General features: G+C 50.1%; 61 protein-coding genes (1 of these 61 running past the window's edge). 13 read left to right on the forward strand and 48 right to left on the reverse strand.

What is annotated here, in order from left to right; all coding sequences use genetic code 11:
* Positions 1–139 precede the first annotated feature (139 nt).
* The 12 genes from I8U17_RS03215 to I8U17_RS03270 form a co-directional block, all read right to left on the reverse strand.
* Positions 140–1,099, reverse strand: a complete 960-nt coding sequence (locus I8U17_RS03215; protein ID WP_198059031.1) for a COX15/CtaA family protein — start codon at positions 1,097–1,099, stop codon at positions 140–142.
* 191 nt (positions 1,100–1,290) lie between these two features.
* Entirely contained in the window at positions 1,291–2,640 is a 1,350-nt protein-coding gene (gene lysA, locus I8U17_RS03220; protein ID WP_033101470.1) for a diaminopimelate decarboxylase, read from the reverse strand.
* A 130-nt stretch (positions 2,641–2,770) separates the two neighbouring features.
* Positions 2,771–3,358, reverse strand: coding sequence for a stage V sporulation protein SpoVABEA (gene spoVAEA / locus I8U17_RS03225; RefSeq protein WP_081943913.1), 588 nt, complete (start codon positions 3,356–3,358; stop codon positions 2,771–2,773).
* Positions 3,359–3,362: 4 nt separating this feature from the next.
* Positions 3,363–3,716 carry a stage V sporulation protein AE gene (spoVAE, locus tag I8U17_RS03230; RefSeq protein WP_033101471.1) on the reverse strand — a complete coding sequence of 118 codons (354 nt, stop codon included), beginning with the start codon at positions 3,714–3,716 and terminating at the stop codon, positions 3,363–3,365.
* A gap of 21 nt (positions 3,717–3,737) precedes the next feature.
* On the reverse strand, positions 3,738–4,160 hold the full coding sequence (locus I8U17_RS03235) for a stage V sporulation protein AB (RefSeq protein ID WP_198054954.1): 423 nt from the start codon (positions 4,158–4,160) through the stop codon (positions 3,738–3,740).
* Entirely contained in the window at positions 4,144–4,767 is a 624-nt protein-coding gene (locus I8U17_RS03240; RefSeq protein ID WP_033101473.1) for a stage V sporulation protein AA, read from the reverse strand. Before I8U17_RS03240 ends, I8U17_RS03235 begins: the two co-directional genes overlap by 17 nt.
* A 146-nt stretch (positions 4,768–4,913) precedes the next feature.
* Positions 4,914–5,681, reverse strand: coding sequence for an RNA polymerase sporulation sigma factor SigF (gene sigF, locus I8U17_RS03245; RefSeq protein WP_033101499.1), 768 nt, complete (start codon positions 5,679–5,681; stop codon positions 4,914–4,916).
* A 9-nt stretch (positions 5,682–5,690) separates the two neighbouring features.
* Complete coding sequence (gene spoIIAB / locus I8U17_RS03250; protein WP_033101474.1) at positions 5,691–6,143, reverse strand: anti-sigma F factor; 453 nt, start codon at positions 6,141–6,143, stop codon at positions 5,691–5,693.
* Positions 6,140–6,493 (reverse strand): anti-sigma F factor antagonist, encoded by a 354-nt coding sequence (gene spoIIAA / locus I8U17_RS03255; RefSeq protein ID WP_033101475.1) that lies wholly within the window; start codon positions 6,491–6,493, stop codon positions 6,140–6,142. The genes spoIIAB and spoIIAA overlap by 4 nt, the downstream gene beginning before the upstream one ends.
* 125 nt (positions 6,494–6,618) lie before the next feature.
* Positions 6,619–7,809, reverse strand: coding sequence for a D-alanyl-D-alanine carboxypeptidase family protein (locus tag I8U17_RS03260; RefSeq protein ID WP_033101476.1), 1,191 nt, complete (start codon positions 7,807–7,809; stop codon positions 6,619–6,621).
* A gap of 148 nt (positions 7,810–7,957) precedes the next feature.
* On the reverse strand, positions 7,958–10,246 hold the full coding sequence (locus I8U17_RS03265; RefSeq protein WP_198054956.1) for an immune inhibitor A domain-containing protein: 2,289 nt from the start codon (positions 10,244–10,246) through the stop codon (positions 7,958–7,960).
* Positions 10,247–10,428: 182 nt separating this feature from the next.
* Positions 10,429–10,896: a MarR family winged helix-turn-helix transcriptional regulator gene (locus I8U17_RS03270; protein WP_033101477.1), complete on the reverse strand. Its 468-nt coding sequence runs from the start codon at positions 10,894–10,896 to the stop codon at positions 10,429–10,431.
* Between the two features lie 118 nt (positions 10,897–11,014).
* Between I8U17_RS03270 and I8U17_RS03275 the strand changes: the two genes are divergently transcribed.
* The gene (locus I8U17_RS03275; RefSeq protein ID WP_033101478.1) at positions 11,015–11,566 is read left to right on the forward strand and encodes an NADPH-dependent FMN reductase; all 552 of its coding nucleotides are present in this window, start codon (positions 11,015–11,017) and stop codon (positions 11,564–11,566) included.
* Between the two features lie 203 nt (positions 11,567–11,769).
* On the opposite strand, the gene I8U17_RS03280 is transcribed toward I8U17_RS03275, so the two are convergent.
* The 9 genes from I8U17_RS03280 to I8U17_RS03320 all read right to left on the reverse strand — a co-directional run bounded on the left by I8U17_RS03280 (position 11,770) and on the right by I8U17_RS03320 (position 19,409).
* Complete coding sequence (locus I8U17_RS03280) at positions 11,770–12,105, reverse strand: hypothetical protein (protein WP_033101479.1); 336 nt, start codon at positions 12,103–12,105, stop codon at positions 11,770–11,772.
* A 220-nt stretch (positions 12,106–12,325) separates the two neighbouring features.
* Positions 12,326–13,651, reverse strand: coding sequence for a pyrimidine-nucleoside phosphorylase (locus I8U17_RS03285; protein WP_033101834.1), 1,326 nt, complete (start codon positions 13,649–13,651; stop codon positions 12,326–12,328).
* An 81-nt stretch (positions 13,652–13,732) separates the two neighbouring features.
* Entirely contained in the window at positions 13,733–14,554 is an 822-nt protein-coding gene (locus I8U17_RS03290; RefSeq protein ID WP_033101835.1) for a purine-nucleoside phosphorylase, read from the reverse strand.
* 166 nt (positions 14,555–14,720) lie between these two features.
* Complete coding sequence (gene deoB / locus I8U17_RS03295; RefSeq protein ID WP_198054957.1) at positions 14,721–15,902, reverse strand: phosphopentomutase; 1,182 nt, start codon at positions 15,900–15,902, stop codon at positions 14,721–14,723.
* A gap of 149 nt (positions 15,903–16,051) precedes the next feature.
* Positions 16,052–16,294, reverse strand: coding sequence for a DUF4227 family protein (locus I8U17_RS03300; RefSeq protein WP_033101837.1), 243 nt, complete (start codon positions 16,292–16,294; stop codon positions 16,052–16,054).
* A 74-nt stretch (positions 16,295–16,368) separates the two neighbouring features.
* A complete protein-coding gene (ald, locus tag I8U17_RS03305; RefSeq protein WP_033101838.1) occupies positions 16,369–17,499 on the reverse strand; it encodes an alanine dehydrogenase in 1,131 nt (376 codons plus the stop codon).
* Between the two features lie 96 nt (positions 17,500–17,595).
* The gene (fur, locus tag I8U17_RS03310; protein WP_033101839.1) at positions 17,596–18,075 is read right to left on the reverse strand and encodes a ferric iron uptake transcriptional regulator; all 480 of its coding nucleotides are present in this window, start codon (positions 18,073–18,075) and stop codon (positions 17,596–17,598) included.
* Between the two features lie 125 nt (positions 18,076–18,200).
* Positions 18,201–18,842, reverse strand: a complete 642-nt coding sequence (spoIIM, locus tag I8U17_RS03315; RefSeq protein ID WP_198054958.1) for a stage II sporulation protein M — start codon at positions 18,840–18,842, stop codon at positions 18,201–18,203.
* Positions 18,843–18,917: 75 nt separating this feature from the next.
* Complete coding sequence (locus tag I8U17_RS03320; protein ID WP_033101841.1) at positions 18,918–19,409, reverse strand: hypothetical protein; 492 nt, start codon at positions 19,407–19,409, stop codon at positions 18,918–18,920.
* A 364-nt stretch (positions 19,410–19,773) separates the two neighbouring features.
* Between I8U17_RS03320 and I8U17_RS03325 the strand changes: the two genes are divergently transcribed.
* Together I8U17_RS03325 and I8U17_RS03330 are read left to right on the forward strand one after the other, a co-directional pair.
* Positions 19,774–20,667, forward strand: a complete 894-nt coding sequence (locus I8U17_RS03325; protein ID WP_033101842.1) for a DMT family transporter — start codon at positions 19,774–19,776, stop codon at positions 20,665–20,667.
* A gap of 249 nt (positions 20,668–20,916) precedes the next feature.
* Positions 20,917–21,288, forward strand: a complete 372-nt coding sequence (locus tag I8U17_RS03330; protein WP_052154363.1) for a hypothetical protein — start codon at positions 20,917–20,919, stop codon at positions 21,286–21,288.
* A 43-nt stretch (positions 21,289–21,331) separates the two neighbouring features.
* On the opposite strand, the gene I8U17_RS03335 is transcribed toward I8U17_RS03330, so the two are convergent.
* Together I8U17_RS03335 and I8U17_RS03340 are read right to left on the reverse strand one after the other, a co-directional pair.
* Positions 21,332–22,507: an endonuclease Q family protein gene (locus tag I8U17_RS03335; protein WP_033101843.1), complete on the reverse strand. Its 1,176-nt coding sequence runs from the start codon at positions 22,505–22,507 to the stop codon at positions 21,332–21,334.
* A complete protein-coding gene (locus I8U17_RS03340; RefSeq protein ID WP_198055131.1) occupies positions 22,504–23,055 on the reverse strand; it encodes an NUDIX domain-containing protein in 552 nt (183 codons plus the stop codon). Before I8U17_RS03340 ends, I8U17_RS03335 begins: the two co-directional genes overlap by 4 nt.
* A gap of 95 nt (positions 23,056–23,150) precedes the next feature.
* Here I8U17_RS03340 and mciZ point away from each other — a divergent pair, with 95 nt between their 5' ends.
* The 4 genes from mciZ (at position 23,151) to trhA (ending at position 26,406) form a co-directional block, all read left to right on the forward strand.
* Positions 23,151–23,303 (forward strand): Z-ring formation inhibitor MciZ, encoded by a 153-nt coding sequence (mciZ, locus tag I8U17_RS03345; protein ID WP_081943959.1) that lies wholly within the window; start codon positions 23,151–23,153, stop codon positions 23,301–23,303.
* Positions 23,304–23,375: 72 nt separating this feature from the next.
* The gene (locus I8U17_RS03350; protein WP_198054959.1) at positions 23,376–24,242 is read left to right on the forward strand and encodes a fructosamine kinase family protein; all 867 of its coding nucleotides are present in this window, start codon (positions 23,376–23,378) and stop codon (positions 24,240–24,242) included.
* 172 nt (positions 24,243–24,414) lie between these two features.
* The gene (locus I8U17_RS03355) at positions 24,415–25,257 is read left to right on the forward strand and encodes an EcsC family protein (RefSeq protein WP_232330875.1); all 843 of its coding nucleotides are present in this window, start codon (positions 24,415–24,417) and stop codon (positions 25,255–25,257) included.
* A 483-nt stretch (positions 25,258–25,740) separates the two neighbouring features.
* Positions 25,741–26,406, forward strand: a complete 666-nt coding sequence (trhA, locus tag I8U17_RS03360) for a PAQR family membrane homeostasis protein TrhA (protein ID WP_033101846.1) — start codon at positions 25,741–25,743, stop codon at positions 26,404–26,406.
* A gap of 115 nt (positions 26,407–26,521) precedes the next feature.
* Here the strand turns inward: trhA and I8U17_RS03365 are convergent, their stop codons facing one another.
* The 6 genes from I8U17_RS03365 to I8U17_RS03385 all read right to left on the reverse strand — a co-directional run bounded on the left by I8U17_RS03365 (position 26,522) and on the right by I8U17_RS03385 (position 32,255).
* Positions 26,522–27,667 carry a M20/M25/M40 family metallo-hydrolase gene (locus I8U17_RS03365; protein ID WP_198059033.1) on the reverse strand — a complete coding sequence of 382 codons (1,146 nt, stop codon included), beginning with the start codon at positions 27,665–27,667 and terminating at the stop codon, positions 26,522–26,524.
* Between the two features lie 267 nt (positions 27,668–27,934).
* Positions 27,935–28,069 carry a hypothetical protein gene (locus tag I8U17_RS18550; protein ID WP_255518240.1) on the reverse strand — a complete coding sequence of 45 codons (135 nt, stop codon included), beginning with the start codon at positions 28,067–28,069 and terminating at the stop codon, positions 27,935–27,937.
* 91 nt (positions 28,070–28,160) lie between these two features.
* Positions 28,161–29,702, reverse strand: a complete 1,542-nt coding sequence (locus tag I8U17_RS03370) for an acyl-CoA carboxylase subunit beta (protein ID WP_152568604.1) — start codon at positions 29,700–29,702, stop codon at positions 28,161–28,163.
* Between the two features lie 69 nt (positions 29,703–29,771).
* Positions 29,772–30,188, reverse strand: coding sequence for a methylmalonyl-CoA epimerase (mce, locus tag I8U17_RS18730; protein WP_198054962.1), 417 nt, complete (start codon positions 30,186–30,188; stop codon positions 29,772–29,774).
* Positions 30,181–30,597, reverse strand: a complete 417-nt coding sequence (locus I8U17_RS18735) for a cobalamin B12-binding domain-containing protein (protein WP_052154364.1) — start codon at positions 30,595–30,597, stop codon at positions 30,181–30,183. Before I8U17_RS18735 ends, mce begins: the two co-directional genes overlap by 8 nt.
* A gap of 14 nt (positions 30,598–30,611) precedes the next feature.
* On the reverse strand, positions 30,612–32,255 hold the full coding sequence (locus I8U17_RS03385; protein WP_198059034.1) for an acyl-CoA mutase large subunit family protein: 1,644 nt from the start codon (positions 32,253–32,255) through the stop codon (positions 30,612–30,614).
* Positions 32,256–32,490: 235 nt separating this feature from the next.
* Here I8U17_RS03385 and I8U17_RS03390 point away from each other — a divergent pair, with 235 nt between their 5' ends.
* Positions 32,491–32,667: a hypothetical protein gene (locus tag I8U17_RS03390; protein ID WP_160173891.1), complete on the forward strand. Its 177-nt coding sequence runs from the start codon at positions 32,491–32,493 to the stop codon at positions 32,665–32,667.
* Between the two features lie 98 nt (positions 32,668–32,765).
* Here I8U17_RS03390 and I8U17_RS03395 read toward each other — a convergent pair whose 3' ends face one another.
* Positions 32,766–33,590 carry a phosphoenolpyruvate hydrolase family protein gene (locus I8U17_RS03395; protein WP_033101851.1) on the reverse strand — a complete coding sequence of 275 codons (825 nt, stop codon included), beginning with the start codon at positions 33,588–33,590 and terminating at the stop codon, positions 32,766–32,768.
* Positions 33,591–33,604: 14 nt separating this feature from the next.
* Positions 33,605–34,828, reverse strand: coding sequence for a Tm-1-like ATP-binding domain-containing protein (locus I8U17_RS03400; protein ID WP_370589207.1), 1,224 nt, complete (start codon positions 34,826–34,828; stop codon positions 33,605–33,607).
* Between the two features lie 258 nt (positions 34,829–35,086).
* Between I8U17_RS03400 and I8U17_RS03405 the strand changes: the two genes are divergently transcribed.
* Positions 35,087–36,085: a phosphotransferase gene (locus I8U17_RS03405; protein WP_198059035.1), complete on the forward strand. Its 999-nt coding sequence runs from the start codon at positions 35,087–35,089 to the stop codon at positions 36,083–36,085.
* A gap of 210 nt (positions 36,086–36,295) precedes the next feature.
* Here I8U17_RS03405 and lipB read toward each other — a convergent pair whose 3' ends face one another.
* The 9 genes from lipB to I8U17_RS03450 form a co-directional block, all read right to left on the reverse strand.
* The gene (lipB, locus tag I8U17_RS03410; RefSeq protein ID WP_232330876.1) at positions 36,296–36,961 is read right to left on the reverse strand and encodes a lipoyl(octanoyl) transferase LipB; all 666 of its coding nucleotides are present in this window, start codon (positions 36,959–36,961) and stop codon (positions 36,296–36,298) included.
* A gap of 93 nt (positions 36,962–37,054) precedes the next feature.
* Entirely contained in the window at positions 37,055–38,344 is a 1,290-nt protein-coding gene (locus I8U17_RS03415; RefSeq protein ID WP_033101910.1) for a dihydrolipoamide acetyltransferase family protein, read from the reverse strand.
* Between the two features lie 21 nt (positions 38,345–38,365).
* Entirely contained in the window at positions 38,366–39,349 is a 984-nt protein-coding gene (locus I8U17_RS03420) for an alpha-ketoacid dehydrogenase subunit beta (protein ID WP_198059036.1), read from the reverse strand.
* A gap of 21 nt (positions 39,350–39,370) precedes the next feature.
* Positions 39,371–40,360 carry a thiamine pyrophosphate-dependent dehydrogenase E1 component subunit alpha gene (locus I8U17_RS03425; RefSeq protein ID WP_033101912.1) on the reverse strand — a complete coding sequence of 330 codons (990 nt, stop codon included), beginning with the start codon at positions 40,358–40,360 and terminating at the stop codon, positions 39,371–39,373.
* A gap of 20 nt (positions 40,361–40,380) precedes the next feature.
* A complete protein-coding gene (gene lpdA / locus I8U17_RS03430) occupies positions 40,381–41,805 on the reverse strand; it encodes a dihydrolipoyl dehydrogenase (protein ID WP_198054966.1) in 1,425 nt (474 codons plus the stop codon).
* The gene (gene buk / locus I8U17_RS03435; RefSeq protein ID WP_152568601.1) at positions 41,789–42,904 is read right to left on the reverse strand and encodes a butyrate kinase; all 1,116 of its coding nucleotides are present in this window, start codon (positions 42,902–42,904) and stop codon (positions 41,789–41,791) included. Before buk ends, lpdA begins: the two co-directional genes overlap by 17 nt.
* A gap of 126 nt (positions 42,905–43,030) precedes the next feature.
* Positions 43,031–44,131, reverse strand: a complete 1,101-nt coding sequence (locus I8U17_RS03440; protein ID WP_033101914.1) for a Leu/Phe/Val dehydrogenase — start codon at positions 44,129–44,131, stop codon at positions 43,031–43,033.
* Positions 44,132–44,149: 18 nt separating this feature from the next.
* Positions 44,150–45,058, reverse strand: coding sequence for a phosphate butyryltransferase (gene yqiS, locus I8U17_RS03445; protein WP_033101915.1), 909 nt, complete (start codon positions 45,056–45,058; stop codon positions 44,150–44,152).
* A gap of 218 nt (positions 45,059–45,276) precedes the next feature.
* Positions 45,277–47,334, reverse strand: coding sequence for a sigma-54 interaction domain-containing protein (locus I8U17_RS03450; protein WP_198054967.1), 2,058 nt, complete (start codon positions 47,332–47,334; stop codon positions 45,277–45,279).
* A gap of 91 nt (positions 47,335–47,425) precedes the next feature.
* On the opposite strand from I8U17_RS03450, the gene I8U17_RS03455 reads away from it, so the two are divergent.
* The 3 genes from I8U17_RS03455 to I8U17_RS03465 all read left to right on the forward strand — a co-directional run bounded on the left by I8U17_RS03455 (position 47,426) and on the right by I8U17_RS03465 (position 49,108).
* Positions 47,426–47,737 carry a DUF2627 domain-containing protein gene (locus I8U17_RS03455; RefSeq protein ID WP_232330877.1) on the forward strand — a complete coding sequence of 104 codons (312 nt, stop codon included), beginning with the start codon at positions 47,426–47,428 and terminating at the stop codon, positions 47,735–47,737.
* Positions 47,738–47,879: 142 nt separating this feature from the next.
* A complete protein-coding gene (locus I8U17_RS03460; protein ID WP_232330878.1) occupies positions 47,880–48,854 on the forward strand; it encodes a superoxide dismutase in 975 nt (324 codons plus the stop codon).
* 20 nt (positions 48,855–48,874) lie between these two features.
* Complete coding sequence (locus tag I8U17_RS03465) at positions 48,875–49,108, forward strand: hypothetical protein (protein ID WP_198054969.1); 234 nt, start codon at positions 48,875–48,877, stop codon at positions 49,106–49,108.
* Between the two features lie 76 nt (positions 49,109–49,184).
* Here the strand turns inward: I8U17_RS03465 and spo0A are convergent, their stop codons facing one another.
* The gene (spo0A, locus tag I8U17_RS03470) at positions 49,185–49,976 is read right to left on the reverse strand and encodes a sporulation transcription factor Spo0A (protein ID WP_033101918.1); all 792 of its coding nucleotides are present in this window, start codon (positions 49,974–49,976) and stop codon (positions 49,185–49,187) included.
* A gap of 31 nt (positions 49,977–50,007) precedes the next feature.
* On the reverse strand, positions 50,008–50,424 hold the full coding sequence (locus I8U17_RS03475) for a hypothetical protein (protein WP_160173899.1): 417 nt from the start codon (positions 50,422–50,424) through the stop codon (positions 50,008–50,010).
* A gap of 152 nt (positions 50,425–50,576) precedes the next feature.
* Here I8U17_RS03475 and gltP point away from each other — a divergent pair, with 152 nt between their 5' ends.
* On the forward strand, positions 50,577–51,848 hold the full coding sequence (gene gltP / locus I8U17_RS03480; protein ID WP_033101920.1) for a glutamate/aspartate:proton symporter GltP: 1,272 nt from the start codon (positions 50,577–50,579) through the stop codon (positions 51,846–51,848).
* Between the two features lie 108 nt (positions 51,849–51,956).
* On the opposite strand, the gene spoIVB is transcribed toward gltP, so the two are convergent.
* The 6 genes from spoIVB to I8U17_RS03510 form a co-directional block, all read right to left on the reverse strand.
* On the reverse strand, positions 51,957–53,324 hold the full coding sequence (gene spoIVB / locus I8U17_RS03485; RefSeq protein WP_198054970.1) for a SpoIVB peptidase: 1,368 nt from the start codon (positions 53,322–53,324) through the stop codon (positions 51,957–51,959).
* Positions 53,325–53,560: 236 nt separating this feature from the next.
* Positions 53,561–55,291 carry a DNA repair protein RecN gene (gene recN / locus I8U17_RS03490; RefSeq protein WP_198059037.1) on the reverse strand — a complete coding sequence of 577 codons (1,731 nt, stop codon included), beginning with the start codon at positions 55,289–55,291 and terminating at the stop codon, positions 53,561–53,563.
* Positions 55,292–55,302: 11 nt separating this feature from the next.
* Complete coding sequence (gene ahrC / locus I8U17_RS03495) at positions 55,303–55,755, reverse strand: transcriptional regulator AhrC/ArgR (protein WP_033101922.1); 453 nt, start codon at positions 55,753–55,755, stop codon at positions 55,303–55,305.
* Positions 55,752–56,639: an NAD(+)/NADH kinase gene (locus I8U17_RS03500; RefSeq protein WP_033101923.1), complete on the reverse strand. Its 888-nt coding sequence runs from the start codon at positions 56,637–56,639 to the stop codon at positions 55,752–55,754. Before I8U17_RS03500 ends, ahrC begins: the two co-directional genes overlap by 4 nt.
* A gap of 26 nt (positions 56,640–56,665) precedes the next feature.
* Complete coding sequence (locus I8U17_RS03505; RefSeq protein WP_198059038.1) at positions 56,666–57,190, reverse strand: hypothetical protein; 525 nt, start codon at positions 57,188–57,190, stop codon at positions 56,666–56,668.
* A gap of 87 nt (positions 57,191–57,277) precedes the next feature.
* Positions 57,278–57,671, reverse strand: partial view of a TlyA family RNA methyltransferase gene (locus I8U17_RS03510; RefSeq protein ID WP_198059039.1) — the 3' portion only. Its footprint extends 428 nt past the window's final position; 394 of the gene's 822 nt are visible here — the last part of the coding sequence; its start codon lies off the right edge, out of view; the stop codon is at positions 57,278–57,280.

Consider the following 57,671-nt stretch of genomic DNA (forward strand, 5'->3'; position numbering starts at 1 on the left):
TAGGTCACATCAGGTTTACTTTATCTGTATATATCCTAGAAATATACAAAACCCCATTCCTTTTCCGAAGAAAAGGGGGGGGTTTGTCATCAATCTCCGGGAAGGAATCATCCTTCCCGTCTATTATTCCATTCCATCTTTAATGGGTGATCCCCTCTTCAGGAATCAATACCGGCCGCTTTTTTCCCCAAGGGGTGCCAACTTGCATGCAGAGATAGGAGAGAACGCAGAAAAAGACCGAAATAATCGTGCTGTGAACCATTTCCGGCACCAGCTTCCCTCCTGTCAAAATGATGATGACACCACTCACCGCCTGCAAGGTAATCAAAATCAGCGCCATGATGCTTGCACGCACCAGGTCTGTTCGCGCCCGATAACTCCGCAGGACCAAGATCATGAACAGGAGAACGAGAATCCAGAGGGAAAACGCCCCAAATCGGTGCAACATCTGAATCCCCGCAAGTGAACTGAGATTGGGAAGATAAAGGCCACCGCAAAACGGGAATGAATACCCACAAGCCATGGTCGCATCGGTATGCCGAACCAATGCCCCGGTATAAACAATGACATACGTATAAGCGGAAAGTGCCCAAACGGCCGTTTTCATCCGCTGTGAAACCGGGGAGACTTTCTTCCCGACTGTTCCCTGCCTGTTCTGGAAGAAGTGGACGGTCAACAGAACCACACTGGCAAAAGTAATGAGAGAAAAACCGAAATGGAGCGCCAGCGCGAAGTTTTTGGAAAAGGTTTCCTCAAACACAACTGTCAACGCTCCCAAGGCACCTTGCAAAACGACAAAAAACAGGCTCATCCCGCTTAAGATTTTCGCCCGCTGATCCTTTTTAAACCGGAACCAGATCCACACCGTCAGCAGCAGGATAAAAAACCCATCAATTCCCGAAATAATCCGGTGACTATATTCAATCACAGTATCGACCGGCATCGACTGCGGGATGAGTTGTCCATGGCAAAAAGGCCAGGAACCGCCGCACCCCCGGCCCGATTCAGTCGCGCTCACGATCGCTCCCATCAATACCATCAAATATGCGCCAATTGACGTGAAAACCGCCAAAATGCGCAGCAAACGTTGTTCGTTCAAGATAACTCCCCCCTAATCAAGAGGCGATTCGCCTCTACCATCTTACCACAGTCTGAACCTGGTCGTTTAATTTTCAGGAAACAGGCACAAACTTCTCACAAAAGGGGAGGATGATGCCTCAATGCCCTGGGAGGGATACCACGGAAAAAGCTGCTTCGCGTTCCATTGCCGCAGCATCATCGAACTTCCCTTCAACTCCTGATCATTTCAAGCTCCGCTGCCGGAGCGTTTTTTAAAAGACGCTTCGGAATCACATCATGGGAGATCAGATCTTCATACGTTTCCCTCTTCACAACCAATTCCGCCTGCCCGTTTTGCACAAACACGACAGCCGGCCGTGGGAAACGGTTATAGTTGCTCGACATGGAGTAGTTATAGGCACCCGTACAGGGAACCGCCAGCAAATCGCCTTGTCTCACCGCAGGAAGAGGCAGATCCCAAATCAACATATCTCCGCTTTCACAGCATTTTCCGGCAATCGAGACCACTTCTTCCGCCTCTTCTAGCGCCCGGTTGGCCAAAAACGCCTCATACTTCGCCTGATATAAAGCCGGACGAGGGTTGTCCGTCATCCCCCCGTCGACAGCCACGTATTTGCGCACCCCGGGAACTTCTTTCACCGTGCCCAGCGTATACAGCGTCGTTCCCGCCGTTCCTACAATCGCCCTGCCCGGTTCAATCCAGATCTCCGGCAGGAAGGGGAGACCGGCAAATTGCTTTTTCATCGCGTCCGCAATTATGTTTACATACCGTTCGACCGGTTGGGGATGGTCATTCTCATCATAGCGGATGCCAAACCCGCCGCCCATATTGAGCACTTTCGTTTCAAAGCCAAACTGTCCGTAGCTGTCCTTGCACAACCCGGCCATCTTTTCGGCTGCCAGTTCAAATGCTTCCGTCTCAAAGATTTGTGAACCGATATGGCAATGAAACCCTTCCAGACAGAGATGTCCAGCCTCTTCCGCCATCCGAACACCTTGGAGGGCCTGGCCGCTTTCCAGATCGAATCCGAACTTGGAATCGGCCTGACCCGTTTGGATATACGCATGTGTATGCGCCTCCACTCCCGGGCTCACCCGGAGAATGACGCGGGCCACTTTGCCCTTGTGCGCGGCAATGGCCTCCAGCATCTCCAATTCAGTGAAATTGTCTGCCACAAAGAGTCGAATCCCGGCGTCCAGCGCCAGTTCGATCTCTGCCGGGGATTTATTGTTTCCATGGAAATAGATTCTCTCTGCCGGCATTCCGGCCCGCAGTGCGGTAAACAATTCTCCTCCCGAGACGACGTCGAGCAGCAATCCCTCTTCATCGACCAGCCGGCACATGGCAAGTGTGTTGAAAGCTTTGCTCGCATATGCGACCCGAAAGGGAATCATCGTCTCTTTTGCCGCTTTGACGAAATTACGCATCCGGCTGCGAATCCAGGCCTCGTCCATCACGTAAAGCGGCGTGCCAAACCGTTTGGCCAGTTCCACCGCATCGCAGCCGCCGATTTCCAAATGCCCAGCTTCATTGATTCTGCTTGTTCCGTGCAGGTACATGCTACCGACTCCTTAATTTATGTTTATCCACTACTATACGACAAATTGAAGCAGAAATAAACAGAAACTTTTTGCCGCTTTAATTAATTAAAGAGCCGGTAAGAATGCCGATACAGACCGGTTCCTTCGCTTATGGACGGGACGGGGTCTTCGGAGCGCGCCGATAGTGATCCAGAATCAGTTGCACCGCCTTGGTGGTAACCGGAGCCCCCAGTTCCACGCCGTCCTTGCGTCCCATCTTCCCTATATCCCCGATTCCCACAACAAAGGGAACGGCAACTTCATTCAACACTTCAACCGTATCGCCGAAAATCCTGAGAGGGTGGCGGTATTGGGGCCGGCCGAATTTATCCACGCTGTTCGCTGTGAGTTGTCCCCAGCGGTTCACCGTGACATGGACAGGGGTTCCTTTGCTGTTTTTGCAGTTTGAAGCTACGGCGATCGCCCCCAGCACTTCAATGTCCGGATGTGTCGCCACATATTTCAGCGCCTGTTCGCCCACCCCTTCTCTTGCCAAACCGCAATCATCAAACATGACCAATACAGGATCATTCGCAGCCTGTTTAATCAATTCCACCAGTTCCGGGCCGCTCAAATGGCTCGGATTTCCCGCCGACAATGAAATGCAGCGGCCTCCGACCCGCCGTGCCGCCACCTCCAGGCTTGTCTTGGCTGCCTGATCTCCGTCCGTCACCAGGATTACTTGCCTTCTTTCCATAATATCAACCTTTGGGTTTAAAGATCACAGCCGTTAAAAAACCAAAGATAATCGCTGCGGAGATCCCGGCGCTGGTGATCTCAAAAATGCCTGACAATACCCCGATAAGTCCGTGCTTTTTTGCTTCCATCAATGCCCCGTGCACCAGCGCGTTGCCAAAACTTGTGATCGGGACAGTGGCCCCGGCCCCGGCAAATTGAATCAAAGGCTCATATAAACCCAAGCCATCCAATACCGCTCCTGCCACCACAAGCAAACTCAGAGCATGAGCCGGCGTCATATTTGTTCCGTCAATCAACAGCTGCCCGACGACACAGATCAATCCGCCGACGAGAAAAGCCGCCCAAAATGAACCCATTAGCAATTCACATCCTTTCATTTAAAACTCAAAAAACAGCCATTCAAACAAAGAACCAGCCACTTTCCCCATCGTCATGGCCATAATCAGGTAAACGAGGTGCACCTGCATCTTCAGCCGTTTGGCCATAATGGGAATCACATTGACCACCTCGGTCAAGGCGGCAGCCAGCATACCGATGAAGATCCCCATAAACACCCCCACCACACCTGCAATTACGCGTGGCAAGGAAAAAGAATAGTCGCGAAAATCCACCCAGGTAAAAAAAACGACGCCGAACACAATCGCATACTCGTACAGCATAATCTTACGGAACGTCCGCGTCATTTGAACGAGCCGCGGAACAATATCCAACACGGTGATAAAGGCGACGAAACCTCCGCCGACGGCAATTCCGCCGGACAGGCCAATCACCATCAGAATCAAATCAATCAGGATTTGCATGGGTCGTTCGCCCCATTTTTTGTTTTTCATCATGGATAATGTATTGTTCCATTGCTTCCTGATACAAAAACACTTCCAGTTCCATCGGACTGGGTTCTTCATTGAAACGGCGTTTGAACAAGCGGTTAAAAAACAGAATCATGCCTGCCCCGATGCCGATCGAATAGGGAATTTGCAAAAGCAACGGATGTTTGTCATGAATTCCTGTCAACATATAATAGATCCGGGCGTGCACCTCTTTCATGCTCACATCGGCATGGAAGTTCATGATCGCCAGTCCGGAACCGATAAACAGAATGAGCATCACAATTGCCACCGGCAACCGTTTCGGCATCGGATCCGGGGTTTTGATCTCGATCAGGGTTTGTGTCGGCCCTATGTGCCACACATCCAGCTCCGGTTGCCTCTCTTTGATCAAACGCATGATGTGAACAGCATCAACCAAAGCGTAATTTCCATTCTTCAATGAAGCCGTATGAACAGGCAGGTTTCCCAGATACCGGTATGGTTCATCCGCCACCAATTGACAGATATCCTTTAACCGGATGACTTGCTCCGGATCAACTTCGATCTTTTTCCTCAATCTCACATATACAGTCGGCTTCACGGGAAACCTCCTTTCCACCAAGGATGATCCTTTAATAGTATGCTTCTTTTTGACAAGAATATAAAAAAGCACCGTTCTCGGCGCTTTCATTGACTTCTGTGAAAATATGCGTTTCCCTGACCTTCCCGTGCATTTTCCACACGTTCTCATGTTTCTCTGCTCAGATCAAGTTCTTCCCGCATCCGGGCGATGATCTTCTTCTCCAGACGGGAAACCTGAACCTGGGAGATTCCAAGCCTCTCGGCCACCTCCGATTGGGTTTGGTCCTTGAAAAAGCGCAGGTAGACAATGAGCTGTTCCCTTTCGGACAAACGGTGAATGGCCTCTTTAATGGCCAGCTTGTCAAACCATGACGTAACCGGTTCATCGGCAATCTGATCCATCAGCGTAATCGGGTCGCCGTCATTTTCATAAACCGTTTCATGAATAGAGGCCGGAGCGCGATTCGCTTCCTGCGCGAAGACGATCTCTTCCGGCTCCACCCCGATTTCCGCGGCAATTTCCTGGATGGTCGGAAGCCGGTTCAGCTTCTTGGAAAGCTCATCTTTCGCCTTGCGCACTTTATTGGCCATCTCCTTGAGCGAACGGCTCACTTTCACCATCCCGTCATCGCGTAAAAAACGCTGAATCTCACCGATAATCATTGGGACGGCATACGTGGAAAATTTCACATCATAGCTCAGGTCAAATTTATCGACGGCTTTCAGCAAACCGATACAGCCGATTTGGAAGAGATCCTCGGCCTCGTAGCCGCGATTCAGAAAACGCTGGACAACGGACCACACCAGACGGATGTTGTGGCTGATCAGACGGTTTCTCGACTCCATGTCCCCTTTTTGACTGTCGAGGATCAGTTGTTTCACTTCATCGTCAGAGAGATGGCTCAACTTATGGTTGCGAATGTCTGCTTCCATGGACATCCCTCAATTCGCCAACGACTTTTGCCGGCTTTTCAGATATTTAACCATATGAACCGTCGTGCCGTGTCCCGGCTTGGAATGGATGATCACTTCATCCATAAAATTTTCCATGATGGTGAAACCCATCCCTGACCGCTCCAGCTCAGGCTTGGAAGTATAAAGGGGCTGCCTGGCCAAATTGACATCGGAAATCCCCACACCTTGATCGGAAATGGTAATGCTGACGCGCTCCCCATCGATTTCCGTGCGGATGCAGATGATTCCATCCCGCTCTTCATACCCGTGAATCACGGCATTTGTGACCGCTTCGGATACCACCGTCTTGATATCGGTCAATTCCTCCACCGTCGGGTCCAATTGCGAAACAAAGGATGCCACGGCCACGCGGGCAAATGCTTCATTTTCCGATCGACTGGAAAACTTAAGCTCCATCACGTTTTTTCCCGACTCTTTCATGACGCCACCCCACAAGCGAGAATCGCGCTATGTTCATCTTCGTATGTAGGTACAATCTTGAATAATCCCGACATTTCCATCAGGCGGTGCACGGACGGTTGAATCGAGCAGAGCAACATTTTCCCTCCCAGTTGCGATACTTTTTTATAACGGCCGAGAATCACCCCGAGACCGGAGCTGTCCATAAAATCGAGATCGGCCAAATTGAGCACCAGATGGGAAATCGACTCCTGTGCCAATTCGCGCTCGATGGTATTTCGCACTTTTTCCGCCGAATGATGGTCCAATTCTCCCTGAAGCCGGACAATCAACACACTTTTAAAATGCTTTACTTGAATATTCAGGCTCATAACCGTACTCCTCTCTCTGTTTTAATCCCCTATTTCTACACCCTTCTTTGCTCTTCCTCCCCGGCAGAAAATAACAAAAAAATCGAGGATCTCCGACATCAAACGGAACTCCCCGATCCGCGTTGTTAATCTTGTTCCCTGATATTGCCCGGCAGATAGAATACGTCTTTCAATACTTGTTTCAGCGAGGACCAAAGATTCGCCTTTTGTACATCGACCGCACTGACCAGTTCCAATTCCGCCTCTACCTTCCCGTCCTTGAGAAATTGGACTTTTCCCAGAACGTCTCCTTTGGAAATGGGAGCCTTTAATTTTCTCCATTCCCATTTTTGCTGATAGTCGCTGATCTTTTCTCCCTTTTCCATCAACAGGCTGAACGGCTGGTTGGCGCGGATGCGAACCACTCCCGGGTCTCCTTTTTCGATCGCTTTTTCGGCAATGACAGCTCCTTTTTTATACAACAAGTGACTTGTATAGCGGTTGAAAGCATAGTCCAGCATATCCGAGACTTCCTTGTTGCGCGTTTTTGCATCCGGTTCGCCCATCACTACGGCGATGACGCGAAGATGTTTCCGCTGGGCGGTTGCCGACAGGCAAAATCTCGCCTCGGAGGTAAATCCTGTTTTCAGCCCGTCGAGTCCGGGATAAAAACGAACCAATTTATTGGTGTTTACCAGCCAGAACGGTTTTTTGCTGTTTTGTCTGAGGTAATCCTGATAAACCCCGGTATACTGGGTAATGCGCGGATGTTTCAACAATTCGCGCGAGATGATCGCGATGTCATAAGCGGAGGAATAATGATTGTCTGCCGGCAGGCCGTTCGAGTTTTGAAAATGGGTATTTTTCAACCCCAATTCACTCGCTCTTTTATTCATCATCGCGACAAAATTTTCTTCCGTCCCGCCGATATATTCAGCCAAAGCGACTGAAGCATCATTTGCCGAAGCGATCGCCACTCCTTTTAACAGATCATGCACACTCATCTGTTCGCCCGGTTCCAGGAAGATTTGCGTTCCGCCCATGGAGGCGGCGTATTCGCTCACCCGAACCTGGTCCTTCAGGGATATCTTTCCTTCATCCACCGCTTCCATCACCAACAACATCGTCATCAATTTCGTGATGCTGGCAGGGGGCAACGGTTTGTGGCTATTCTTCTCAAACAGCACCTTACCCGTGGATGCATCGATCAACACCGCAGATAAGCTGTTTGGCGCCAGATCCGTTTCCGCCCCTTCGGCAAAGGCGGTCGTATGCGCAAACATCAATGGCAATGTTACACTGATGGACAAGATGAACCTGCTGAACTTTTTCAGCATTCCACATTCCCTCCTATGCAGCAGTGTTCTTAGTGTGAGCAGGCGTTTGGAAAATTATTCCCAAAAAATATCCCAAGTCTTTTTGGATAACCCGGGGACGGAAAAAAGCCTTCCCCACTCGGCAGGGAAGGCCTTTTTCTGATTGAGATTATTTGACTTTCGACAGTTCGACCCATGCTTCTGAGTCATTTCGGTTTGCCTTTTTCACAACAAGTTTTACTCCGTTGTAAGGCAAAATTTTTCCTCCGTCGGGGTTGTACGGGCTGCTGTAATCATTCCCGTCAAAAAATACGGGCACACCCGGCAGGGAATCGTATTTCATGTATGAATCCGGATACGTAATATCAATTGGCACCGTCGGCTTCCAGCCAAATGCGGCATCCGCCAGCTGGTAGCGAGTCGAGCCGACCGTTCCGTCGTTCCAATAAAATCCGAACTGATGGGCGTCGACAAGTCCGAGGAAGCCTTCGCCCGGATGGAGTCCGGTCATGTTGTCATCTCCCCAACGCCCGTCGTAATACCAGACGAGCATTCCGGGATTATAAACCAGGAAGCTGTTGTTGCGGCGGATATGGGCCAATCCCTGATCCACACCGTTGTGGTTCCGCCATTCCACAAGATAATAGTTCGGGAATGGGATTTTGGAACCGTCAAACACTTTAAACCCGTCCAAGGTAAATTGCGGCGTGCCTTCGGCATCATCGTGGAACAGCGTTTGGCCGTTGTCCGACACGTCGATATTATCCACATAGAATCCTTCTTTGGCCAGACCGATGTCCGTCACATACTCAAACGTCAATTGAATCTTTTTGCCGGCAAAAGGGGTCAGATCAATTTGGTCATTCACCCATTTTCCATCGGTTGAATCGGTGTATTCCTTGACTGTGACTGGCTGGTCCGCACCATCTGCTTTCACCTTCAGATACAGGTAATCATAATTTGCCTCAATATCTCTCCAGGAATCAAAGGAAAGTTTGGGTGATTTGGCATTGGTCAGGTCAATCACCGGAGAAGTCATACTGGTATCAAGCGAATTTCCTTTGGTGGAGAAATACGATTTTTTGCCCAGCGGCTGGGTTGGCGGATCGACCAGACGATCAGGCAGGTCGATTTTCAGCATTTTTCCGCGCTTGGTATTCGCCACGGCTTCTTTCAGGGGGAATGTCCGGTGACCGTGGAAATTCTTAAAGTCAATCACGGTCGGAACCGGCCAGTTGCCACCGTAGGTTTCATGGAAGAACAGTTTGTCGTAAGGGCTGAACCCCGTCGGCTCCGTTCCGGGAACCTTGCCCGCCCAACTGCCGTAAGACATGATGGACCAGGCTTCCACAGGAGAGCCCGAACCGGTGTAACCCGTGTCGTATTCATCGGGCAAACCCAGGTTATGGCCGTATTCGTGGGCAAAAACACCTGCTGCCCCGTCTTCGGGTTGAATGATGTAATCATACGCTTTTAGTTTTGTTCCGGGGATTGGTACAGGTGCCTGTCCGATCACCGAACGGTGGGACCAGATCGCATCGGGGCCCAACTGACCGCCGCCCGCTTCTTCACCCATGCCGGAGTGGACGATCATGAGGTTGTCCAGCAAACCATCTGGTTCCATTACATTTCCGTCACCGTCGAGGTCGTAGGGATCACGTTGATCGTACTCTGACTCATGGCCGGCAATCAGCTTGCCCACTTCCGTCAGTGTTTCCTTGACCAGATCCCGCGGACGGGCGTCGTTATCTTCGTAATCCCCGACTTTTATGTGTTCCCCGTAGTATGCGGCATTGTGCTGCGCTTCAATCCACGGGGTGATCTTCCCGGAAATCGACCAGTAGCCTGCCGACTGTTGCTGGTAATACTGGGTGAAAGAAATCAGTTTCTTGCCATCGTCCGTGGTATAGCCGTCTTTGCTGAAGAGCAGTTTTTGATAATGCTCAGGGCTGAAATCCTTGGTCCAGAGGGATGTGCCGTCATCGTTCGGCGGAATCTGATTATGTTTGAGATCCGGAAACTCGATCAGAGCGACCACGGCATTATCGGAAAAATGATTCTTACCTGTCTTTTTCGTCGACTCCTCTTTGAATCCGGCAACTTTCTTGTCCATTTTCTTCTGGAAAGCTCTTCTGTTTTTGAACGCCCGCTTACCAAAAGAAGATGACGTATCGATTCCGTCTGTTTTGCTGAACGGGGTCTTTCCACGAGAAACATAGTTTTGAACCGCTTTTTCAATTTCCTCCGGCGAAGCGTCTTTGCTTAATTTCCCGCGATCCTTGAGCGACTTGATCAATGCTTCTTCATTGACAACGGCCCAATCCGTGTCAGCATTGCTCCGTTTCAGCCCGGACGAAGGTTCGGACGACTGGGCAAAACCCACCATCGGCGCTGTCGTCATCGTCCCGAGGATCAGGGATGAACAGAGCAGGGCGATGACTGACTTATTGAACTTCATACCGCTCCCCCTTCTCTAAACAAATAGAAAAGACAATACAATTATAAATGAATTTAGTATTTTTTCAATATATATTTTTTAGACCTGTTAATAAGCCCCATACTGTATGTATTCATGGAAGGATTTTGGGAAGCCGGCAGGGACTCAATCCCCGACAGGCTCCTGTAAACAAACTGATCCGTTTATATCCTGCTGCTTTTCTCCTTCCATTTCCGCTCTGCCTCTTTTCCCATCTTTTTCAACAGGTCAATCAGCTTTTCCTTTTCTGCCGGAGTAAGTCCGCTGACGGCTTCGTGCAGATTTTCCGCATGCTTTGGGGCGATTTCCTCTATGGTCCTTCTCCCTTTCTCCGTCAGTTTTGCATAGATGACGCGGCGGTCGGTCTGGCAAGGTTCCCGAATCACCAATCCAGCTGCCACCATTTTATCAACGACATAGGTGACTCCCCCGCTGACCAGAAGCAGGCGGCTCCCGATTTCATTCAGCTTCTGCGGCCCTTTATGGTATAAAAGTTCCAATACGGCGAATTCCGTCGGGTTAAAGCCAAACTTTTTGCAAGAACCGAAGGAATGGGTGGAAACACTTGAATAGGAACGCGCCAAAACACGCAATAAATGCATAGATTGTTCAATTTCTCCGTTCTTGATCAAGACCACATCCTTTAAAACGAGTTGTTGTAATTTGACAAAACATAGCCGCAAATTATATAATTATCACAAAATTTATTATATCAAATTTGAAATAATAGTCAATGAAGGAGCGAATCGCATGAAAATATTAATATTCAGCGGCAGTCCCCGCAAAAACTCCAATTCGCAGAAAGTGGCCGAGACCGCCTTCCATTTTTTTAAATCCAGAGGCATCGATGTGCTGTTGTATGATTTGAGCGCTCACGTACTGCCCATATTCAACGGAGAAGAAGAGACCTTTGCCCATCCGGAAGTAAAGCATCTGCAAAAAATCGCGGAGCAGGCGGACGGCTTTTTCTTTTGCACACCCGAATATCACAACGGGATCAGCGGCGCCTTAAAAAACGCGCTTGATTTTTTGAACCGAAGCCATTTTGATCAAAAGCCGGTTTCGCTCACGGCGATCAGCGGCGGGGGCAAAGGGGGAATTAACGCCCTCAATAATCTGCGCCTGGTGATTCGCGGCGTCGGGGGACTGGTGCTGCCGGGCCAATGCGTCGTGGATAAAACCGATCTTGACGACACGGGTGCTGTTCATGAAGCCGTCAAGGAACGCTTGGCATCAGTCACAGAAGAATTGATCCACTATACTGCCTTGTTACAAAAAAAGCAATCGACTGCAACTGATTGAAAAGGCTTACATTATATACTGAAACCTCTTTTCGTCCAAATTCGGGGATGAAAAGAATCGGATGAGGATCAAAGTCCCTCTTCTTCCTTCGTTTCCAATGACCTGGCCTGGTGCCCTGCTTCCGGCAAACGTTAAGAAAAAGCCACAAGGAGCGATCTCCCCCCCTTGTGGCCGAAACCATTAAAATTAAAGCGCTTTCATTTTTATGGGAGATAAAATTTTTCAGTCATATTCGCAGTAAAAGCCGACCCGTCCGGCGCCGTATATACCTTCATGCTTTTGTTCACTTTTCGCATCAGGAGCGGCAGTTGATGATGCAGAATGCGAGTGGATAATTGCTTGGCAAGATAAAGGCCGAATGATTCCGTCGACGATCCGCGCAAACGCAGGGAGGTTCCCTGAAGCAGGGATGGTTCCCTTTTCAACAGTTCAATCGCCAGTTCATGGCCGTCCAGCGCAGCTTCTCCCCCCGATTGTCTTGCTGCCTCCAGGATCTTCAATACTTTTTCCTCCAGACCCAACTCTACCCAGTAATCCATGGAGATCCCTCCTTTGCCTCTGCTGCACGGGCTGAATTTTCAAAAAACGACTTCGAGTCAGGCAGGCAAATTTGTTCCCTTTATGTATATTTCGGCAAATCTTCCTTCTTCCCTCTTTTGCCTTTTTTAACGGGAAAAAAGCATAGTGATTGCTAAAAATAATTGCATTTTTTCTCATAAAAAAATCCAGCCCTCTTCAGAGGGCCGGATTTATCTTTATTTACAGCGGGATGACGCCATCTTCCGTTACAATCGAACGAATTAATTTCGGAGCCGAAACCGGAGTGGTACCGATCGGGATCGCCTGGCGCATCCGCTGCTTCACCTCCTCCAGCGCTTCGGTTCTGTTTACATAAAGGGAAGCCAGCGGTTCTCCCTTTTGTACGCTGTCTCCGACTTTTTTATGCAACAGGATGCCCACTGCATGGTCGATTTGATCTTCTTTTGTGGCCCGTCCTGCCCCCAATTTCATGGCACAAAGCCCTACTTCTTCAGCATGAATTGTCTGGACAATCCCATCCTGCTCCGCTTCGAGCGGAATGATTTTCCCGGGCTGCGGCAACGTCTCCGGTTGATCAATTTGTACCGGATCCCCGTGTTGGCCGACGATAAATTCTTTCAGTTTGGCCAGGGCTTTTCCGCTGCGGATCAGTTCTTCCAGCGTTTGCCGGGCGGCTTTGCTATCAGGGTATTCACCCGAGAGAACCAGCATCTGCGTTCCCAGCACCAAGCAAAGCTCGGTCAAGTCGGCCGGTCCGTTCCCTTTCAACGTATCAATCGCTTCTTTTACCTCGACGGCATTTCCGACGGCGTACCCAAGCGGCTGGCTCATGTCACTGACAACCGCGATCGTCTTGCGTCCTACATGTTTGCCGATCGCCACCATCGCCTGGGCCAGGCGGACAGCATCTGCTTCATCTTTCATGAAAGCGCCTTCCCCTGTTTTTACATCCAGCACGATCGCATCGGCACCGGCTGCGATCTTTTTGCTCATAATAGAGCTGGCGATCAGCGGAATTGAATCGACTGTTGCAGTGACATCGCGCAAAGCATACAGCTTCTTGTCAGCCGGTGTCAAATTGGCTGTCTGTCCCATCACCGCCACTTTGTTGCGATTGACGAGCTCGACGAACTCTGACGTGGCCAATTCGGTTGAAAAACCGCGAATCGATTCCAGTTTGTCAATGGTACCGCCTGTATGTCCCAGGCCCCGGCCGGAAAGTTTGGCCACCGGAACCCCGGCAGCAGCCACCAGCGGTGCCAATACCAATGTCGTCGTATCACCGACACCGCCCGTGCTGTGTTTATCCACCTTGATGCCTTGGATTGCGGAAAGATCGACCTGGTCGCCGGATTCCACCATCGCCATCGTCAGATCGGCGGTTTCTTTTTCAGTCATGCCTTGGTAAAACACGGCCATCGCCCAGGCCGACATCTGGTAGTCGGGAATCCTTCCGGAGGTATAACCTTGGATCAACTCCCGAATTTCATTGGTTTCCAACGTTTTTCCATCTCTTTTTTTGCGAATGATTTCCACGGTACTCATCTTTTGATCCCTCGTCCATCCTTCGTTAATCACGCCTGACGCGTTGCTGACAACTTCGGCGGGAAAGCATTCCCTTCCTTATTACAATCGATCGAGAATCCCTTTGACCAGGCCAATAAATTTTTCCTTGACCCGTTCGGCCGTTTCCATGACCTCCTCGTGGCTGAGAGGCTGGGGCAGAATTCCGGCGGCCATGTTGGAAATGCAGGAAATTCCCAGCACGCGAATCCCGGCATGCCGTGCAACAATCACTTCCGGCACGGTTGACATGCCTACCGCATCTCCACCAAGCGTCCGGATCATGCGAATCTCGGCCGGAGTTTCATAAGAAGGGCCCAAAACGGCGGCATAAACCCCTTCCCGCAGGGAAAAACCTTGTTCTCTTGCCACTTGCTTCGCCAAATCGCGCAATTCCGGATCATATGCGGTTGACATATCCGGGAAGCGCAGCCCCAGTTCCGGATCATTCGGGCCAACCAGCGGATTTTTAAACATGAGATTGATATGATCCTTAATCACCATTAAATCACCGGGATCATATGATTCGTTTACACCTCCGGCAGCGTTGGTAACCAGGATCGTTCCAACCCCCAATTCTTTCATAACCCGAATGGGGAACGACACCTTTTCCGGCTCATGCCCTTCATAGAGATGAAAGCGGCCGGCCATCACAACAACGGGCTTTTCATTCAAAACGCCGATAATCAGCTTGCCGGCATGTCCCTCCACGGTGGAAACCGGAAAGTGCGGAATGTTTTCATAATCGATGGAAACAGCGTTCTGAATCTCTTCCGCGATCACTCCCAAACCCGAACCAAGAATTAAACCGACAGCAGGTTGAATCGAGATTTTGCCTTGAATAAATTCGGCGGCCTCTTTGATATGTACACGAGAGTAACGCATGATCGTGTTCCTCCTCTTTTCTCTGTATCCGTTTATTGCAGCTTGGTGGTATTGCCCCCTGACCGCCCCTTATCTCATTTCCAATGGCCGGTCAGAAGGGCCTCACTCCGCTTACGAGTTTGTGAAGGCTTTCATCCTCAGGTTACGCGAGTTGACGTGACCGTCGTTATTCCAGTTCATTCAAAAAGCTCCGGCCGATCGGCGGTGCCTGGACGGCAAAATTGTGGGCAATGGTCGCCCCGACATCGGCGAAGGTTTCCCTCACTCCCAGGGATTTTCCGACATCAGCCAGTTTTTTTCCGTAAACCAGGAGCGGTGTGTATTCCCGTGTATGGTCCGTCCCATGATGAGTGGGGTCATTTCCGTGATCAGCTGTAATAATCAGCAAATCATCTTCGCGCAACGCAGCCAATATTTCCGGTAGACGCCCATCAAATTCTTCAAGTGCTGCCGCATACCCTTCCGGATCACGGCGATGTCCGTACTTGGCGTCAAAATCGACAAGATTGACAAAGGCCAGCCCGTCAAAATCTTTTTCCAACGTACGGAGCAATTGATCGACGCCATCCATATTCGATTTGGTATGTATGGCCTCGGTTACACCTTCCCCTGCATAGATATCGGAAATTTTTCCGATAGCAATCACATTTTTGCCGGCGTCCTTGAGATAGTTGAGAACCGTCGGAGCCGGCGGTTTTACCGAATAGTCACGCCGGTTTGCCGTCCGCGTAAAATTGCCCGGTTCCCCGACAAACGGACGGGCAATGACGCGGATCACCGAGTAGCGGTCATCCAGTGTCAGCTCCCGTGCAATCTCGCAAATCCGATACAATTCATCAAGCGGAACCACTTCTTCATGTGCGGCGATTTGGAAAACGCTGTCAGCCGACGTATAGACGATAAGCGCGCCGGTTTTCATATGTTCCTCGCCCAACTCCTTGATGATTTCAGTGCCGGAAGCGGGCTTATTTCCAAGTACTTTACGGCCTGTCCGCTCTTCAAAAGTCTTGATCAGCTCTTCGGGAAATCCGTTCGGGTAAGTTTTGAAAGGTTTGTCCGTATAAATGCCCATAAATTCCCAATGGCCTGTTGTCGTATCTTTCCCCTTTGAGATTTCAGCCATTTTGGCATAATAGGCGGCCGGCTTTTCCACCGGATTCACCCCTTGGATCGGAGCGATATTGCCAAGCCCCATTTTTGCCAAATTGGGCAGATGAAGACCTTTTTTGTAATCAGCTATATGTCCGAGCGTATTGGCCCCCTCATCGTCAAAGGCAGCTGCATCGGGCAAAGCGCCGATTCCGACACTGTCAAGAACGATCAGCGCGATTCGAGAAAAACGATTCATTCCATTCACTCCTTCATACCTGCACTGAAAAAAAAGAACCGACGACGCTTTTTGCTCACATCGTCTCGGCCTTATCAGTGAGTTGGAAGCAAAGCTCCCTTTCATAGTTTGTCACTGATCGACAAAAAGTGCAACATTTTCCGAACGTTTCATTCCCCGATCCAATAAAATTCTAGCAATCGCTCTTTCACTTCCTCCAGAAAGGATGAAGGACTGCTTCTGTCGGCATAAGCAAACACTTTGACTGCCCCGCCCGCCGGTTGTTTATACATAAAATCCGGCTTGAAGAGAGGAGTCAAAAAAGAAATCAACTGGTACAACAACAAAGTGAACAGGATGAACAACAGGATGAATTGACACCAATCTTTCAGCTTGCGAAGCGAGATTACCATAAAGATCGTCCTTTCCTCATATTGGTATAACCTATGGAAAAGGACGATCTTTTATGAGAAAATCTCCGGGGCATTTAAACCACTTGGCGCCCCATTATCTCATTCAGCGATACATACGGCAAGTTCAGACTCTCTGCAACGGCCTGGTATGTAACCTGCCCTTTGTACACATTGACTCCCCGGGCTAACGGGCGGTTTTCGGAAATAGCCTTTTCCAGGCCTTTGCTGGCGATTTGCACGGCATACGGAATCGTCACATTGGTCAAGGCAAAAGTAGATGTCCGGGGAACGGCGCCCGGCATGTTCGCAACAGCGTAGTGAACGACTCCGTATTTGACATAAGTCGGATCGCTGTGAGTGGTGACATGGTCAATCGTTTCGATCGAACCGCCCTGGTCGATTGCCACATCGACGATGACTGCCCCTTCCTGCATTTCTTTCACCATCTCCTCGGTGACCAGATGCGGGGCCCGGCGTCCGGGAATCAGTACCGCACCAATCAGCAGATCCGCCTGTTTCACCATTTCGGCAATATTATAGCGATTGGACATGAGTGTGTGCAATCGGCCGGCAAACAAATCATCCAGCTGGCGCAAACGGTCGGCATTAATGTCGAGGATGGTAACATTGGCTCCCATTCCCAAGGCGATTTTGGCAGCATTTGTTCCCACTGTTCCCCCGCCGATAATGACAACATTTCCCGGAACAACCCCCGGAACACCACCGAGAAGAACTCCACGCCCTCCTTGAGGCTTTTCCAGAAATCTGGCACCGATCTGCACCGACATCCGCCCGGCCACTTCGCTCATCGGGGTGAGCAGCGGAAGCGAACCGTTGTCCAATTGCACGGTTTCATAGGCGATAGCGGCCACATTTTTATCCATCAGCGCCCTCGTCAGTTCCGGTTCGGGAGCGAGATGGAGATAGGTGAACAAAATCAGATCCTCACGGAAGTATTCATACTCTTCGGGTTGCGGTTCCTTGACTTTTAAGATCATCTCCGCGTTGTTCCATGTGTCCGAAGCAGATGGTGCGATCTTGGCCCCGTGTTCTGCAAATTCCTCATCTTTGAAACCGCTTCCTTCTCCGGCGCCTTTTTCGATGATCACCTCATGACCAGCCTGTACCAGGGCATCAACGCCCCCCGGGGTGATGGCCACACGATATTCATTGTTCTTCACTTCTTTGGGCACACCAATTCTCATCAAACTTCCCCTCCTTCTGTTGCTGAATTATTTATTTCTAGGATGCAACAGCTCACCTTTTTTAAACAAAAACGTGAGATCTTTTTTTCCAAGATCTCACGTTACCTTTGAACCAACAAGCTTTTTTGGATCGGAAACCTTCCCTTTACAACGATGACAAATTCCGTGAAATGTTAACCGGTGATCAATGATCTGAAAATCATATTCTTTTTCAACCTGTACTTCAATCGGTTCCAACAAGTCTTCCATGATTTCATCAACTGACCCGCAATTGAGACAGATGAGGTGATGGTGATGGTGTTCCGCCCCTTCCGCCCGAAATTCATAGCGGGTTACGCCATCGCCAAAGTTCAGTTTATGAATGATTTGCAATTCACTGAGGAGCTCCAACGTCCTGTAAACCGTCGCTAATCCGATTTCCGGTGCTTTTTCTTTAACCAACAGGTAAACATCCTCCGCGCTTAAATGATCCTCCTCATTTTCCAGAAGGACGCGGACAGTCGCTTCCCGTTGGGGGGTTAATTTATAATTATGGGCGGATAATTGTTGTTTAATTTGATTTACCCGTTTTTCCACAGAGACACCCCCCTGCCTATCTGACTCCATTATATTGGAGAGCAACAAGGGAAGTCAAACCAATCAAGAAAAAATATCAGATGAGAATCATTTTAAAAATATCACAAATCCATTTCAGTATTTAGTTAGTTAAGTGTAGGGATTAATTCTTTCATGATCTGCGGCGAAAGAAATGCTTCAAATAGCGAAGAAATCATCAGAACCGCTGCCATTCCGGTCACCAGAATGCAAAAGGAAACAAATTGCGGATAGATCCGGCCGCGATGGTGAATCAGGCGATTGCGCACCAAATCTTTCGAAAAGTTGATCCCGGCGACGGTTACGATGATCAATGCCGGAATAATCAGCAGATTTTGCGGCACGACGGAGACAAAGGCAAACCACAATCCCTGCCAGGACAGTTGATTTACCAAAAAACCGACGGTAAAGCCGATTACCAGTCCCTTGATGAAGATAAAAATCAACAAAAGCGGAATCCCGATTACCGAGAGGCCCAAAATCCACATCAATCCGATTGTTTTCAGATGATCACCCGCCGAATGTTGCAAAGCGATGGAGGAATCGGCAATCGAATCCTGTTTCAGGCCCTGAAAAAAATACCCCAGATAATGAAGCAAGCCTTCTTTTTGAGTTGGGTCAAGGGCATTGACAATCAGGGAACCGAAAATGACTCCCATCATAAACAAAACAGTGACAAACAGATAGAGCGATTTTTGCTGTTTAACATGAAGCCCGATGGTAGACCCGAGTTGATTTTTCCTCTTCATTTCGCGATCCTCCTTATCCTGTCACTCTACTCTATGACAGCACAAGGAGAAATATACAGCCCGGCATTCCTAGATTTACAGATTCTTGCCGAAACGGGTTTTCGCCGGCTGATTTTCTTTTTTGGCTTCATTTTCGGAAACTTCCGCGACTCCTCCCTCTCCCAGCCAGCTGTCAATCACCCAGCCATCTTTGGAAACGATCTTTTCCGCCTTGGTTTCATCGGCCCGAATTGTCAATTTGCGCGCTTTTAATCCCAATATGCCGCGGGCGGGACCAATCCAAAAAAGGATGGCCAATCCCAAAATGATAATGGAGATGATCAGGTTACGCAAATTCCGCAAGTCTGAAAAGTTGAGAATTTGATAAATAAAAAATCCGATCAAGGAAAAATAGCAAACAAAAAATAAAACCCAACAGCTTTTATAAATCAAAAGAAAAGAAGCGATTCGCCGACGCCGCAGCATAAAAATGGCAAACTTGCAGAGGATGATCAGGCCGATACTAACCAGCACCGCGATCAATAGCCACTCGAGCACAAATTCCTGAGAGGAAAAAGGGAAGATCATGAAATCACTCCATTGCAAAAGTAAACTCCAACTCCGATGTGATCATGGTATTTTCGCTGCCTTTTTCTTGCATAGGCAGAATTCTGCTACTCTTATCATATCAAAATAAGCGGATCAATTTCGATTTATGTTAATCTATTTTCATCATGCTGGCAATTCCATGGTCTTGTGACAAAACGGCCCGCCAGCAAAAGACAATGAATCTGTAGTCAGCTTGTGTTGACAAAACACAGGAATCCGTCATGCCCTGGTTCTTCTCAAAATTATTAAAAGAATAGATCCATTATCCTGTTTTATTTCGATTCTCGTTATTTTTGATATACTAATATAAGATTTTCAGCTTGATATAACAGAGGTGTACCCATTGGCAAAAGAACGATTTCGAACAATTGGTTTCATCGCATTTCTTGTCATCGTATGGGGCCTGTGCTGGCCTATTTATAAAATGACCTTACAATATACCCCGCCGATTCTTTTTGCCGGAATGAGGACCCTTTTGGGCGGGATCGGTCTCTCCATCCTGGCTCTGTCCCGATACCGGCAAATTCAATTCCGCACCCATTGGAAAGTCTACCTGGTGTCTGCTCTGTTCAACGCGGTTCTTTTCTATGGAATCCAAACCGTCGGGTTAAAGTATTTACCCTCGGGCCTGTTTTCGGTCATTGTCTATCTGCAACCGGTGCTGGTCGGATTTCTCGCATGGTATTGGCTTCGCGAATCGCTTAACCTGTTCAAGGTAACCGGTTTGATTTTAGGCGTGATCGGAGTGGGGGTCGTAAGCTGGGACGGGATGGCCGGTCATTTGTCGGCAACCGGAATCATTCTGGCGTTGATCACTGCTATCAGCTGGGCGATCGGCACTGTATATATGAAAAAAGAAGGAACAAATGTGGACACCCTCTGGCTGGTCTCCCTCCAATGCGTCATCGGCGGCGCCGTCATGACAGTTGCCGGTCTGGCCGTTGAAGATGCAGGGCAAATTGTATGGAACCTGCCTTATGTCTCGGGGCTGTTATTTGGCGCTTTCCTCGGAATCGCGGCTGCCTGGGTTGTTTACTTCAAACTGGTGAGAACCGGAGAAGCCAGCCGCATTGCTTCCTATACTTTTTTCGTCCCTCTCCTCTCCGTCTGGTTTGGCGCCATCTTCCTGAAGGAGCCGCTGTCGTTCCATTTGGCGCTGGGCCTTCTCTTTATCATTTTGAGCATTCTCCTGGTAAACCGCAAAGAAAAAAGGAAAAAACCGCTTCCTTCCGCCTAGCCTTCAGGGGATAATCCTTAAGCCGTTTGAAAAGGGATTATCCCTTTTCATTCTCTGTCCATTGCCAAGCTTTTCCCAACACCAGCCCATATGCCCTTTCCGCCGCGCATGCCAACCCTCCGCAAGCACAATTGTCCACATTATTCCACATCCTTTACCGCTTAAGGGGAAGCCTTTTTTTCGTTTGCCAGATGAATAATTTCTCTGAAAAAAACGACATTATATAGATGAAAAAGGAGGGATTCCCTGTTGGAGCAAAAATATCTTTTCGGTTACTTCCGAACCATGGAAGCGGCCAAACAAGCTGCACAGGCTTTGAAAGAAAATGGCTTCGAGGCTTATATCGACCGTTTTTCCCCTCTTGGCGGAGGAAATTTGCATGATCGGGACGATGATTTGAAAAATCCCTTTACTGACCCGACCATGTCGCTGCAGGCGAGCACGCTGGGCGGTGACCGCTCGGACCGGGATATTTTAAAAGCTGTCCATCCCGATGCCAGCGGCCTGTCCGGCGGGCAACCCTTTGATTCAATGGAAGATGTTTGCGTCACCGTTTTTACGGAGCCGGAACGATCGGCGCAAGCGCAACAAATCCTGGAACAGTTTGGCGCCCGTGACTAACAGAAAAGGACCTTGGCACAAAGCCAGGCCCTTTTTCTTTCATCTAGGTGATTTTCACTTTTCCGTATTTCCCGCCGCCGCCTTCTTCCAGCTCGAGCCTCTGCTCCCTGGCCAACCGGATCTGCCAGGCAATTTTCTCTCCGGCGACTGCGGCGATTTCCTCCATCCCGGCATGATGCAACACATTCATTTCCGTACCAAATACCGCCAACAATTTCTCCAGGGTTCGTTTGCCGAGTCCCGGGATAAATTCGAGAGGAACCTGATAAATATAAGGAGGGCGGTGATCAGGATGGACGCTTTCCTGGTCGGCGATTTCCATGATTCGGTCCCGTACGCCTCGTACCTTTTTCGCACTTCCGCATTCCGGGCACCGGTCTGCTTCCGGATAAGCCGGCCACAGTTCCTCACAATTGAGACAGCGGGTTCGGTAATATTTCCCCAGTCTCGGATCCAATCCGTAGTTGGCGCACACTTTTCGCCCTTCTCTTCTTGACAGCGCCAGCTTCAATTCGGCAAAACTCGGTTCCTTGATCAGAAATTCGTTATACTCCCGCCCGATTTTCGGCAATGAATGAGCGTCGGAATTGGTCACAAAAGTTAACGGGGAAAGTTCGGACAACTGATCGGCCAGGCTGGAATCCGAGCTGAGTCCGAGCTCCACTCCCGCGACAAGATCAGGATTGAGCAGCTTGCTCATGCGGTCGGTCGCGTTGCCGTACACGCTTTTGAACGGGGTAAAAACATGAGCGGGAACGATGATCCCGTCAAGTTCATACACCTTTTCCTGCAAAGCTTGGGCAGGCCTGTACAGTCGCTGGGTGCTCAACTGGACATTTTTCATGTAGTTGCGGCACCACTTCGTAAACTCACGCATGTGAGCTAGCGTCGGCAAGTAAGCGAGAATGTGTGCTGCACCCATGCCCGGATCTTTAACCTCAATCTCCGCCCCAAGGATACAGATCGTGTTATGGTACAAAATCCCTCCGTCAGGATGTTCCTTGTACAAACCGGAGGAAAGACCGGCTTCAATATCTTCCTGCACCGGCGGTGACTGGGCATCAATCACTCCGATCATGCGGATTCCTTTGCGGTGTTCCGCTTCCTTCACGATACTTTCAAATGTCAGATTTCGCGCCGCTGTGATTTTGACGGGAAGATTGCGGCTGGTCCGTCCGATGTGAATATGCAGATCAGCAAAAAAAGGTGTTAAACTCATTTTTCAGTCAGCACCCGATTTTGCCACAGATAAACGGCGGCCACCGTTTTGGCATCGCAAATCTCTCCTGATCTGATCCGTTCAAAACACTCCACCAGCGACAGCTCCATTCTCTCCACAAATTCGTCCTGATCCAGATTCACCCTGCCGGCAGCCAGATTTCTCGCCTCGTACAGGTGCAAATATTCATCGGCAAAACCCGGGGAAGTATAAAAAGAAACAACGTGTTTTACCTCGCCCGCTTTGTATCCCGTTTCTTCCTCCAATTCCCGCTTGGCACAATCCAGCGGATCCTCCCCCGGCTCCAGCTTTCCGGCCGGAATCTCCAAAATCGTCTTCTCCAGCGGTTTTCTGAACTGACGGACAAACACCATTTTGTTTTCATCCGTTACTGCCATTACCGCGACAGCCCCGGGATGTTTCACGATTTCGCGCTTGGAGGTATTGCCGTTTGGCAACCGTACCTCGTCCACTTGCAGACGGATGACCTTTCCCTCAAACACCGTCCGGCTCGAAATGGTCTTTTCTTCCAAATCCCGTTTCATCATAGTCACTCCTGTTCACATCCTCTTCATTATACATATCTTGCGGGCAGAATGCGTATCAGAAAGATAATCCTCAAAATGGAAGCGAGTGAAAAAACATGAAAAAAAGATGGGACGAACGTTCTGTCTGGATCAGCGGAAAAGCATGGCAAATCCGTCTTTATCTTCACCATCTGGCCCAAAGCAACCTCACCGTCAAACAATATATCCGAAAGCGATCAGCCGTTTTCCACTATAATAGAAACAGATAAAATTGACGAGCAGGGCACAGTTCTGACCATGCGGCTGCAAAAATCAGACAGAGAACAGGGAGATGATCCTTCTTGCTGGCAACTCTTCAGGCACTTTTGCAGGGAATTGAGAAGGAAGCTGAAATCATCCGTTACCGCCCCGTATCCGGCGGATGCATCAATCGGTCATTTTATGTACAAACCCGGACCCGTGCCTATTTTGTCAAGGTGAATGAACAAATGGATCACCGTTTTTTTCAAGCGGAAGCTCACGGATTGAAGTTGCTGAAAAAAACAAACACCATCGCCGTTCCTGACGTAATCGGCATCAGCCGGGAAGAAACGGGACAATCGCCGTTTCTCGTGTTGGAATGGATTGACGGGGAGGAGAGCTTCCGGACCGAGGAGGAGCTCGGGCGGGGGGTGGCCGGGCTGCACCGCCACAGGGGAACGCATTTCGGATTGGAAATGGACAATTATCTTGGCATGTTGCCGCAAAAAAACGGCTGGTCAGATGATTGGCCCGCTTTTTACCGTGACCGTCGCCTCGGAGTTCAATTGAAACTCGGACAGAAAAAAGGCGCCATCTCCCCTCTGCGCTCTCAAAAACTGGAGAGATTGATGGCCCGTCTCGATTCCTTCTTACCGGCTGATGTCACCCCATCCCTGATCCACGGAGATTTGTGGAGCGGCAACTGGATGGCTGGTCCCGGCGGACGTCCCTATTTGATCGACCCGGCTGTCCAGTATGCCCATTCCGAGATGGAGCTGGCATTTACCGAGCTGTTCGGCGGTTTTTCGCAGCGTTTTTACCGCGCATACACGGAGATGAATCCGCTTGATCCCGGATATGAAGAACGGAAGCCTTTATATCAGCTTTACTATCTGCTCGTGCACTTAAATATCTTTGGGGAAACCTATGGCCCGGCCGTGGACCGAATTTTGGATTATTATCTTTAAAAATCCCCAACGTGGTCTCAGGCCGGTTCGCGTTTCTTCACTCCCAATTTTGCTTAACTTTGATGCGGTTGTATATGACAAGACATGAATGATTTCTAACATTATAGTGAAAAAATTTCTGACTCACAAGACAGGAAATATTATTCAAGCTTATCCAAGGAGAGGATCAAACTTGCACACCTCCTTCCCGACTGACAGCAAAGAGCAATTGCTGAGGGAACTCAGCCTGATTCAAAAATGGGAAAAGGATCAAAAAGATTTATGGTTTTGGGAAAAACTCGGTCGTCTTCCCTTTGTGCTTTTGGACCGCATCACACCCAAAGCCGTTCAGGACTTCTTGGGAAAGGTGCTGGATGAGTTGGGAGGCTTTATCCAGACAGGCGGCAAATACTTAATTTCCGAAAAAGTGATCATCAACGATTTGGAAAAGCACGCAGGTCTCCCGTCCGGCGGGCTCACGCTCGATCAGGTGGCGTCACTTCCTCTCGGTACAATGAATAAAGCGGCAGAAAAACTGAAGGAATCCCGGAGCGAATGGGCCATGATCCAAGGAGCCACAACCGGAATCGGCGGCATTTTCACACTGGCGATCGACATCCCGGCTCTGCTCGGTCTCTCCTTGAAAGTGCTTCAGGAGATGGCTTTGGTTTATGGCTATAATCCCCTGGAAAAAAGGGAACGGATCTTTATCGTCAAGTGTCTCCAGTTCGCTTCAGCCGATTATGTGGGGAAACAGGCGGTCATTTCGTATTTAACCCGTTTTCAGGAGGGGGAAATCCAGCGGGAATCGATTTCGGAATTACAAGGATGGCGTGAAGTGGTCGCCACCTATGGCGAAAATTTCGGATGGAAGAAGCTGTTCCAAATGGTTCCCGTCATCGGAATCATCTTTGGCGCGTTTCTGAACCGTTCCACGGTAGAAGATGTTGCAGAGGCGGGAATGATGCTGTACCGCAAGCGTCGGATTCTGGAAAAACTTGAGAGTCTCAACGCTGAACGGCATCCGAACCGCTAGAGTAATAAAAAACGGGCCGCGATCCGCTGTTGCGGCGGATGGCCCGTTTTTTGATTTTGCATTTGAAACCGTTATCTGAGCAATCCAAATATCCAGCGATGCAGTGAAGGCCATTTAAATCTCCGCAACCAGAACCATACTTTCCTGAACCACCAAATCCGCCAAATCCACCGAATAATGGCCATTATACACCCCCGGCAAACAGGATTCGCTTCATCCTATTCCCATATGTGAAAGGTGGAAGTGCATTCTCCCCATTTCAGCCGATTTTAAACGAATGTTGACTCAAAACAAGCTCCTCCCCATCCGACCAGTTCCGGATTTGCCCTGTACAGTCAGCAAACATAAATGCTAGAATAGCTAACAACAAGCTGGAAAGGTGTGGGAGGCTTTAAACAAAATTGTCTTAAAATAACGAAATCACTCCTGCTGCTCCTTTTGTGAAAGTCCGCATATGATCCTGAACCCACCGGAGGTTATGAAATGAAGCGATTGAAAATGAAAGAACCTGTTAATACCTGGACCCATTTCGTCACATTCCTTGCAGCTATTGCCGGTTTGGTGTTTCTGATCAAACTCAGCTGGTTTCACCCCTCCGCACTCGTAACGATGACCGTCTACGGTGTGAGTGTCATTTTATTATATGGCGCCAGTTCCCTCTATCATTGGGTATCCACGACTCCGAAAAAAGAGCTTTTCCTGCGAAAGATGGATCACTGTGCGATTTATCTCTTAATTGCCGGATCCTATACCCCGGTCTTTTATTATGGCTTGGATGGCAATTGGAAATGGATCATGCTGTCCAGTGTCTGGAGCCTGGCGCTGATCGGGATCGTTTTAAAGGTGTTTTTTATCCACGTCCCCCGCTATATTTCCACGGCATTCTATGTGACACTGGGCTGGATTGCCTTGATTCCCTTCGTACAACTGATTCATAATTTGCCTGCGGGAGCGATTACCCTGATGGTCGCAGGCGGCGTTTTTTACACGATCGGCGCCATCATCTATGCGACCAAGTGTTTTAATTTTTTCCCGAACAAATTCGGTTTCCATGAGATTTTTCATCTGTTTATCATGGCGGGAACCGCTTTTCACTTTGCGATGATGGTTCTCTATATTCTGCCGATTGGCCTGGAAACCACGCATTGAACCTGTTTCACCGCGGATGGATGAATAGATGGCACGCTTTCAATGCACACTTAATCATGTCGTTTAAAACAGAGGAGCATCCTCTCGATGAGGACGCTCCTCCCAATTTGGCTCCTTATTTTGATGTCGTACTGTGTACGGGAACTTTTGCGCATTCACCGACCAGCTCGACAACCAGTTCTGCCGCTTTTTCCAATTCGGCGATCGGCATTCTCTCTTTGGTTGTATGGATATTTTCATACCCGATCCCCAGATTGACCGTTGGAATGCCATGGCCGGCAATCACGTTGGCATCGCTGCCTCCGCCGCTTGCAGCAATTTTGGGCGTGCGGCCCACTTTTTCCACGGCAGCTTTCGCTTTTTTCACGACAACGTCTTCTTCCGTAAATTTAAAACCGGGATACAGCACCTTGGTTTCCACTTCGGCACGTGCGCCAAATTGCTCCGCCGCCTCTTCAAACGCTTGTACCATATGTTTAACCTGTGCGCGCAGCTTCACTTCATTGCGGCTGCGTGCTTCGGCTACGATCTCCACCCGGTCCGGAACGACATTGCTGGCGATGCCGCCCTGAAATTTTCCTATGTTGGCTGTCGTCTCGGCATCAATGCGCCCCAGACGCATTTTTGAGATCGCCCGGCTCGCCACCTGAATGGCGCTGATCCCATTTTCGGGATCGACACCGGCATGAGCGGACTTTCCATGAATGGTGGCCAAAATTTTCACCTGCGATGGGGCTGAGGTGATAATCGTTCCAACCGGCCCGTCCGAATCAAAGGCAAAACCAAAATCGGCATCAACCAGCTTCATCTCCAAATGACGCGAGCCAATCAACCCCGATTCTTCTCCGGCCGTAATGATCAATTGAATCTGACCGTGAGGCAGTTTTTGTTCCTGCATCACACGCAAGCCTTCCAAAAGAGCGGCAAGTCCGGCTTTATCATCGCTTCCGAGAATGGTCGTGCCATCGGAAACGATGTAATCTCCCTGAATCGACGGTTTGATCCCCTTACCGGGAGCAACCGTATCCATATGGCATGTAAAATAGATCTTCGGCGCGCTTTGTATCGTCCTCGGCATCGTGGCAATTAAGTTTCCGGCTCCGTGTCCCGTCAGCTTGGCCGAGTCATCCTCGATCACCTGCAACCCCAGCGAGGTCAATTTTTCTTTGAGAAGATCACAGATCGCTCTCTCATCACCAGTTTCACTATCCGTTGTCACTAGCTCAATAAATTCATCGATTAGGCGTTGTTTGTTTATCAACGGGGTGCGCCTCCAATCGCTATTTAAATTTCTTCCTATTTTACCACGTTCAAGCCGTTTGTCATGGGAATAATCAAGGCGATAAACGGCCAAAATACCGGGTATCCGCCAAAAATACCTAGTTTTAACCAAATAAACCCAACATTGCTGAGAAATTGACGAAAATCAGCACGCCCTTGGAAGAAATCGAATGAAATTTTGTGTCCCTGGCGCGGATCAAATTTCCGAAATCTTCTTTTTTATACATTTTCCCCGATCACCATCGTTTTATTCACCGATGACCCTCATCCGTGAATCTCCGCCGCAACCATCCTCCGTCCCGTCTGCCGGCGAAGTGCCTTGGCCAAACAGGGCTTGCCCCTGACGGCCAGTTTGGCCTTGACCGAATGGTATGCCCTGCATACAATCGCGCCACCCGGCCCATCGTTTTCCAACGTGAACGATCCACGGAACCCCGGATAAAGAAAATCTCCTTATTCACTTTATCCCTCCATTATAACGGAATATTGCCGTGCTTTTTCGGCGGGCGTGTCTCCCGTTTGTTTCGCAGGATCTCCAAGGCGGTTTTCAATTTTTGTCTCGTTTCCCGCGGATCAATGACATCGTCAACCATTCCATGGGCTGCTGCGATATACGGGTTGGAAAACTTCTCTTTGTATTCTTCGATTCTGCGTTTTCTCGTTTCCTCCGGATGCTCGCTCTCCTCAATCTCCCTGCTGAAAATGATATTGGCCGCGCCTTCCGCCCCCATGACGGCAATTTCCGCACTGGGCCACGCGTAGACAAGATCTGCGCCGATCGCTTTGCTGTTGAGCGCCACATACGCCCCGCCGAATGCTTTGCGCAAAATGATCGTAATTTTCGGCACGGTCGCTTCCGAATAAGCGTACAGGATTTTGGCGCCATGGCGGATGATCCCGTGATGTTCCTGGTTGACTCCCGGGAAAAAGCCGGTGACATCCACGAAAGTAATGATGGGAATGTTGAAACTGTCACAGAAGCGAATAAAGCGGCTCAATTTATCCGATGCATCAATATCCAGGCTTCCTGCCATCACTTTCGGCTGATTGGCGGCAATTCCCACCGTCCGTCCGCCGATTCTGGCAAATCCGACGACGATATTGCGGGCAAAATCGGGATGAACTTCCATGAAATCCCCTTGATCGACAATCAGTTGGATCACTTGTTTTACATCGTAGACCCGGCTGCCGTCAACGGGAACGGCCCCGGCCAGCTCTTCGATCCAGCCATCATCCTCTTTTTCATAGACTCGCGGCGGGTCTTCCATATTGTTTTGCGGCAAATAACTCATTAAACGGCGGACTTGTTCCAGCACCTCCGGTTCGGTGGCAGCCGTGAAATGGACGTTGCCGCTCAGGCTGGCATGGACTTCGGCTCCCCCCAGCTCTTCTGCGGAAATTTTCTCCTTGGTCACCGCTTCGATCACTTTTGGGCCGGTGATGAACATCTGGCTTGTATTTTGCACCATAAAGACAAAATCGGTAATCGCCGGAGAATAAACCGCTCCCCCGGCACACGGACCCATGATGACGGAAATCTGCGGAATCACCCCGGAGTAGATCGAATTCCGGTAAAAAATGTGGCCGTATCCGTCCAGAGAGACAACCCCCTCCTGAATGCGCGCTCCCCCCGAGTCATTGAGTCCGATGACCGGAGCTCCGTTTTTTGCGGCCAAATCCATCAGGCGGGCGATCTTTAAAGCATGCATCTCTCCCAGCGCACCGCCAAACACGGTAAAATCTTGGGCAAACACATACACATCCCGTCCGTGGATCTTTCCGTAACCGGTCACCACGCCTTCCCCCGGCGCTTCTGTTTGATCCATGCCAAAATGGGTGGCGCGATGCTCGATAAACGGATTGAGTTCCACAAAAGAGCCTTCATCCACCAACAGGTCAATGCGTTCCCTTGCGGTCAGCTTTCCGCGTTTGTGCTGGGAGCGGATCCGCAATTCCCCGCCGCCCTGCTCAACTTTGGCCCGTTTTTGATTCAGTTCCTCAATCTTTTGATACATATCCATCTCTCTGTCGCTCCCCATCAAGTTTTATCCTGGATATCCTTTCCACAAGATTGGCAAAAGCGTTCAATCTTCAACCGAATGATTCGGTTCGCACAGTTCCACCAGAACGCCGCCCGCCTGTTTGGGATGTAAGAAGGCGATATTCATCTGATGCGCGCCGGGCTTGGGCCTTTCATTGATGAGGCGAACCCCTTTTTCGCGCAGGGCTTTGAGGCGCTCCTCCAATTCCTCCACCTCGAGGGCAATATGGTGAATTCCTTCTCCAAACCTGGCAATATATTTGGCGATGGCACTGTTTTCCGAAAGCGGTTCCAGCAATTCAATCCGGCTCTCCCCCACTTTAAAAAAGGCCACCCGTACCTGCTCGCTCTCGACGGTTTCGATCCCCTCCAGCGGCAATTCCAGCACATCTTGATACCAGGAACAGGAAGTGTCGAGATTTTTCACGGCGATGCCGATGTGGCTGATCTTTTTAGCCATTTTTCATCCCCTCCCTGTCCAAAACGGCTTGGCGAATAAAATCCGCTGTCTCCTTGGTCGTAGTTCCGGAGGTGAAAATCTCCGCGATTCCCTGCTCTTTTAAAAAAGGGATGTCGGCTTGCGGAATCACACCGCCGCCCACAACAATGATATCCTCCGCTCCCTGTTCCCTGAGCAGGCGCACCACCTCCGGAAACAGCTCATTATGGGCTCCGGACAGGCAGGATAATCCGATCACATCCACATCCTCCTGAATGGCTGTAGCCACAATTTGTGCCGGAGACTGCCGCAAACCGGTATAAATCACTTCCATCCCTTCATCGCGCAGTGCTTGGGCAATGATTAACGCTCCGCGATCATGCCCGTCGAGCCCCGGCTTTGCCACCAAGACGCGAATTGGTCTGTTCATTTTGCTTCCTCCCTCTATACCGATTGATATTCGCCGAAAACACCACGGAGTGTATGGCAAATTTCACCAACCGTCGCATACGCTTTTACCGCTTCCAGAATTCGTGGCATCAAGTTTTCCGATGTCTGTGCCGCCTGTTTCAGCCGGTCCAGACATGCTTTCACCTTCCCGGCGTCCCGCTGTGAACGAACGCGTTTCAATTTTTCAATCTGCTGTGTGGCGATTTGCGGATCTACCCGCATCAGTCCGGGCTGTTCCTCCTGCTCCAGCCGGAAACGATTGACGCCGACCACCACTTCTTCACCGGATTCAATCTTCCGCTGGGTATCAAGGGCGGTACGCCGGATCTCCCCTTGCATGAACCCTTGTTCAATCGCTTGGACAGCCCCGCCCATCGCATCGATCTTTTCAATATATTCAAGTGCCGCCTGTTCAATCTGATCTGTGAGCGCCTCAATGAAATACGATCCTCCCAACGGATCAACCGTGTCGGCGACTCCGCTTTCGTAAGCGATGATCTGTTGCGTCCTCAGGGCGATACGGGCTGATTCCTCCGTGGGCAAAGCCAGCGCCTCATCGCGCGAGTTCGTATGCAGGCTTTGCGTTCCCCCCAGCACCGCGGCCAATGCCTGCAGCGTAACCCGGACAATATTGTTATCCGGCTGTTGCGCGGTGAGGGTGGAACCCCCAGTCTGCGTGTGAAAACGCAACTGTAACGAGCGCTCGTTCGAGGCATGGAAACGCTCCCGCATGATTTTCGCCCATAACCGCCTCGCTGCCCGGAATTTGGCGATCTCCTCAAAAAAGTGATTGTGCGCGTTGAAGAAAAAAGATAAACGCGGAGCGAATTGATCTACTTCGAGGCCGGCCTTCAGCGCCGCTTCGACATAGGCGATCCCGTTTGCCAGCGTAAACGCGACTTCCTGAACCGCGGTGGAACCAGCTTCCCGAATGTGATAACCGCTGATGCTGATCGTATTCCATTTGGGCACTTCTTTCGCACAATACGCAAAAATATCCGTGATCAGCCGCATCGACGGTTTGGGTGGAAAAATATAAGTGCCGCGCGCCACATATTCCTTCAAAATATCGTTTTGAATCGTCCCGCGCAGCTGGTGTGGCTTCACTCCTTGTTTTTCTCCGACGGCAATGTACATTGCCAGCAAAATGGCGGCCGGCGCATTAATCGTCATCGATGTGCTCACTTTATCCAGGGGAATTCCGGCAAACAAGGCTTCCATGTCCTGCAAACTGTCAATCGCCACTCCGACCTTGCCCACTTCGCCCGTTGCCATCGGATCATCGGAGTCATAACCGATCTGCGTGGGTAAATCAAATGCGACGCTCAGCCCGGTTTGCCCCTGCTTCAACAGATAGTGAAAGCGCTGGTTTGTCTCCTCCGCAGTTCCGAAACCGGCATATTGACGCATGGTCCACAAGTGGCTTCGGTACATCGTCGGCCGAATTCCTCTGGTGTACGGAAATTCTCCCGGCAGTTCCTCATCTTCCCGTGCCCTGTCCTCTTTGGTATATAAACGCTTCACTTCGATGCCGGAAAGCGTAGTAAACGGGTTTTTGCGTTCAGGAGATTTGGCCAATAAAGTCTCCGTTTTCTCTTCCCACTTTTGGATCCGTTCGTTCCATCTCTCTTTCTCCACTCGGACAATCTCCTCTCCATCTGAAATAAAACGCTTTCACTTCTTAATATAACAAATATTTATCCTGTTTGGATTCTTAATTATTGGCCGATAGATAGACATCATCAGAACAGTCGATTAAAATAAATGATTGAGGCCGTCTATTTTCATGTTTTTTTCACTGGAAGTTGATTTATACTGATTAGTGAAAACGCTGTAGCAAAGCGCGGATGAAAGAGGAAAGCGGGTGTGAAACGTGCAATACTTTATGGTTCCATTACTGGTCTTGATCAGCATTTTCGCGATTCGCGGCACCTATTACAACAAAAAGACCGGCAACAAGCCGGGTTTCATCATCGGCGGAATCTTCACATTGGGTCTCGTCGGTGTCACTGTACTCGCTTTGTATGATTTCTTTGTCGGTCTGCAATAAGAGTGAGGAGACTCCACCAGGCACGGAGTCTCCTTATTTTTTTAACGCATCGGATCATAGCGAAGGGATCGCTGTGCGTTCCCGGCTTCACCAGTTTGTCACAGCGATTTAAACTGTTCCACCTGAGACCGGATTGCCTTTTCCGTAGGCAGTCTCTCTATGCTGGATGCTCCGAAGAATCCGGCCACCCCTTTGGTGGATGCGAGGATTTTTTGCACATCGGCCGGTTCGGCAATCGGTCCGCCATGGCACAAGACGATGATGTCCGGATTCACCTCTTTTGCCGCATCATGTATGGCTTGAATCCGTTCAGCTGATTCTTCCAGCGTGAGCGCTGTCTCCGCGCCGATTGATCCTTTGGTGGTCAGACCCATATGGGCAACCAGCACATCCGCTCCTGCTTCTGCCATCGCAATCGCTTCCCGTTGGTTAAATACATAGGGACAGGTAAGCAGATCCAATTCATGGGCGATTCGGATCATTTCCACTTCCAGGTTGAACCCCATTCCCGTTTCTTCGAGATTTTGGCGAAACACCCCGTCGATCAGGCCGACAGTGGGGAAATTTTGTACTCCGTCAAAGCCCATCTCTTTCAATTGTTTGAGAAACACGGGCATCTGACGGAAGGGATCTGTTCCGCACACTCCGGCCAAGACAGGAGTGTTTTTGACAATCGGCAATACCTCCGCTGCCATTTCCACCACAATCCCGTTCGCGTCTCCATAAGGCATCAGCCCGGCAAGTGAACCGCGGCCGGCCATGCGGTACCGACCCGAATTATAAATAATGATGAGATCTGCGCCACCCTGTTCGGCGAATTTGGCGGAAATGCCTGTCCCCGCACCGCAGCCGATAATCACCGATCCGTCTTCGATCGTCTGTTTCAAGCGCTTCAGTGCATCATCACGAGTGATAAAAGGCATAAAAAAACCCCCTCTTATTTTTCTTCATTTTGCAGAAATTCAAGCAGTTTATCCGTCACGGCCCGGGCGAATAAGGGATCGTTAATATTGCAGTCAAGTTCGATAATCGGGATTTCGCTCTTTGTATTCTTCTTGATCGCATCAAACAGAGCCTGATCAGCTTCCGGCCACCAAAAGTCTCTATCCGGGGCATCCAATTCGGATATGCCCTGAAGCGGAAGGAAAATGGCGACAGGCCCTTTGGACTGGTTTGCCTTCTCGGCCAGAATCCGGCCCAGTTCTTCATTCTCTTCCGGAGTGGTTCTCATCAGCGTGACATTCTCATTCCAGGCATAGAGTAACCGGTTTTTATACTTGTCGGGTACGGTGGACATCCCCCAAAAATTGACCATATCCAGACATCCCGGGGCAATCACCTGCGGCAATCCCCATTTCGCGGCTGCACTCATGCGATTGGGACCGGCTGACAAAACACCACCCGCCAGTTCATCGGCCAGCTCGGTTGGCGTTACTTCAAGCACCCCGGAAATATAGCCTCTTTCAATCAAGGATTCCATCGTTTTGCCCCCGGTGCCAGTGGCATGAAACACCAACACTTCATAATCTTTTTCATCCAAATATTTTTTGCATTGATTGACCAAGGTTGTCGTATTGCCAAACATGGAAGCCGTAATCAACGGTTTTGATTCTATAGGCGGGACTTGAGCTTCCAACATGCCGACAATGGCGCCGACAGCATTGGCGTAAATGCGCGCACTGATGCGATTCACACCCGATACATCCAAGATGGAAGGAATCATGACGATATCACTGATCCCCACATAAGGCTGGGTATCCCCTGACGCCACCGTACTCACCATGACTTTGGGAACTCCGATCGGCAATGCCCGCAGTCCAGACGTTCCGATCATCGTTCCATTGGAACCTCCCATGGAAAAACCGGCATCAACCAGTCCTTCCTGATAAAGCTCCTGCATCACGATGGCAATCCCTTTCGTCATAATCGTCATCGCGAGCGATTTATCGGCGATTCGGCGAAGCTCGCTCAAAGCGACACCGCCTGCTTTGGCCACTCTTTCCGCCGAAATGTCAGGTTCAAATAAAGGATCCCCAAGCACTCCGGTATTGACCATCAGCGCCCGGTGTCCCTTTTTTTCAATTTCCGCCTTGATAAAAGCATAGTCATCTCCCTTGGTATCAAACGCACCGATGACTGCAATCGTTTTACTCACACTCACTTTGCCCCTCCTCACATTTTTAAATTGATAAAAAAAGATTTATCTACTATATTTGCTTCCATTTCTACTAAATCATTTCCTTCTAAACAATTAAAAAATTGTTTTCGCGACAATCCGGCACCGGGGCATAATTGCCTCCGCTCATCCGTAGGTATATAGAAGCATATTCTTTCTCAGGAAAACATTCATATCCTTTTCGATACCATCCGACCCACCATGCACAATTTCGGGTCATGTTTGGCAAAAGAGGTGTCTTCGATGCGAGTAAAAGCCGATGTTCATATCAGTCCCGAAGAGGTAACCAGAATCATTGAAACCCGATACGGACTCAAAGTCCATTCGTTAACCAAAGTGCGTGCCGTGTACAAAGCCAAAACGTCCCATGGCGTCTACGGTTTTAAAAATGCCGAGGAATTGCCCGACCTCCCCTTTATTATTTCTTGTTTAAATTGCATCAGGAAAAATGGCTTTCGGCGCATGCCCAGCTTTCTTCCTTCCCTCGAAGGTGATTGGCTCGTCGATGATCACGGCGAAACTTATTTCATGGAGGAGTGGCACGATTTAACCGAAGTCCCCCCAGACAGTTATCCGTATTGGAAAAAAATCGCAGGCACACTGGCTGAATTTCATGAAGCATCGCGGGGAATCCCCCACGGTGACCACAACGAACGGGAATATCTAGGAAGAAGACATCAATACCTGCGAAAGATGCTCGAAAAATTGCGAAACTGGCGCCAGTCATGCCGCGATCACCGGCAGGCGGCCCTGCTCGATTTTGCTTTAACCCGCGCGAAACTGGCATACCATCTCATCCAAGATGTTCCGGAAAGGGTGATGCCGGAGCATGCCGTCTGGTGTCACGGCGGTCTGCAGCACCGCAACATCATGATCGACCGCAAGCGGCAGATCTGGCTGATTGATTTTGAAACGCTCACCTACATGGAACGGGTGGCTGACCTGGCCCAATTTGTCCAATACCACGGATATGCCTACAACTGGCCCCCTTCCGCCATTTGGCGTTTTCTTTCCGCCTATGAAAAAAGAGCTTCCAAACCGCTCGATCCTGATGAATGGAAAATGTTTTTTTCCTATCTCCTCTTCCCCAAACGCTTGGGCAGCAGGTTCCAGCGTTACTATGGAAAGCGCTCCCCGGATCAGAAGGACTGGGAAAAATGCACAAACACGGTCACCAAAGAGTTCCTCAAGGAAACATTTCTCCAGCAGATCCGGCCGATGCTGGAAAGAAGGGGATTTTGAAAGCGAACCACCTTTGCCTCTCTGCAGGGGATGAGCATAATAATGGAAAACAGCACCAGTGAGAAACGGAGCCGAAGGAAGACTGAGCCAACCCCCGCTCAAGATCCCTGATCCGGAAAAGGCGAGGTAAAAGGTGGCCCCGCTCTCCTGCCAGCCATTCCATAAAACAAGTGGAGGGGATCATGAGAGATCCACTCCACTCTTTTTTGATTAAACCGGCTGCCCCGCCTTCCATCCGAAGACTTCCTCCGTGCTTTTCACGATTTGCTCCATCACTTCTTCCATATCCACTTCTCTGCCTAACAGCTCTTTCATCGAAGTAACCCCGTATTCCTGGATTCCGCACGGAACGATCAGATTAAAATAGCGCAAATCGGTGTTCACATTCAGGGCAAAGCCGTGATTGGTGATATATCCCCGTTTTTGCCGTCCACGGTTAAACTTCACCCCGATCGCGGCAATTTTTACGTCTCCCACCCAGACACCTGTGTAGGGGGCTTTTCGTCCGCCCTGAATATCAAAGTGTTTCAGCGCACGAATGATAACCTCTTCCAAATCCCGCAAATAACCGTGGGAGTCGTTGCCGCGCTCTCCCAAGTGAAAAATGGGATAGCCGACCAATTGGCCGGGACCATGATAGGTTACGTCACCGCCGCGGTCAATCTCCACAACCTGAATCCCCTGTGCTTCATAATATTCTTTTGAAAAGAGCAGATTTTCCTGGTGAAAACCGCGTCCCAACGTAAATGTATGGGGATGCTCAAGCAACAAGAGCTGATTCTCCGCCTGCCCTTGATCGATTTTCCGAACCCATTCCTTTTGTTTGTCCCAGGTTTCCATATAAGGAACCAGACCGAGACGCTGTACTTGAAACATAGACATCCACCTTTCCAAGCGGAAAAGGCACCGCGTCGGGTGCCTCCATATGATTGTTGCAATCTTCTTCTATTCTACCAGAGCAGCGGCGTATTAAATTTCTGAATTGGGCCCGTAAGCTTCCAGACGCTCTTTGACCCGTTTCAGGAAGCGGCCGGCCATCAACCCGTCGAGAATACGATGGTCCAGCGACAGGCAGATATTCATCATATCACGAACGGCAATCATTTGATTGGTGACAACCGGTCGTTTGACAATGGATTCAAAGGAAAGGATCGCCGCTTGCGGGTGATTGATGATCGGTGCGGATAATACCGAGCCGAATGAACCGGTGTTGTTTACGGTAAACGTTCCACCCTGCATATCTTTCAAATCCAGTTTACCCGCACGCGTTTTTTCCGCGAGCTGGCTGACGGCCCGTGCCAAGCCGAGGATGCTTTTCTCATCGGCATCATGAATGACGGGTACATACAAGGCATCATCAGTGGCCACGGCGATGGAGATATTGATCCGCTTCTTCAAGATAATTTTATCTCCGCCCCAAACTGAGTTGAGATAAGGGAATTCCTTGAGCGAATCAACCACCGCCTTGATGAAGAACGGCATAAAGGTAAGGTTGACCCCTTCCCGTTTTTTGAAATCCTCTTTGAGGCGGTTACGCAATTCCACCAGGCCGGTTACGTCCACTTCCATCATCGTCCAGGCGTGCGGCGCTTCGTGTTTGCTCTGCACCATCCGCTGGGCGATGGTCCGCCTTACTGCGGTCACGGGGATTTCGATATCTCCGTTTTCCAGCGGAACGCCGGCGGCTTCAGCAACAGGTGCCGGCTGTTTGGGTTGTGCAGGTTCCGGTTTTGTCTCTTCTCTTGGAGCAGCCGATTTTTCGGCAGCAACCGGTTGCTCGGCAGCGGCGGGAACTCCCTGTTCGATCGCGCGCAGAATGTCTTTGCGGGTAATCCGTCCGCCCCGTCCGGTTCCCGAGATCCGGGTCAGATCGATGTTATGTTCGTTCGCCAGCTTCAAGACGGCAGGAGAATAGCGCTGTTTCATCGATGTTTCTTCCTGAGCCGGCACTTCTGCTTTGGCCGATGCTTTTTCTTCTTTTGCCGCTTCCGCTTTTGGCTCTTCCTCAGCGGCGGCGGTACCGGCTTCCTGAATGCGGCAAATCAGATCCCCGACGGAAACCGTCGTTCCTTCCTCAACCACGAGCTCCACGATCGTCCCTTCAATCGTGGACGGAACTTCTGCATTTACCTTGTCCGTGGAAACTTCACAAATCGGTTCATATTTGGACACCGGATCTCCCGGTTTTTTTAGCCATTTTGCGATGGTACCCTCTGTCACACTTTCTCCGAGCTGCGGCATCAAAATATCGGTTGCCATAAGGAACCTCCTCGTCTCATTCTAAAATTCCGCCAGTTCGCGAATCGCATTGGCGATTTTTTCAGGATTGAGCATAAATTCCTTTTCCATCGTCGGGCTGTAAGGCATCGCCGGCACATCGGGACCGCACAGACGCTGAACGGGTGCATCCAGTTCAAAGAAAGCTTCCTGAGCAATCAGTGCCGCCACTTCCCCACCGACGCCGCCGGTCAGATTGTCTTCATGCACGATCAGCACTTTGCCCGTTTTGGCTGCTGCTTCAATAATCGCTTCTTTGTCCAAAGGCAAAATGGTGCGCAAGTCAAGGACGTGAACACTGATTCCCTCTTTTTCCAGCATTTCTGCTGCCTGGAGCGCGAAATGGAGCGTCAGTCCATAGGAGATGACCGTGACATCATCCCCTTCGCGCTTCACATCTGCCTTGCCGATCGGCAGCGTATAATCCTCGACGGGAACCTCGCCCTTAATCAGTCGGTAACAGCGCTTATGTTCAAAAAAGAGGACCGGGTCTTCATCGCGAATCGCTGCTTTAAGCAGACCTTTTACATCATAGGGAGTCGACGGCATGACGATTTTCAGGCCGGGAATTCCGTTGAACATTTTTTCCACACTTTGCGAATGGTACAAGGCCCCGTGCACGCCGCCTCCGTATGGTGCGCGAATGACCAGCGGACAGGTCCAATCACCATTGGAACGGTAACGTATTTTCGCCGCTTCGCTGACAATCTGGTTAACTGCCGGCATAATAAAATCGGCAAACTGAATCTCCGCCACCGGACGTTTTCCGTAAGCTGCGGCACCGATAGAGACGCCGACAATGGCCGATTCAGTCAGAGGAGTATCCAGAACCCGCTCCGGACCAAACTCTTCATAAAGGCCGGCAGTCGCCCTGAATACGCCGCCGCGAACACCTACATCCTCACCCAGCACAAACACGCGGGAATCCCGTTTCATTTCTTCCTGCAACGCCTGGGTTACCGCATCGATATACGAAATGACTGGCATCTTGAACTCTCTCCTCCCGTCTTAAGCATACACATGCTTGTAAGTATCTTTCGGATCAGGGTAAGCCGCTTTTTCGGCATATTCGGTCGCCTCGTCCACTTCTTTGGCAATCGACTTGGTGAGCTCTTGCTCACTTTCTTCGGTCAAAATTCCGTGTTCGGCCAAATAGTTTCTGAAAACGAGAATCGAGTCTTTCTTTTTCTCCTCTTCCACCTCTTCCCGCGTGCGATAACTGCGGTCATCATCATCGCTGGAGTGGGGAACAAGCCGGTAGGAAACCGCTTCGATCAGTGTCGGCCCTTCGCCTTTCCGTCCGCGCTCGACCGCTTCTTTTACCGCTTGGTATACAGCGAGCGGGTTGTTTCCGTCCACTTTGACTCCGGGGAACCCATAACCTTGGGCGCGCTTCCAGACTTCCCCGCCGGCAACTTGTTTGGCCAGAGGCACGGAAATCGCATATTTGTTGTTCTCCACCATAAAAATCACCGGAAGCTTGTGGACACCGGCGAAGTTGCATGCTTCATGCCAGTCACCCTGGTTGCTGGAACCTTCACCGCATGAGGTTAAGACCACGTGATCCGCTCCGTCCAGCCTTCCTGCATAGGCAATTCCGACCGCATGGAGAACTTGGGTCGTTACCGGACTGGAACCTGTCAAAATGCGATATCGTTTATCCCCGTAATGCCCGGGCATCTGGCGTCCGCCGCTGTTCGGGTCTCCCGCTTTGGCAAATGCGGACAGCATCTGATCTTTTGCTGTTTGGCCAAATACCAGTACCATTCCCAAATCGCGATAGTACGGGCACAGCCAGTCTTTGTTCCGGTCCAGGGCAAAGGCCGCTCCCACCTGAATCGCTTCCTGCCCCTGACAGGAGATCACAAAGGGGATTTTTCCCGCGCGGTTCAAAAGCCACATCCGTTCGTCTATTTTGCGCGCCAACAACATATAGCGGTACATTTCCAAGACCTGTTCATCCGTCAAACCCAGTTCCCGATGGTTTAACTCGCTCATCCGTTTTTCGCTCCTTTCAGTTAACCGTGAATTGGTTTGCCATCCACCGCCAAAGCGGCCTCTCCGTACACTTCCGACAAAGTCGGGTGTGCATGGATCGCATGAGAGATTTCCCAGGCAGTGGCATCCAACACTTTGGCCAGTCCCGCTTCGGAGATGAGTTCTGTCGCATGGGGACCGATAATATGAACTCCCAACAAATCATCCGTCTCCCGGTCGGAAATGATTTTGATAAATCCATCCACTTCGCCCTGGACGAGGGATTTGCCGATTGCGCGGAAGGGGAATTTCCCCACTTTCAACTCATATCCTTTTTCCTTCGCCTGCGCTTCCGTCAAGCCGATGCTGCCGACTTCCGGACGGCTGTAGGTACACCGCGGCACCTGAGTGGGATCAATCGGATGCACGTCCAGTCCGGCCATGTGTTCCACGGCCAAAATCCCTTCATGGGAAGCCACATGGGCCAACTGATAACCACCCACCACATCCCCGATGGCATAAATATGTTTTTCCGCCGTCTGCATGAATTCGTTAACGGCAATGACGCCTTTTTCCACCTGGATCGATGTATTGGCAAGGCCGATATCGTCGATATTCGCCTGTCTGCCCACGGATACCAGGACGCGTTCGGCAGAAAGAGAAATCGTTTCCGATCCTTGTTCTGCCTGCAAGGTTACCCGGCCGTCAGCGATATCCGCGGTTTCACCGAGCACTTTGACCCCTGTTAGAACTTTGACTTTTCTCTTTTTCAAAATGCGTGTCATCTCTTTGCTGACATCTTCATCTTCAAAGGGCAAAATCCGGTCGGCGTATTCGACAACGGTCACTTCCACGCCGAAATCGCTCAGCATCGAGGCCCATTCAATGCCGATGACACCCCCACCGATGATGAGAATCGATTGCGGAAGCTCTTCCATGGCCAAAGCATGGTCGGAATTCATGATCGCTTTTCCATCCACTTCGAGCCCGGGGAGCGAACGCGGCCGGGACCCGGTGGCAATCAGTACATATTGCGGCACAAGCATGTCCGGTTCGCTGCCGTCTTTTTTCTCCACGGAAATCGTCCCGGGCAGTGGCGAAAAGATCGACGGTCCCAAAATGCGCCCGGTTCCTTCATACACGTCCACTTTATTTTTCTTTAACAGACCCTGTACCCCTTTATGGAGCTGATCGATCACCTTTTGTTTCCGTTTCTGCACAAGCCCGAAGTCCAGTTCGACGCCGGCAACATGAATGCCGAACTCTTTGCTGTTGTTCATATTGTGGTACAATTCAGCGCTTCGCAAAAGAGTTTTGCTGGGTATGCATCCTTTATGTAAGCACACCCCGCCCACCTTTTCCTTTTCGACAACGGCCACTTTCATCCCCAATTGGGCAGCGCGAACTGCGGCGACATAACCGCCGGGCCCTGCTCCCAAGATCACCAGATCATAATTTTCCGCCATGGACCATCTCCGCTCCTTTTTCCACAAATGGGTAGATTTTGGCTTCTTCTTCTCCGCGTATAACTCGAAGCGCTCCTTCAACCAGTGCCTGCAATTCATTCTCACCAGGAACCACATAGACCGGCGCGATCCAATCAATCCGCTCTCTGATCAAATGGATAAAGTATTCGCTGTAGGCAAGTCCACCTGTCAAAATAATGCCATCCAGTTTTCCGTATAAGACGGTTGAACAGGAACCGATCTCTTTGGCAACCTGATAAGCCATTGCCTCATAAATGAGCTTTGCTTTCTCATCTCCCTCGGCGATCATTTTTTCAACCTCACGGGCGTCGGATGTACCCAGGTACCCCATCAATCCGCCGCGGCCCACGATCATCCGCATGATTTCACCGGAAAAATATTTGCCCGAAAAACTGAGCGCAACCAAGTCGCCCACCGGAATGGTTCCGGCCCGTTCCGGAGAAAAAGGTCCTTCTCCGTTCAATCCGTTATTCACATCAATCACACGACCGTGCCTGTGAGCGCCAACCGTAATCCCGCCTCCCATATGAACGACGATTACATTGACATCTTCGTAACGTTTGCCCATTTTTTTGGCGATCCGGCGAGCAACCGCTTTCTGATTCAGCGCATGGAAAATGCTTTTGCGCTCAATTTGCGGAATGCCGGAGATCCGGGCGATCGGTTCCATCTCGTCGACGACAACCGGATCGACGATAAAGGCGGGTATGCCCAACCGACCCGCGATTTCCTCGGCGATGATCGCACCGAGATTGGAGGCATGAACTCCATATTCCCCGGATCGAAGATCATCAATCATCGCTTGATTAACACGATAAGTCCCCCCTGGAATGGGTCGCAATAACCCACCCCGGGCGACAACGGCATCCAGACGGTTGAGGTTCATGCCTTCCCGATCAAGCGTATCCAAAATCACTTGCTTGCGAAAAGGGTATTGGTCAAATAACTCCTTAAATCCTGCTATTTGTTTCGGGTCATGTCTGAGCGTCTCTACGAGAATCGGTTTCTCGTCAACGAAAACACCGATTTTGGTTGATGTCGATCCCGGGTTGATTGCAAGAACCCGTTTCGGTTCCACCTTAAACACTCCGTTTCTGTTTACACCATTTTCTGTGAAAGTGTGTTGGTCGGGGGTGGCACCTCGCAACCTCCATGGCCGTAAGGCACCATCCCCTCTCAGTTTTGCTCAGGCTTTCACTCCGGATTAACGTCCGTTCAAGTTGAGGATGCTGTACTCGTTTTGCAAAAAGGTACTGCGTGTTTTGCGCATGGTTTCGATGCGCTCTTCCGCCATGCGGTCTGCCGCCTGATAGCTCGGAATTCCATCCCGGCGGGCAATCTCAAACACCTTCAGAATGTTGTCATAAATCGTTTCCACTTTTTTCATGGCCCGGTCACGATTGTACCCCAGAAGTTCATCGGCCACGTTGATGACACCGCCGGCATTGATCACATAATCCGGTGCATAGACAATGCCTTTTTGCTCCAGCATGTCGCCATGGCGCTCTTCCTTCAACTGGTTATTCGCCGAACCGGCCACCACTTTGCATTTCAGGCGTTCAATCGTTTCATCGTTGATGATCGCACCGAGCGCGCACGGGGCAAAGATATCGCATTCCACGTCGTAGATTTTGTCCGGGCTAACCGCTTCAGCGCCGAACTCCTGAACGGCACGGTCGACGTTCGCCTTGTTGATATCGGTTACAATTAATTTTGCACCTTCTTCGTGCAGATGTTTGCACAAGCTGTAAGCAACGTGGCCCACACCCTGAACAGCCACCACTTTGCCTTTGAGCGAATCGTCTCCGAAAGCCTCTTTTGAAGCCGCTTTCATTCCGCGATATACCCCATATGCCGTTACCGGAGACGGATTTCCGCTCGAGCCGAACGCAGGCGAAATACCTGTAACAAACCGGGTTTCCATCCGGATGGTATCCATATCCTCAACCGTCGTCCCCACATCTTCCGCCGTGATGTAACGTCCGTTCAGCCCTTGAATGTAACGTCCCAGGGCGCGGAACAACGCTTCGCTTTTATCTTTTTTCGGATCACCGATCACCACGGTTTTCCCGCCGCCGAGGTTGAGCCCGGCAGCCGCGTTTTTATAGGTCATTCCACGGGCAAGGCGCAGGGCGTCTTCAATCGCATCATCCTCAGAGTCGTAGGTCCACATCCGGGTCCCGCCCAGCGCAGGACCCAGAGTCGTGTCGTGGATGCAGATGATGGCTTTCAGTCCGGAAGCTTCATCATGACATAAAACGAGTTGTTCATAATCGTATTTGCCCATGTACTCAAAAATTTTCATCGAGAGTTCCTCCTAACCTCACTTTTGGTTTGCCGCTTGCAACACCGCCAATGCGATGGAATACAGCTTTGCTTCAGGAGAATCCGCACGGGATGTCAAAACAACCGGTGCTGCGGCTCCAAGCACAAGCGCGCCGATTTTGGCTTTGGCAAAATAGACCATTGATTTGTAGAGGATGTTTCCAGCTTCAATATCCGGCACAAACAACACATCGGCCTTGCCGGCTACCGGGCTCACAATCCCTTTGTGCTCGGCTGCCTCCACGGAAACCGCGTTGTCCAGGGCGAAGGGGCCATCGATTACCGCACCTTTCAGCTGACCGCGCCGATTCATCTGCGCCAGCGCTGCTGCATCAAGCGTCGGCGGCATATTGGGGTTCACGACCTCAACCGCACCAAGGACAGCGATTTTGGGCTCCATATTTTCAAGCGAATGACAATAGGCGATGATGTTTTGCGCGATTTGTGCTTTCTCCGGCAATGCCGGTGCCACATTCAAGGCGGGATCGGTCACGTGGATGAGCCGGTCATACCCCGGTACTTCAAAAGTGGCAACATGGCTCAACACTCTTCCCGTCCGCAATCCTTTTTCCTTGTTGAGGATGGCACGCAAAAAGTCGGCCGTTTGAATCATCCCCTTCATCACCACATCCGCTTTCCCATCGCGGACTGCGGCCACGGCAAGCTGTGCCGCTTCCTGCACGGTATTAGCATGGCCGATTTTCGAAGAGTCAATGTTAAGGCCGATTTTTTTGCTCAGAGCCTCAATTTTTTCCTGATCCCCAAACAAGAGGAAATCGGCGATTCCATGTTCGATGGCATTCCGAACTGCTTCGAGAACGTCTTCATCCGCCGCTGCGGCCACGGCGACAGTGACAGGTGGCAAAGCTTCTGCTTTTTTTACTACTTCAGCAAATGTTCTAATCATCCTACACACCTCGTTATTCCGACCAAGTTATTTTTTTAACTAGCACTAGTTTTCGCAGACTGATCAGTCACGATACCCTATATGCAAAAGTAATGCCAAGCGATTAAAAAAACGGATAAGCCTTGAAAATCAGCATGTAACTGGCTGAATGAGATTTTTTTCGTTTTGCAGACAATTGCAGACTGTATGCAAAATATTGCAGGCAAAAGAATTCATTTCTACAATAAACCGTATCGCTCCAATTTGTAGTACAAACTTCGCACGGAAATGCCCAATTTGCGCGCTGCTTCTGTTTTGTTTCGCCCGCAGGCGAGGTAAATGCTCCCGATATACTCCTTCTCCACCTCACTCAACCGCTCTTTCAAAGTTTGGATTCCTTCGCTCTCCTGATGTTTCTCCGGATGATCGGGGAATGTCAGCTTCGTCAGATTCAAGGGGGGGAGATGCCGTTTTTTCATCACTTTCTCATTAAAAGCCATATTAATCATGGCCCTTCCCAAAACATTTTCCAACTCCCGCACATTGCCCGGCCAGGAATAATCCGAAAGCGTCTGAATCGCCTCCTGGTCGATTGACTCAACATTCCGCCCGTACTCTTGGTTAAACTTTTTAATCAGATGAAGGGAAAGTTCATATAAATCTTCTTTCCGCATGCGCAATGGAGCGATATGAATGGGCAGCACATTTAACCGATAGTACAAATCTTCCCGAAAGCGTTTCTCCTGGATCGCCTTCTCCAGGGACATATTGGTAGCGGCAATCACCCGGACATCAATCGGAATGGATTTGGTTCCGCCGACGCGGGTCACTTCTTTTTCCTGAAGAACGCGAAGCAATTTCGCCTGGGTATTTGGCTTCAGCTCACCGATTTCATCCAAAAAAATGGTTCCCCCGCTCGCTTCTTCAAACAACCCTTTTTTTCCGCCCCGCTTCGCTCCGGTAAATGCTCCTTCTTCATAACCGAACAATTCGCTTTCCAACAAGCTTTCCGAAAGGGCAGCACAATTGACGCGCACAAACTGGCTGTATTTCCGGTCGCTCGCATTATGGATGGCATGGGCGAACAACTCTTTTCCCGTCCCCGATTCCCCGCGCAGCAAAACGGTTGCCCGCGTCTTGGCAGCCTGTTTTGCCTGGTCAAGGGAGACTTTCATCGCTTCACTGCTCCCGATAATATCCGCAAAAGTATACTTGGCCTCCAGCGTGCGGATAATGCGTCTGGCCCGTTCCAGATCCCGGTTCAATTGTTTGATCTCCGATACGTCGTGGAGAATTCCGACACTCCCTTTCAATTCCCCGCCAATAATGATCGGTGCCACATTGACGACCACCTCTTTATTATGAGGCCCCACTTTCATGTGTACTCCGCGCACCGGTTGCTTGGTGGTCAGCACCTTCATATGCATGCTCTCCCCTTCGGAGATATCGGTTTCAGCCGGTTTGCCGATCACCTGATCAGGTTCAAGACCGGTCAATCTCGTGTAGGCAGGATTGATCAAAATCCCCAATCCGTTGGCATCCACCACGGAAATGGCATCATCGGAGGAGTCGATGATCGCCTGGAGCAAACTCTTCATGCTTTTCAGGTCCGTCACTTGCTGGGTCAGATTTTTAAGCTCGCTGATATCGCGAAAAACTGAAACTGCCCCCATCACCCGGCCATCCGCTCCTTTGACCGGAACGCGATTGGTCACCACCTCCATACCGCTGGGCAAAATGTGCTTGCGATTCAGCTCGGGCACTCCTGTTTGCAGTACATGATCCAATCTCGAATTTGGAATGATCTCCTTAATATGCCGTCCCAAAGCATTCCCGGTTTTTACTCCGGTCATGCGTTCCGCGGAAGCATTCATAAGCGTAATCTCTCCCCGCTGGTTCAAAGCGATCATACCGTCATGAGTCGAATTCAAAATGGCTTCCAGCTCTTTTTGTCTGCGCCGCCATGCATCAAACCAACGGTCTTTCTCCTCAACGAGGCGAACCATCAGGTGGGCGACAGCCCCGGAGATGAGCGTGGTTCCCGGCAGATCGCGTTCCGCCAGCTCCCGGAACACGTCGGGGTCACCCGTTACTTCGAGAATCACGTCCGGCTTTTTATGTAAAAACGGTTCCAGCTCTGAGCCTGTGGGAATCCCGAGCTTCTTCGCTTCGATCATGGCCGGGGCGTCGGAACGATGATCGATCACTCCGATGACCCGGACGAACTCAACTGCGGAAAAGGTTCTTAAAATTGCTTGTCCTCCTTTTCCCCCGCCTACGATTAGAATCGATTGCAATGAAGCCCCCTCCTTTTTCCATCCATTATGTTAACATACCCCTTTACGCCTGGAAGGGTGGTAATATTGGTAAAAATGAGGTACTATAGCCTTGAGAAACAGAAAGGACGGTTACACGGCCATGAAACCAGTCTACCAACGCATTATCGCCATCATGATCATGTGCCTGCCCGGGGTCTTGGCGATCTATGGCTGGACTTTGATGCGCGATATCCTGTTTGATTCCTTTGCCGGCAAACCTTTTGCATGGTTCCCCTTTCTCGGCGGATTGATTGCCTTTCTCGCAGGAATCTTTGTCCTCGGCAGTTTTATTTTTTATCGCGATAAAAAACGTAACAAGATTCAGGCCAAATTACTGGGTAAGGAGAAAGATCTCCACTACAAGAACAAACCCGGCTTTTAACCACTCGTCATCCATGGCGGGTGGTTTTTCTTTTTCCCGGAAATCTGTCATTCCCGATTTGGATTCCATTTTCACCCTTTGCCCATGGTTCACATATCCTGTGAAAAAAAGAGCCCATCACAGGGGAGGGAACAAAAACCATATGCACCATTTCGAGCAAACTTGGCTGATCAATTGGATCCAACGCCCTCTTTTGTCAAGCATTCGTTTCTGTAAAAAATGGCTGGAAAAACAATTGCAAACCACAAACGATCCTGAAATCTCCTCCGCCATGCGACGTCTGCTCAACCAGCTGGAGCACAGCGAAAAAAAGGCATATCACCTTCATCCCTTTGCCCTGGATGAATGGTTTGACCGCGTGGCAGCTGCACTGAAGCAATGCGCCCATTGGCTTGATCTTTTGCCGGCCCAGCATAAACTGAGCACCTCCTCACATGAAGAGATGCTGAACCTCGAACCCGCCCGTTCCACCCACCGTTTTGCCGAACCGCGCGTTCCGATCGGCAAACATAAATTGCCGCCTCTCCCTTATCCCTATGATGCCTTGGAACCCTACATCGACGAACAAACGATGCGTCTGCATCATGACGAACATCACCAAAGCTATGTCAACGGTTTGAACCAGGCGGAAAAAATGATGGAACTCGCCCGACAGTCAGGAAATTTTGAACTGATTAAACATTGGGAGCGGGAAGCGGCTTTTCACGGGGCCGGCCATTATCTGCACACGATCTTTTGGGAAACGATGAATCCCCATGGCGGCGGAAGCCCGAGCGGCCCCTTGCTCAAGCAGATCGAACAGGATTTTGGCAGTTTTGAAGCCTTTAAAAAACATTTTTCTTTGGCGGCGGAAAAGGTTGAAGGGGGCGGGTGGGCTCTCTTGGTTTGGAGTCCCCGCGCCCATCGCCTGGAAATCCTGCAAGCGGAAAAACATCAAAACCTCTCTCAGCAGGACGTGATTCCGCTCTTGCCGCTGGATGTCTGGGAACACGCCTACTATTTGAAATATCCCAACCGACGCAAGGAGTACATCGAAGCCTGGTGGCACGTCGTTTACTGGCCACAGGTGCAGCAACGCTTCAAGGTGGCCCGCCAGGTTATCTGGCAGCCCTTTTAAACCACGGGAGGTGCGTGTACATGGGCAAAAAAAGAACCCGGGAAAAAGGTGTCAATCGCCCCGCAAAGCCGAGATACACCTGCATGTCCAATGTTTATCACCAAAAAGAGATCGCTCCGCTGGAAAAGAAGTACCGGCAGGCACTAAACGCCAAAAATTACGAAGTGGCGGATACATTGTTACGGGAACTGACCAAGGCGCAGGAAGAACACCGCCTCTGGCTTCACCGCAAAGAAAAAGTAAGAATCAAATAGATGCTCAGTCCATAAAAACCCCCTTTTTTCTGAATGCCAGACGATCCAGAAAAAAGGGGGTTTTGCAGCGATTTGCTTAACCTGCCCGGTGCTCAATCCGCAATTTATCAGCCACCATGGCGATAAACTCACTATTGGTCGGCTTCGCTTTGCTCACATTGATCGTGTATCCGAACAGGTTGCGAATCGATTCCATGTTTCCGCGACTCCAGGCCACCTCAATCGCATGGCGAATCGCCCGTTCCACCCGGCTCGGCGTCGTATTGTACTTTTCGGCGATCCGCGGATACAGCGATTTGGTGATCGCCCCTAACAAATCGACCTCGTTATAGACCATTGAGATCGCTTCTCTCAAGTACAAATAACCCTTAATATGAGCCGGGACACCGATCTCATGGATCACATTGGTGATATTGGCGTCAAGGTTATTCGCTTTTGGTGCGTTGGATTTCGCTCCGGCTGCGCTTTTGACAAACGCGGATTCTGTCCCACCGATCCCTTTCATCTGCCGGATGCGATGGGTCAGCACATCCAAATCGAACGGTTTCAGTATGTAGTAGGACGCTCCCAGCTCAACTGCCCGCTGGGTGATATTTTCTTGGCCGAAAGCCGTCAGCATAATGATTTTGGGAGACGGTTCGAGATGAAGCTGCTGGATTTTCTCCAACACACCCAAACCGTCCAGGTGAGGCATAATAATATCCAATACGAGAACATCGGGGGTACTTCGCTGAAGCAAGTCAACCACTTCCCCGCCATGGTGTGCAACCCCGATGACCTCAATATCTTCCTGATTTGTCAAATGTTCTTTTAACAGTTCAGCAAATTCCCGATTATCATCTGCCAATATGACACGGATCTTGCTCAATTGAGACCCTCCTAATCGCCGCTTATCCAATCTACTTTTTTCCTTTCGACAAACAATCGAAACTTCCTGCAACTGACAGCCGGGCGGTCATCGAAAAAATTCCAGTTATTGTTATAACCCCGCCCCTTTTGATCCATACTTTACTTAAAAGGGGGGACAAGCATGCCAAAAGAAAGCCGAAGTCTTGAGCAGGAAAAAAAGGCGAATGACAAACCCGCAAAAAAACAGCCATACCAAGAGGAAACGGCTGCGGGGTTTGGCGATAAAAAAATGGAAGGCCCGAATCGCCCTTCAACATAAAAAAGCGCGGACAGGCATACCCGTGCATCAGCTTGATGACAAAGCGCCCATAAAGGTGTTCCGAATCCACAATTTCCTCTCCAAATTTGAAAAAGAGTTTTGCCGACAGTGTGCGAACAGGCATACATGTCTCCTTTTTTTGCTTCAAAATGTAAAAATATTCCCATTTATATTATTGTTGTTATAAAGATTGATTCATTTAATCAAATGTTTTATTATGGTATATGCTGAGTTTATTTACTTAGTTAAATATTTATTATTAAAATTTTTACTAATATTATTCATATGTGAGGTGGTTAAATGAAGAGGAAAAAAATCGCCTTGGCATGGCAAATCTTAATCGGCCTTATCTTAGGGATTGTTGTCGGTGCAGTTTTTTACGGTAATCCTTCGGTCGCCACATGGCTTCAACCCATCGGTGACATTTTCCTTCATCTGATCAAAATGATCGTGATCCCGATTGTGATCTCCAGCCTGATTGTCGGGGTGGCCGGCGTCGGCGACATAAAAAAACTGGGGAAACTGGGCGGTAAAACGATCCTTTATTTTGAGATCATCACCACACTTGCCATTATCGTCGGGTTATTCGTCGCCAACGCATTTCATCCCGGAACGGGCGTTAATATAAATACCTTGCACAAAACCGATATCGAACAATATGTACAAACGACACAGGATGTTGAAAAGCACAGCTTTATCGATACTTTTGTCAACATTGTTCCGACCAACCTGTTTACCTCGCTGGCAAACGGGGATATGTTGGCCATCATTTTCTTCTCGGTCATGTTCGGCCTCAGCATTGCCGCTGTCGGCGAAAAAGGAAAACCGGTTCTGAAGTTTTTCCAGGGAACGGCGGATGCCATGTTCTATATGACCAATGTCATTATGCGTTTTGCCCCGTTTGGCGTGTTTGCCCTGATCGGGGTGACGGTTTCCAAATTCGGCATCCAATCGCTGATCCCGCTCAGCAAATTGGTCGTCCTTGTTTATCTGACGATGATTTTCTTTATTATCGTCATCCTTGGGTTGGTTGCCCGTCTCATGGGAGTGAATATTTTCCACATTCTCCGGATCCTGAAAGAAGAACTGATTTTGGCTTATTCCACTTCCAGCTCGGAAACGGTTCTGCCTAAAATCATGGAGAAAATGGAAAGATTCGGCTGTCCCAAAGCAATTACTTCTTTCGTCATTCCAACCGGCTATTCGTTCAATCTGGATGGTTCCACCTTATATCAGGCAATCGCCGCCATTTTTATCGCGCAGATGTACGGTATCCATCTTTCCTGGTCTCAGCAGATCACATTGCTGTTAACCTTGATGGTAACCTCCAAGGGAATTGCCGGCGTACCCGGAGTTTCCTTCGTCGTCCTTTTGGCAACGCTCGGTTCGGTTGGGATTCCGGTGGAAGGACTCGCCTTTATCGCCGGGGTTGACCGCTTGATGGATATGGCGCGCACAGTCGTCAACGTCATCGGCAACTCTCTTGCCGCCATTGTCATGTCCAAATGGGAAAAACAATACGACCAAAACCGGGCCAAAGAATACCTCGAAGAACTGAAACAAGCGGCTTAAGGTTATCCATTCCAACAGACTGCAACCACGCGCAGTCTGTTTTTCTTTAAAACGAGTTTTATTTTAAACTTTTCCGATGCACGATGCCATCTCAAAAGCAAAAAAAAATTAACACGTTTGTGAATGTCGATAATCATTCTCAATTAAAAAAAGCGGGCTGTTCATAGCGCCCGCTTGCGAGTGTAACACTCCTGCATCTTGCAACATCCATTCAATAAAAGTACCGTAGCCTGACGTCGGATCGTTGACAAAAACATGCGTGACCGCCCCTGCCAATTTTCCGTTTTGGATAATCGGGCTGCCGCTCATCCCCTGGACAATCCCTCCTGTTTTTTCCAGAAGCCGTGGATCGGTCACCTTAATGATCAATCCCTTTGTAGCGGGAAACTTCTGCCTCAGCACATGGACGATTTCAATGTCAAACTGCTCCACTTTTTGTCCGTCAACAACGGTCAGAATTTTAGCCGGCCCTTCCTTGACCTGTTCTGCCAAGGCCACTGGAATTTCCTGGTTGAGCAATCCCTTTTCCGGCAAGCGATCCATTTTTCCAAAAATACCGAAAGGCGTGTTTTTTTGGATATTCCCGATCACCTGGTCTTCCTGGAAGAATATCGCCCTTTTTTCGCCAGGTTCACCCGACTCCCCTTTTTGAATCGAAGTGACATTGGATTTAACGACTTTTCCATCCCCTACCCGGATCGGCTTTCCTGTATCCATATCCGTAATAACATGTCCGAGGGCACCATACACTTTATGTTCCGGATCATAGAACGTAAGTGTTCCCACACCGGCCGCCGAATCGCGTATATACATCCCCAACCGGTATACACGCTCTTTTTCGTCATACACTGGCTGGATCTCCACGGTCTTCTCTTTGCCATCGCGGAGCAGCGTAATATGCAGACTCTTTTTATCTTTTCCGGCCAGCTTTACCCATCTGGCGACATCGACCACTCTTTGCACCGGTTGTCCGTTAATCTTGAGGAGATAATCCCCAACCCGGATATCCGCTTTTTCCGCAGGCGACTTTGCGTCGGACTGCTTTGATTGTACAAGATGATGTCCAACCACCATGACCCCTTTTGAATGCAATTTGACCCCGATCGACTGACCACCCGGAATCACCTTGAGATTCGGATAGACATGGACAGCAAGGCTCCGAATCGGCACCGTTCCAAATAATTTCAGGGTGATCAGCGCGTGGCCGACGGCATGAGGCTTCAGTTGAAGCGGCCTGTGCAGATCAACGGGTACCCGCGCCCCGGTGGAACCATTCACCTCAATAATATCCGGATTGGAAATACTAGCAGTAGCAGAGACCGGCATCGTTAAATGCAATTTGCTCCATTGCCCCATAAAGAGCCTGAGCTCATGGGGAAATTCGGTGAATTGACGAAATGTCGGTGTAGTACTTCCCAACACGAGGAGAAGCACCAGGAGAAAACCCAGCCACTTTTGCTTACTCTGTTTGTGCAACCTCACCACTCTCCTGAGCTTCCCGCCTATCCCTTGCCGTCTCTAAAAATAAGTTAACCCAGGGCCTTCCCTTTTATGTTCTTCAAATGCTTCCACTATTGACAGCTTCCCACTGTCCCCTTCCTTCCGGTGCAAAACAAACGCGATCATGATTTGGTGACTGAAACGGTGATCCGACCAACCTGGCTTTCGCCAAGCACTTTCGCACTTATACAAAAAAAGGCCTTTGAACAATTTCAAAGGCACTGTCCGCGAGACATTTGCTTTTCTTCAGCCATGGCTTGCTTGACCTCTTCCGCTAAGCGGATCATTTCCTGCGCATGTTCTGTTGTCGTGTGGGTCACCTGAGCTCCGCCGAGCATGCGGGCCAGTTCCCGGATGCGACGATTGAGGTCAAGCCGCTCCACTTTCGTGCGCGTTTCATTATCCAAGGCTTCTTTGGCAATGCAAAAATGATGGTCGGCCATACATGCGACCTGGGGCAGGTGGGTTACGCTCAGCACCTGATGTTTCCGGCCCAATGCGGCCATTTTTTCCGCAATCGCCTGCGCCGCACGTCCACTGACCCCTGTATCAATCTCGTCGAAGATGAGCGTATGACTCTGGTCACTTGAGGCGAAAATAGTCTTAAGGGCGAGCATAATCCGTGACAGCTCCCCGCCCGACGCGATTTTTGCCAACGGTTTCAACGGTTCGCCCGGGTTGGGGGCAATCTGGAATTCGATCAGATCCTGCCCGTGCGGAAGGAGTTGCACTGCGCGCTCGCGATAAAAGGCCACATGAAAGACAGTCGAACCCATATTCAGATCAGCCAGCTCTTTCTCCACGCGTGTCTCCAAAAGAGTTGCCGCTTTTTTGCGTTTGGCGGTCAGTTCCTTCGCCAAGGCGAGCAACTCCTCTTGCAATTCATTCCGCCTTGCCGTCAATTCCGCTTCCGTTTCCTCCCGGTGGTTCAGGGAGGACAGTTCCTGTTTGATCTTTTCTCCGTAAGCCAGGATCTCGTCAATGCTTTCGCCGTACTTTCGCTTTAATTGCTTGATCAGATGAAGGCGTTCTTCCACCTCATACAAGCGTTCGGGATCAAACTCAAGCCCATCACCGTAGCGCGAAATCTCCCGGGCAGCCTCTTCCAGTTGGTAATAAGCCGATTGCATGTTATCCCAGGCGGGCTTCAAACTGTGATCCACCTCGGCCATTTCTTCGGCATGCGAAAGGGATTCCTGAAGCAGCTCCAAAGCCCCCCGCTCGCCAAAAAGCGCTTGATATGCCTTGGCGGTATGCTGCATTAACTTTTCCATATGGGCCAGCCGGTTCCGCTCTTGTTCCAGCTCTTCATCTTCTCCCGGAACCAATCCGGCCCCCTCTATTTCCTCTCGTTGAAACTCCAAGAGATCGATGCGATGGGCCAGCTCCTGTTGGTCGATTTTCAACCGGTTCAATTCTTGGTCAATTTCTTTAAATTCCCGGTAAAGCGACTGATATTGGCTGCGCAGGTGAATAATCTCAGCACCGCCGAATTGATCCAGCAAAGACAAATGCTCTTCGGCGGAAAGCAAGGATTGGTGTTCATGCTGCCCCGAAATGTCCAGCAGTTTTGAGCCAATCTGCTTTAACAGGGCCAGCGTCACCACCCGGCCGTTCACGCGGCAAGTGCTCTTCCCACCCGAGGTGATCTCCCGCCGAATGATGAGCACGTCCAATTCGTCGGACGCAAATCCCCATTCTTCCAGCAGCGGGCGCACCGGGTGGGATTCAGCCAACTCAAAAACGGCTTCAATTTCCGCTTTCTCTTTGCCATGCCGCACGAAATCAACCGAAGCCCTCCCGCCGGCAATCAACCCCAACGCATCAATCAAAATGGATTTGCCCGCGCCCGTTTCGCCTGTGAGAACATGAAAACCCCGAGAAAATTGGATATGCACTTCTTCAATGATGGCCAAATGGCGAATAACGAGTTCTTTGAGCATCCCATCGCCCCCTACAACAGTTCAAGGAAGCGTCCGACCACAACCGGTGCGTTTTCTTTGCCGCGGCAGATGAGAAGCACTGTGTCGTCACCGGCGATCGTTCCCAAAAGTTCATCCCAATCTAGATGATCCATCAGGGCTGCGACCGCATCGGCATTTCCCGGCAATGTTTTCAACACGATCAGATTTTCGCTGTAATCAATGCTGACAAACGACTCCTGTAGCGCTCTTTTTAATTTTTTCAGCGGATTAAACCGTTTTTCATCGGTTGGAAGCGAATATTTATAAGTTCCGTTATTGGTCGGCACCTTGATCAGTTGCAATTCTTTTATATCCCTGGAAACGGTGGCCTGTGTTACGTTATACCCTGCTTTTTTCAATTCTTCCACCAATTCATCCTGGGTCTCGATTTCCTGATTGGTAATGATTTCACGAATTTTTATGTGACGCTGTGCCTTCATCATCTTCCTCCTGCTCTGCTGTCATCCATCGCGCTTTCACCTTGCAATTTTTGGCGAACCACCTCAAAAAACGAGCGATCCTGCCATTTGATGAGCAAAGTGGGGAAAGGGGAACGCCTCACTCTTACCATATCCCCTTGTTGCAAACAATAACCCACCTGTCCGTCGATCGTCATTCCCATCTCCTGATGTACGGCGGAAACGACGATTTCCAGAACCCCCTCCGCCGGCAAAACCATCGGACGCGAGGTAAGGGTATGCGGACAGATCGGTGTCAACAGCAATACTTGTTGAATGCTGGGATGGACAATCGGCCCTCCGCACGAAAGCGAATAAGCGGTTGATCCCGTGGGAGTCGATATAATCAGCCCGTCTCCGGAATATGTTCCCAGTACCATGCCATCCATATAAGCGGTACAGGTAATCATCCGGCCAAACGAGCCTTTGGCGACACCCACATCGTTTAAAGCAATCCCTTTTTCAACGACACGGCCGTCGCGAACCACTTCCGCTTCCAACATCAGTCTTTCCTCAACGAAATAATCCCCCGCCAGCACCCGATCCACAGCCATTGACAGATCTTCCGGTTCCGCTTCCGACAAAAAACCCAACTGTCCCACATTAAAGCCGAGAATGGGCAATCGGTGTTGCGCAAACTGCCTGGCCACCCCCAGCAGGGTGCCATCTCCCCCGAGCACAAACACCAGTTCGACCTTTGTGCAAAACTGATTCAGCGGAAGCCCCCATTCGGGCCGTTTCAGTTCAACGGCCATCTCCGGTTCCAAATAGACGACCACTCCCTTTTGTTCCAGGAGAGAGATCAGTTCTTCCGCTACTTGGAGAGCCTTGGGCTTGCTTTTGTTTATGGTAATCCCGATGGTCTTCAAGCAATTCCACCTCATCAAACAATCATTTATTGAACCAGCCAGATAATGAATAAGAGCAAGACGACCGCTGTGGCATACAAGGGCCATTTCCTGCGGCTTTTCTTGGAAAATGTCAATTCGGGGATCTCAAGATGAACTACTTTGACCGTCTTTTTCTCCTTGTCCACATAGAGAATGCCATCAGGCTGAACCAGCAGATAATACGGGAGAAAAAAATCGCGAAGTCCGGCGCCGGACATCCTCAGCGGCTTTCTGTCCCGTGCGACCACAACCACATACAGTTCATCTTCGCGCCGCGCGATGTAATCGATGAAAACCCGGCTTTCATAAACCGCATCATCCACCCCGAACACAAGCGGAACCCGCTCTTTGGAATGCATGACCTCAAATCCGTGAGCGCGTAAAAGATCCGGAACTTCTCCTTTGATCTGAACGGGTTCCTCCTCTTTCTTTCCCCACTTTGCGCCGGAAAGCGGAATCTGTCTGATGATAAAATAAAGGATGACTCCGATTAGCAGAAAAAGCACAAGGGTGTCACCTGGCTTAGCCACTTTTCCTCCCCCTTTCTCTACTAATTCGAAGTTCCTTCAGATGAAACCTGCCCTGATGCCAAACTTGAGGCAGGGAATCCGGACCGGTTACCCTTGAGCGGATGATAAGCGGCGGTGCGCCTCTTCGACCACTTCCGCAATTCGCTCATCCCACGGATCCGGAGTCTCCGCTTTTTCCAGACGCAGATAAGCCAAAAACTCAATATTCCCTTCCCCGCCCTTGATCGGAGAGAAGGTGAGTCCCATCACATGATAACCGAGCATGTGAGCCATTTCAACAAAGCGGCGCAGCACTTGCCGGTGAACTTTGGGGTCCTTGATCACCCCTTTTTTTCCCACTTGCTCTTTTCCAGCTTCAAACTGCGGCTTGACTAAAGCAACTACTTCCCCACCGGGTGACAAAAGCCGCTTTAAGTTGGGCAAAATGTGGGAAAGAGAGATAAATGAGACATCGATGACGGCAAAATCCGGCTGTTCTCCC

This window comes from Thermoactinomyces sp. CICC 10521 (assembly GCF_016055135.1).
GTDB lineage: Bacteria > Bacillota > Bacilli > Thermoactinomycetales > Thermoactinomycetaceae > Thermoactinomyces_A > Thermoactinomyces_A daqus.

Coding starts and splice junctions, on each gene's coding strand:
- I8U17_RS18735 (WP_052154364.1), bottom strand. CDS start 30,597: ATGAACAGACCAATTCGCGTCTTGGTGGCAAAGCCGGGGCTCGACGGG.
- deoB (WP_198054957.1), bottom strand. CDS start 15,902: ATGAATCGTTTTTCTCGAATCGCGCTGATCGTTCTTGACAGTGTCGGA.
- I8U17_RS03395 (WP_033101851.1), bottom strand. CDS start 33,590: ATGCCTTTTATCACTCGTGATGATGCACTGAAGCGCTTGAAACAGACG.
- I8U17_RS03280 (WP_033101479.1), bottom strand. CDS start 12,105: ATGGATTACTGGGTAGAGTTGGGTCTGGAGGAAAAAGTATTGAAGATC.
- lpdA (WP_198054966.1), bottom strand. CDS start 41,805: ATGGCGGAAAATTATGATCTGGTGATCTTGGGAGCAGGGCCCGGCGGT.
- I8U17_RS03290 (WP_033101835.1), bottom strand. CDS start 14,554: ATGCGTTACTCTCGTGTACATATCAAAGAGGCCGCCGAATTTATTCAA.
- I8U17_RS03440 (WP_033101914.1), bottom strand. CDS start 44,131: ATGAAAATTTTTGAGTACATGGGCAAATACGATTATGAACAACTCGTT.
- recN (WP_198059037.1), bottom strand. CDS start 55,291: ATGCTCAAAGAACTCGTTATTCGCCATTTGGCCATCATTGAAGAAGTG.
- mciZ (WP_081943959.1), top strand. CDS start 23,151: ATGAAAAAAAGATGGGACGAACGTTCTGTCTGGATCAGCGGAAAAGCA.
- I8U17_RS03425 (WP_033101912.1), bottom strand. CDS start 40,360: ATGAGCGAGTTAAACCATCGGGAACTGGGTTTGACGGATGAACAGGTC.
- ald (WP_033101838.1), bottom strand. CDS start 17,499: ATGAGAATTGGTGTGCCCAAAGAAGTGAAGAACAATGAATATCGTGTG.
- I8U17_RS03340 (WP_198055131.1), bottom strand. CDS start 23,055: ATGATGAAACGGGATTTGGAAGAAAAGACCATTTCGAGCCGGACGGTG.
- spoVAE (WP_033101471.1), bottom strand. CDS start 3,716: ATGGGTTCATTTTGGGCGGCTTTTCTCGTCGGCGGATTGATCTGTGTC.
- spoIIM (WP_198054958.1), bottom strand. CDS start 18,842: ATGAAGAGGAAAAATCAACTCGGGTCTACCATCGGGCTTCATGTTAAA.
- lysA (WP_033101470.1), bottom strand. CDS start 2,640: ATGTACCTGCACGGAACAAGCAGAATCAATGAAGCTGGGCATTTGGAA.
- I8U17_RS03235 (WP_198054954.1), bottom strand. CDS start 4,160: ATGCAAATCCTGATTGATTTGATTCTGATGGTGATTGGCCTGTCCGGC.
- spoIIAA (WP_033101475.1), bottom strand. CDS start 6,493: ATGAGCCTGAATATTCAAGTAAAGCATTTTAAAAGTGTGTTGATTGTC.
- I8U17_RS03275 (WP_033101478.1), top strand. CDS start 11,015: ATGAAAATATTAATATTCAGCGGCAGTCCCCGCAAAAACTCCAATTCG.
- I8U17_RS03320 (WP_033101841.1), bottom strand. CDS start 19,409: ATGATCTTCCCTTTTTCCTCTCAGGAATTTGTGCTCGAGTGGCTATTG.
- spoIIAB (WP_033101474.1), bottom strand. CDS start 6,143: ATGAAAGAGTCGGGAAAAAACGTGATGGAGCTTAAGTTTTCCAGTCGA.
- I8U17_RS18550 (WP_255518240.1), bottom strand. CDS start 28,069: ATGCAGGGCATACCATTCGGTCAAGGCCAAACTGGCCGTCAGGGGCAA.
- I8U17_RS03265 (WP_198054956.1), bottom strand. CDS start 10,246: ATGAAGTTCAATAAGTCAGTCATCGCCCTGCTCTGTTCATCCCTGATC.
- yqiS (WP_033101915.1), bottom strand. CDS start 45,058: ATGATTAGAACATTTGCTGAAGTAGTAAAAAAAGCAGAAGCTTTGCCA.
- I8U17_RS03260 (WP_033101476.1), bottom strand. CDS start 7,809: ATGCTGAAAAAGTTCAGCAGGTTCATCTTGTCCATCAGTGTAACATTG.
- gltP (WP_033101920.1), top strand. CDS start 50,577: ATGAAGAGGAAAAAAATCGCCTTGGCATGGCAAATCTTAATCGGCCTT.
- I8U17_RS03465 (WP_198054969.1), top strand. CDS start 48,875: ATGGGCAAAAAAAGAACCCGGGAAAAAGGTGTCAATCGCCCCGCAAAG.
- mce (WP_198054962.1), bottom strand. CDS start 30,188: ATGGCTAAAAAGATCAGCCACATCGGCATCGCCGTGAAAAATCTCGAC.
- I8U17_RS03415 (WP_033101910.1), bottom strand. CDS start 38,344: ATGGCAACCGATATTTTGATGCCGCAGCTCGGAGAAAGTGTGACAGAG.
- I8U17_RS03335 (WP_033101843.1), bottom strand. CDS start 22,507: ATGAGTTTAACACCTTTTTTTGCTGATCTGCATATTCACATCGGACGG.
- I8U17_RS03300 (WP_033101837.1), bottom strand. CDS start 16,294: ATGGTAATCTCGCTTCGCAAGCTGAAAGATTGGTGTCAATTCATCCTG.
- I8U17_RS03370 (WP_152568604.1), bottom strand. CDS start 29,702: ATGTATCAAAAGATTGAGGAACTGAATCAAAAACGGGCCAAAGTTGAG.
- I8U17_RS03420 (WP_198059036.1), bottom strand. CDS start 39,349: ATGCCAGTCATTTCGTATATCGATGCGGTAACCCAGGCGTTGCAGGAA.
- trhA (WP_033101846.1), top strand. CDS start 25,741: ATGAAGCGATTGAAAATGAAAGAACCTGTTAATACCTGGACCCATTTC.
- lipB (WP_232330876.1), bottom strand. CDS start 36,961: ATGTTTCAAGTACAGCGTCTCGGTCTGGTTCCTTATATGGAAACCTGG.
- I8U17_RS03285 (WP_033101834.1), bottom strand. CDS start 13,651: ATGAGTACCGTGGAAATCATTCGCAAAAAAAGAGATGGAAAAACGTTG.
- sigF (WP_033101499.1), bottom strand. CDS start 5,681: ATGGAAGCAGACATTCGCAACCATAAGTTGAGCCATCTCTCTGACGAT.
- I8U17_RS03405 (WP_198059035.1), top strand. CDS start 35,087: ATGCGAGTAAAAGCCGATGTTCATATCAGTCCCGAAGAGGTAACCAGA.
- ahrC (WP_033101922.1), bottom strand. CDS start 55,755: ATGATGAAGGCACAGCGTCACATAAAAATTCGTGAAATCATTACCAAT.
- spoVAEA (WP_081943913.1), bottom strand. CDS start 3,358: ATGGAAAGAAGGCAAGTAATCCTGGTGACGGACGGAGATCAGGCAGCC.
- I8U17_RS03460 (WP_232330878.1), top strand. CDS start 47,880: ATGCACCATTTCGAGCAAACTTGGCTGATCAATTGGATCCAACGCCCT.